The organism is Aminobacter sp. 01T433 (assembly GCF_056398585.1).
This window is the reverse complement of sequence record NZ_JBFTPR010000005.1, coordinates 556,593-607,735: the sequence shown is the minus strand read 5'-3', so window position 1 is coordinate 607,735 and position 51,143 is coordinate 556,593. Positions and strand designations below refer to the sequence as shown.

General features: G+C 62.7%; 56 protein-coding genes (1 of these 56 only partly in view). 38 read left to right on the top strand and 18 right to left on the bottom strand.

Annotation, left to right across the window (positions count from 1 at the left end; genetic code table 11):
* The first annotated feature begins 357 nt into the window (after positions 1-357).
* Both AC1DLV_RS12285 and AC1DLV_RS12280 read left to right on the top strand, forming a co-directional pair.
* Complete coding sequence (locus AC1DLV_RS12285) at positions 358-1,038, top strand: outer membrane protein (RefSeq protein WP_476800318.1); 681 nt, start codon at positions 358-360, stop codon at positions 1,036-1,038.
* A 310-nt stretch (positions 1,039-1,348) separates the two neighbouring features.
* Positions 1,349-2,056: an outer membrane protein gene (locus tag AC1DLV_RS12280; protein ID WP_476800317.1), complete on the top strand. Its 708-nt coding sequence runs from the start codon at positions 1,349-1,351 to the stop codon at positions 2,054-2,056.
* Positions 2,057-2,388: 332 nt separating this feature from the next.
* Here the strand turns inward: AC1DLV_RS12280 and AC1DLV_RS12275 are convergent, their stop codons facing one another.
* A complete protein-coding gene (locus tag AC1DLV_RS12275) occupies positions 2,389-2,454 on the bottom strand; it encodes a hypothetical protein (protein ID WP_476800330.1) in 66 nt (21 codons plus the stop codon).
* Positions 2,455-3,105: 651 nt separating this feature from the next.
* On the opposite strand from AC1DLV_RS12275, the gene mdh reads away from it, so the two are divergent.
* From mdh to lpdA, 10 genes are all read left to right on the top strand, one after another.
* Positions 3,106-4,074 carry a malate dehydrogenase gene (gene mdh / locus AC1DLV_RS12270; protein ID WP_476800316.1) on the top strand — a complete coding sequence of 323 codons (969 nt, stop codon included), beginning with the start codon at positions 3,106-3,108 and terminating at the stop codon, positions 4,072-4,074.
* Positions 4,075-4,085: 11 nt separating this feature from the next.
* Entirely contained in the window at positions 4,086-5,282 is a 1,197-nt protein-coding gene (sucC, locus tag AC1DLV_RS12265; protein ID WP_476800315.1) for an ADP-forming succinate--CoA ligase subunit beta, read from the top strand.
* 4 nt (positions 5,283-5,286) lie between these two features.
* On the top strand, positions 5,287-6,183 hold the full coding sequence (gene sucD / locus AC1DLV_RS12260) for a succinate--CoA ligase subunit alpha (RefSeq protein ID WP_476800314.1): 897 nt from the start codon (positions 5,287-5,289) through the stop codon (positions 6,181-6,183).
* A 123-nt stretch (positions 6,184-6,306) separates the two neighbouring features.
* Positions 6,307-9,294, top strand: a complete 2,988-nt coding sequence (locus tag AC1DLV_RS12255; RefSeq protein WP_476800313.1) for a 2-oxoglutarate dehydrogenase E1 component — start codon at positions 6,307-6,309, stop codon at positions 9,292-9,294.
* Positions 9,295-9,317: 23 nt separating this feature from the next.
* Positions 9,318-10,571, top strand: coding sequence for a 2-oxoglutarate dehydrogenase complex dihydrolipoyllysine-residue succinyltransferase (gene odhB / locus AC1DLV_RS12250; RefSeq protein WP_476800312.1), 1,254 nt, complete (start codon positions 9,318-9,320; stop codon positions 10,569-10,571).
* A 210-nt stretch (positions 10,572-10,781) separates the two neighbouring features.
* Positions 10,782-11,240 (top strand): VOC family protein, encoded by a 459-nt coding sequence (locus AC1DLV_RS12245; protein ID WP_476800311.1) that lies wholly within the window; start codon positions 10,782-10,784, stop codon positions 11,238-11,240.
* Entirely contained in the window at positions 11,237-11,881 is a 645-nt protein-coding gene (locus tag AC1DLV_RS12240) for a LysE family transporter (RefSeq protein ID WP_476800310.1), read from the top strand. The genes AC1DLV_RS12245 and AC1DLV_RS12240 overlap by 4 nt, the downstream gene beginning before the upstream one ends.
* Positions 11,881-12,375 carry a hypothetical protein gene (locus AC1DLV_RS12235; RefSeq protein WP_476800309.1) on the top strand — a complete coding sequence of 165 codons (495 nt, stop codon included), beginning with the start codon at positions 11,881-11,883 and terminating at the stop codon, positions 12,373-12,375. Before AC1DLV_RS12240 ends, AC1DLV_RS12235 begins: the two co-directional genes overlap by 1 nt.
* Positions 12,372-13,127 carry an SDR family oxidoreductase gene (locus AC1DLV_RS12230; RefSeq protein ID WP_476800308.1) on the top strand — a complete coding sequence of 252 codons (756 nt, stop codon included), beginning with the start codon at positions 12,372-12,374 and terminating at the stop codon, positions 13,125-13,127. Before AC1DLV_RS12235 ends, AC1DLV_RS12230 begins: the two co-directional genes overlap by 4 nt.
* A 26-nt stretch (positions 13,128-13,153) precedes the next feature.
* Positions 13,154-14,560, top strand: a complete 1,407-nt coding sequence (lpdA, locus tag AC1DLV_RS12225; protein WP_476800307.1) for a dihydrolipoyl dehydrogenase — start codon at positions 13,154-13,156, stop codon at positions 14,558-14,560.
* A 72-nt stretch (positions 14,561-14,632) separates the two neighbouring features.
* Here the strand turns inward: lpdA and AC1DLV_RS12220 are convergent, their stop codons facing one another.
* From AC1DLV_RS12220 to AC1DLV_RS12210, 3 genes are all read right to left on the bottom strand, one after another.
* A complete protein-coding gene (locus AC1DLV_RS12220; RefSeq protein WP_476800306.1) occupies positions 14,633-14,947 on the bottom strand; it encodes a hypothetical protein in 315 nt (104 codons plus the stop codon).
* Positions 14,948-15,155: 208 nt separating this feature from the next.
* Positions 15,156-16,226 carry a TraB/GumN family protein gene (locus AC1DLV_RS12215; RefSeq protein ID WP_476800329.1) on the bottom strand — a complete coding sequence of 357 codons (1,071 nt, stop codon included), beginning with the start codon at positions 16,224-16,226 and terminating at the stop codon, positions 15,156-15,158.
* 69 nt (positions 16,227-16,295) lie between these two features.
* Positions 16,296-17,234: a tyrosine recombinase XerC gene (locus tag AC1DLV_RS12210; protein WP_476800305.1), complete on the bottom strand. Its 939-nt coding sequence runs from the start codon at positions 17,232-17,234 to the stop codon at positions 16,296-16,298.
* Between the two features lie 69 nt (positions 17,235-17,303).
* Here AC1DLV_RS12210 and rimM point away from each other — a divergent pair, with 69 nt between their 5' ends.
* Together rimM and trmD are read left to right on the top strand one after the other, a co-directional pair.
* A complete protein-coding gene (rimM, locus tag AC1DLV_RS12205) occupies positions 17,304-17,906 on the top strand; it encodes a ribosome maturation factor RimM (protein ID WP_476800304.1) in 603 nt (200 codons plus the stop codon).
* Entirely contained in the window at positions 17,903-18,604 is a 702-nt protein-coding gene (gene trmD / locus AC1DLV_RS12200) for a tRNA (guanosine(37)-N1)-methyltransferase TrmD (protein ID WP_476800328.1), read from the top strand. Before rimM ends, trmD begins: the two co-directional genes overlap by 4 nt.
* A 20-nt stretch (positions 18,605-18,624) precedes the next feature.
* Here the strand turns inward: trmD and AC1DLV_RS12195 are convergent, their stop codons facing one another.
* The 3 genes from AC1DLV_RS12195 to AC1DLV_RS12185 form a co-directional block, all read right to left on the bottom strand.
* Positions 18,625-19,041, bottom strand: a complete 417-nt coding sequence (locus AC1DLV_RS12195) for a helix-turn-helix domain-containing protein (RefSeq protein WP_476800303.1) — start codon at positions 19,039-19,041, stop codon at positions 18,625-18,627.
* Positions 19,041-19,337: a type II toxin-antitoxin system HigB family toxin gene (locus AC1DLV_RS12190; protein ID WP_476800302.1), complete on the bottom strand. Its 297-nt coding sequence runs from the start codon at positions 19,335-19,337 to the stop codon at positions 19,041-19,043. The genes AC1DLV_RS12195 and AC1DLV_RS12190 overlap by 1 nt, the downstream gene beginning before the upstream one ends.
* 93 nt (positions 19,338-19,430) lie before the next feature.
* A complete protein-coding gene (locus AC1DLV_RS12185; protein WP_476800301.1) occupies positions 19,431-20,186 on the bottom strand; it encodes a sulfite exporter TauE/SafE family protein in 756 nt (251 codons plus the stop codon).
* A gap of 356 nt (positions 20,187-20,542) precedes the next feature.
* Between AC1DLV_RS12185 and rplS the strand changes: the two genes are divergently transcribed.
* The 6 genes from rplS (at position 20,543) to AC1DLV_RS12155 (ending at position 27,210) form a co-directional block, all read left to right on the top strand.
* A complete protein-coding gene (gene rplS, locus AC1DLV_RS12180) occupies positions 20,543-21,091 on the top strand; it encodes a 50S ribosomal protein L19 (RefSeq protein WP_476800300.1) in 549 nt (182 codons plus the stop codon).
* A 625-nt stretch (positions 21,092-21,716) separates the two neighbouring features.
* The gene (locus tag AC1DLV_RS12175; RefSeq protein WP_476800299.1) at positions 21,717-22,514 is read left to right on the top strand and encodes a transporter substrate-binding domain-containing protein; all 798 of its coding nucleotides are present in this window, start codon (positions 21,717-21,719) and stop codon (positions 22,512-22,514) included.
* Between the two features lie 178 nt (positions 22,515-22,692).
* The gene (locus tag AC1DLV_RS12170; protein WP_476800298.1) at positions 22,693-23,517 is read left to right on the top strand and encodes an amino acid ABC transporter permease; all 825 of its coding nucleotides are present in this window, start codon (positions 22,693-22,695) and stop codon (positions 23,515-23,517) included.
* Between the two features lie 80 nt (positions 23,518-23,597).
* Positions 23,598-24,155, top strand: coding sequence for an MgtC/SapB family protein (locus tag AC1DLV_RS12165; protein WP_476800297.1), 558 nt, complete (start codon positions 23,598-23,600; stop codon positions 24,153-24,155).
* Between the two features lie 251 nt (positions 24,156-24,406).
* Positions 24,407-25,816, top strand: a complete 1,410-nt coding sequence (gene leuC, locus AC1DLV_RS12160; RefSeq protein WP_476800296.1) for a 3-isopropylmalate dehydratase large subunit — start codon at positions 24,407-24,409, stop codon at positions 25,814-25,816.
* A gap of 176 nt (positions 25,817-25,992) precedes the next feature.
* Positions 25,993-27,210: a GGDEF domain-containing protein gene (locus tag AC1DLV_RS12155; protein WP_476800295.1), complete on the top strand. Its 1,218-nt coding sequence runs from the start codon at positions 25,993-25,995 to the stop codon at positions 27,208-27,210.
* A gap of 13 nt (positions 27,211-27,223) precedes the next feature.
* On the opposite strand, the gene AC1DLV_RS12150 is transcribed toward AC1DLV_RS12155, so the two are convergent.
* A complete protein-coding gene (locus AC1DLV_RS12150) occupies positions 27,224-27,577 on the bottom strand; it encodes a hypothetical protein (RefSeq protein ID WP_476800294.1) in 354 nt (117 codons plus the stop codon).
* A 409-nt stretch (positions 27,578-27,986) separates the two neighbouring features.
* On the opposite strand from AC1DLV_RS12150, the gene sdhC reads away from it, so the two are divergent.
* The 7 genes from sdhC (at position 27,987) to AC1DLV_RS12115 (ending at position 33,511) form a co-directional block, all read left to right on the top strand.
* Positions 27,987-28,403, top strand: coding sequence for a succinate dehydrogenase, cytochrome b556 subunit (sdhC, locus tag AC1DLV_RS12145; RefSeq protein ID WP_476800293.1), 417 nt, complete (start codon positions 27,987-27,989; stop codon positions 28,401-28,403).
* Position 28,404: 1 nt separating this feature from the next.
* Positions 28,405-28,803, top strand: a complete 399-nt coding sequence (sdhD, locus tag AC1DLV_RS12140) for a succinate dehydrogenase, hydrophobic membrane anchor protein (protein WP_476800292.1) — start codon at positions 28,405-28,407, stop codon at positions 28,801-28,803.
* Positions 28,804-28,807: 4 nt separating this feature from the next.
* Positions 28,808-30,643, top strand: a complete 1,836-nt coding sequence (gene sdhA, locus AC1DLV_RS12135; protein WP_476800291.1) for a succinate dehydrogenase flavoprotein subunit — start codon at positions 28,808-28,810, stop codon at positions 30,641-30,643.
* A gap of 97 nt (positions 30,644-30,740) precedes the next feature.
* Positions 30,741-31,598, top strand: a complete 858-nt coding sequence (locus AC1DLV_RS12130; protein WP_476800290.1) for a glycosyltransferase family 25 protein — start codon at positions 30,741-30,743, stop codon at positions 31,596-31,598.
* Entirely contained in the window at positions 31,598-32,071 is a 474-nt protein-coding gene (locus AC1DLV_RS12125; RefSeq protein ID WP_476800289.1) for a DUF3052 domain-containing protein, read from the top strand. Before AC1DLV_RS12130 ends, AC1DLV_RS12125 begins: the two co-directional genes overlap by 1 nt.
* The gene (locus AC1DLV_RS12120) at positions 32,059-32,838 is read left to right on the top strand and encodes a succinate dehydrogenase iron-sulfur subunit (RefSeq protein ID WP_476800288.1); all 780 of its coding nucleotides are present in this window, start codon (positions 32,059-32,061) and stop codon (positions 32,836-32,838) included. Before AC1DLV_RS12125 ends, AC1DLV_RS12120 begins: the two co-directional genes overlap by 13 nt.
* 34 nt (positions 32,839-32,872) lie before the next feature.
* The gene (locus AC1DLV_RS12115; RefSeq protein ID WP_476800287.1) at positions 32,873-33,511 is read left to right on the top strand and encodes a YceH family protein; all 639 of its coding nucleotides are present in this window, start codon (positions 32,873-32,875) and stop codon (positions 33,509-33,511) included.
* A gap of 101 nt (positions 33,512-33,612) precedes the next feature.
* On the opposite strand, the gene AC1DLV_RS12110 is transcribed toward AC1DLV_RS12115, so the two are convergent.
* The 3 genes from AC1DLV_RS12110 to AC1DLV_RS12100 form a co-directional block, all read right to left on the bottom strand.
* Positions 33,613-34,731, bottom strand: a complete 1,119-nt coding sequence (locus AC1DLV_RS12110) for a Glu/Leu/Phe/Val family dehydrogenase (RefSeq protein WP_476800286.1) — start codon at positions 34,729-34,731, stop codon at positions 33,613-33,615.
* 26 nt (positions 34,732-34,757) lie between these two features.
* A complete protein-coding gene (locus AC1DLV_RS12105) occupies positions 34,758-34,928 on the bottom strand; it encodes a hypothetical protein (protein WP_476800285.1) in 171 nt (56 codons plus the stop codon).
* A 69-nt stretch (positions 34,929-34,997) separates the two neighbouring features.
* Positions 34,998-35,174, bottom strand: coding sequence for a hypothetical protein (locus tag AC1DLV_RS12100; RefSeq protein WP_476800284.1), 177 nt, complete (start codon positions 35,172-35,174; stop codon positions 34,998-35,000).
* Between the two features lie 231 nt (positions 35,175-35,405).
* On the opposite strand from AC1DLV_RS12100, the gene AC1DLV_RS12095 reads away from it, so the two are divergent.
* Positions 35,406-36,380: an AraC family transcriptional regulator gene (locus tag AC1DLV_RS12095; protein WP_476800283.1), complete on the top strand. Its 975-nt coding sequence runs from the start codon at positions 35,406-35,408 to the stop codon at positions 36,378-36,380.
* A 44-nt stretch (positions 36,381-36,424) separates the two neighbouring features.
* Here the strand turns inward: AC1DLV_RS12095 and AC1DLV_RS12090 are convergent, their stop codons facing one another.
* Positions 36,425-36,850 (bottom strand): OsmC family protein, encoded by a 426-nt coding sequence (locus AC1DLV_RS12090; RefSeq protein ID WP_476800282.1) that lies wholly within the window; start codon positions 36,848-36,850, stop codon positions 36,425-36,427.
* A gap of 194 nt (positions 36,851-37,044) precedes the next feature.
* Here AC1DLV_RS12090 and AC1DLV_RS12085 point away from each other — a divergent pair, with 194 nt between their 5' ends.
* Both AC1DLV_RS12085 and AC1DLV_RS12080 read left to right on the top strand, forming a co-directional pair.
* Positions 37,045-37,257 (top strand): hypothetical protein, encoded by a 213-nt coding sequence (locus AC1DLV_RS12085; RefSeq protein WP_476800281.1) that lies wholly within the window; start codon positions 37,045-37,047, stop codon positions 37,255-37,257.
* On the top strand, positions 37,254-37,610 hold the full coding sequence (locus tag AC1DLV_RS12080) for a YciI family protein (protein WP_476800280.1): 357 nt from the start codon (positions 37,254-37,256) through the stop codon (positions 37,608-37,610). The genes AC1DLV_RS12085 and AC1DLV_RS12080 overlap by 4 nt, the downstream gene beginning before the upstream one ends.
* Here the strand turns inward: AC1DLV_RS12080 and AC1DLV_RS12075 are convergent.
* Positions 37,607-38,869, bottom strand: coding sequence for a ubiquinone biosynthesis hydroxylase (locus tag AC1DLV_RS12075; RefSeq protein WP_476800279.1), 1,263 nt, complete (start codon positions 38,867-38,869; stop codon positions 37,607-37,609). The genes AC1DLV_RS12080 and AC1DLV_RS12075 overlap by 4 nt on opposite strands.
* A gap of 92 nt (positions 38,870-38,961) precedes the next feature.
* Here AC1DLV_RS12075 and tesB point away from each other — a divergent pair, with 92 nt between their 5' ends.
* From tesB to AC1DLV_RS12060, 3 genes are all read left to right on the top strand, one after another.
* Positions 38,962-39,834 (top strand): acyl-CoA thioesterase II, encoded by an 873-nt coding sequence (tesB, locus tag AC1DLV_RS12070; protein ID WP_476800278.1) that lies wholly within the window; start codon positions 38,962-38,964, stop codon positions 39,832-39,834.
* A gap of 222 nt (positions 39,835-40,056) precedes the next feature.
* The gene (locus AC1DLV_RS12065) at positions 40,057-40,395 is read left to right on the top strand and encodes a P-II family nitrogen regulator (protein ID WP_476800277.1); all 339 of its coding nucleotides are present in this window, start codon (positions 40,057-40,059) and stop codon (positions 40,393-40,395) included.
* 30 nt (positions 40,396-40,425) lie between these two features.
* Positions 40,426-41,808, top strand: a complete 1,383-nt coding sequence (locus AC1DLV_RS12060) for an ammonium transporter (protein ID WP_476800276.1) — start codon at positions 40,426-40,428, stop codon at positions 41,806-41,808.
* Positions 41,809-41,952: 144 nt separating this feature from the next.
* Here the strand turns inward: AC1DLV_RS12060 and AC1DLV_RS12055 are convergent, their stop codons facing one another.
* Positions 41,953-42,372 carry a hypothetical protein gene (locus AC1DLV_RS12055; protein ID WP_476800275.1) on the bottom strand — a complete coding sequence of 140 codons (420 nt, stop codon included), beginning with the start codon at positions 42,370-42,372 and terminating at the stop codon, positions 41,953-41,955.
* Between the two features lie 486 nt (positions 42,373-42,858).
* Here AC1DLV_RS12055 and AC1DLV_RS12050 point away from each other — a divergent pair, with 486 nt between their 5' ends.
* The 3 genes from AC1DLV_RS12050 to xth all read left to right on the top strand — a co-directional run bounded on the left by AC1DLV_RS12050 (position 42,859) and on the right by xth (position 47,295).
* Positions 42,859-45,516 carry a DNA translocase FtsK gene (locus AC1DLV_RS12050; RefSeq protein ID WP_476800274.1) on the top strand — a complete coding sequence of 886 codons (2,658 nt, stop codon included), beginning with the start codon at positions 42,859-42,861 and terminating at the stop codon, positions 45,514-45,516.
* 117 nt (positions 45,517-45,633) lie between these two features.
* Complete coding sequence (locus AC1DLV_RS12045; protein WP_476800273.1) at positions 45,634-46,311, top strand: outer membrane lipoprotein carrier protein LolA; 678 nt, start codon at positions 45,634-45,636, stop codon at positions 46,309-46,311.
* 177 nt (positions 46,312-46,488) lie between these two features.
* Positions 46,489-47,295 (top strand): exodeoxyribonuclease III, encoded by an 807-nt coding sequence (gene xth, locus AC1DLV_RS12040; protein ID WP_476800272.1) that lies wholly within the window; start codon positions 46,489-46,491, stop codon positions 47,293-47,295.
* A 499-nt stretch (positions 47,296-47,794) separates the two neighbouring features.
* Here the strand turns inward: xth and AC1DLV_RS12035 are convergent, their stop codons facing one another.
* On the bottom strand, positions 47,795-48,250 hold the full coding sequence (locus tag AC1DLV_RS12035; RefSeq protein ID WP_476781965.1) for a cyclic nucleotide-binding domain-containing protein: 456 nt from the start codon (positions 48,248-48,250) through the stop codon (positions 47,795-47,797).
* Positions 48,251-48,320: 70 nt separating this feature from the next.
* Positions 48,321-49,004 (bottom strand): response regulator transcription factor, encoded by a 684-nt coding sequence (locus tag AC1DLV_RS12030; RefSeq protein ID WP_476781964.1) that lies wholly within the window; start codon positions 49,002-49,004, stop codon positions 48,321-48,323.
* 148 nt (positions 49,005-49,152) lie between these two features.
* Between AC1DLV_RS12030 and AC1DLV_RS12025 the strand changes: the two genes are divergently transcribed.
* Positions 49,153-49,683: a L,D-transpeptidase family protein gene (locus AC1DLV_RS12025; protein ID WP_476800271.1), complete on the top strand. Its 531-nt coding sequence runs from the start codon at positions 49,153-49,155 to the stop codon at positions 49,681-49,683.
* A 72-nt stretch (positions 49,684-49,755) separates the two neighbouring features.
* On the opposite strand, the gene AC1DLV_RS12020 is transcribed toward AC1DLV_RS12025, so the two are convergent.
* The gene (locus tag AC1DLV_RS12020; RefSeq protein WP_476800270.1) at positions 49,756-50,004 is read right to left on the bottom strand and encodes a hypothetical protein; all 249 of its coding nucleotides are present in this window, start codon (positions 50,002-50,004) and stop codon (positions 49,756-49,758) included.
* Between the two features lie 134 nt (positions 50,005-50,138).
* On the opposite strand from AC1DLV_RS12020, the gene gcvA reads away from it, so the two are divergent.
* Complete coding sequence (gene gcvA / locus AC1DLV_RS12015; RefSeq protein WP_476800269.1) at positions 50,139-51,056, top strand: transcriptional regulator GcvA; 918 nt, start codon at positions 50,139-50,141, stop codon at positions 51,054-51,056.
* Positions 51,057-51,087: 31 nt separating this feature from the next.
* On the opposite strand, the gene AC1DLV_RS12010 is transcribed toward gcvA, so the two are convergent.
* A protein-coding gene (locus tag AC1DLV_RS12010; RefSeq protein WP_476800268.1) for a class I SAM-dependent methyltransferase crosses the window boundary here: on the bottom strand, positions 51,088-51,143 show its 3' end. It continues 658 nt past the right edge of the window; only the last 56 of its 714 coding nucleotides appear in the window; its start codon lies beyond the right edge, outside the window — the gene reads right to left on this strand; the stop codon is at positions 51,088-51,090.

The following is a 51,143-nucleotide window of genomic DNA, read 5'->3' as shown; positions in this document are numbered from 1 at the left end:
GCTCAGTCGCCTCGGCTTTCACCGCCAGCCGCCGCAAGGCCCGGGCTTGGGGGCTCATCACCCAGCAGGAGAACCGACCTCCCACCAGCCCGGCACCGGCGCTTCCCCCCGAGCCCGGTGCGCACCGGGGTCCCGTGGAAGATCGCGAGATAATGATACGGYAGGTGGAGRGGGCGTGGARAAACAGGGCCGGCTATCCACGCTTGWTGCTGACARATGSTGACAGATCGAGCGCCGCCCGGGTCGATCTCTGGCGATATACGCCATCTGCCGTATTTCCCTGACTGAAGCTGCGGGGCATGTCGCCAAGCTGCAGGGTTCTCCTTGCAGTCGAAAATAGCGAAGGAGCAGAGGCGAATGAAATTGATGACGTTTGGGGCGGCGTGGCTGATTGCCGTGTCCACCAGTGCCGCACTGGCTGCGGATGCCACATCCGTGGCCCAGCCGGCGGGCGCCTTCGTCTGGACCGGCGGATATGCCGGTGTGCAGGCCGGTCATCTCTGGGGCAATGGGCGGACGACGGCTGCAACCGGCTGGAATTCCGAGCCCGATGTCGATGGTTGGCTTGGCGGCGTTTATGCCGGCTACAACCATCAACTGGCGAACCAGGTGGTGATCGGTGTCGAAGCCGACCTCACGGTCGGCAATGCCGATGGTTTCGGGCAGGCCTATGATCCCTGGGGTATCCCTCTTCCGCCACCCGAGATCGGCGACGTGTATGAGCTCAACTGGTCCGGCGCGGCGCGCGTGAAGGTCGGTTACGCGATGGACCGGCTGCTGCCCTATGTCGCCGGCGGCGTTGCCTTCGCTGACATCAACGTCCATGCCATCGACGATGGCTTTCCGATCAGCCCGGTCATGGGCGACACGATGGTCGGATGGACTGTTGGTGCCGGTGTCGAGTACGCCTTTACCGACAATCTCATCGGCCGCGTCGAGTATCGCTATACGGATTTCGGCGATTTCGATCTGACGCCGCTCGCAACCGCGGAGCTTAAGACACACGACGTTCGGTTCGGCGTCGCCTACAAGTTCTGAGAGCGGGCACGGCTGCAAACCCCGGCCTCGCGCCGGGGTTTTTTATTGGGGTGCTGCCTGCTAGGCCGAAAGAAATCAGCTCCATTCGTGGAAAAAGTTCCACGCAACGCACGAGCCGGAGCGCGGCAATCCGGCCATCTTTCAGGTGCTAATCCGACCTCCATACGCGGCCCTTGATGCCCGCGCCGACCCCGGAACTGTTGCCGCAAGGCTACAGGCAGAGCCGAAAGCCGCCCCTGAAACGATCGATCGGGTGTCCAAAGCCGGTAGTTGTGATATGTATTAGGTGGGGCTGATATGGAGCGTTGCCGTGAAACGAGTGTTCCTTACTTCCGCATTTTTGCTTGGCCTTGCTGGCGTGGCTTCCGCGGCCGACATGCCGGTGGTCGAGGCCCCACCTGTGCCTATTGAGGTTGCGCCACCCATTTTCAGCTGGACCGGCGGTTATTTCGGCGTGCAGACAGGCTATCTCTGGGGCGACGGGTCGTTCGGCGTTCAGGGCCTGCCGGGCCTTTCCGCCGATGGCAGTATCGATGGCTGGCTCGGCGGCATCTATGCCGGCTACAACTACCAGTTCACCAACAATGTCGTGCTCGGCGTGGATGGCGATATCGCCTGGACCAATGCCGACGGCTTTGGCGAGGCAGCGCTCAACGGCGTGACCGGGCCGCTCGATGCCGGCGTTGACTATCAGCTCAACTGGACCGGCGCCCTACGTATGAAGGCAGGCTATGCCATGGATCGGTTCTTGCCCTATATCGCCGGCGGCCTGGCTTTTGGCAGTGTCGATGCCACCAGGTTCACCGCCGCGGGTGTGACTGCGGCCTCGGCCGACGACACGATGGTCGGCTGGACGATCGGCGCCGGCCTCGAATACGCATTTACCGACGCATTGATCGGTCGGTTCGAATACCGCTACACGGATTTCGGCAATTTCGATATGTCCGACGGGCTGGCTGCCGGCGAGGTCGGGGTGACGACCAACGACGTCCGCGTCGGTCTCGCCTACAAGTTCTGATCAGGCTTTTGCCGACCCAAAACCCCGGCCTCGTGCCGGGGTTTTTGTTGGTTGGGAGATCGCATGGCAAATACCCCCACCCCTAACCCCTCCCCACAAGGGGGAGGGGGACTTTTCGGCACCTGAAGTTCATCGATTGGTGAAAACGGCGGCGAGGGCATTCCCCTCCCCCTTGTGGGGAGGGGTAAGGGGTGGGGTGCAAAGCCGGCCGCTATTCAGCCACCATCCCTCAGATCATAGACATACATGACGAAGGTTTCCGCCGGGCCGGCGGGTTCCTTGCGCGCGGCGTAAAGGGCGCGGGCAGGCACGTTGTCGAGTTCGGTGCCGAGTCAGGCTTCCTCGCAGCCTGCCTCGCGGCCGGCGGCGAAGAGCGCGTCCATCAGGAGGTTGGCGATGCCGCGGCGTTGCCACGCGGGCGAGACACCGACCTCGTCGACATCTCTTTGTGGAGCATGATCTTATCCGAAAACCGGTTCCCACTTTTCGGGATCATGCTCGCAAGCTCCGTCGGCTTGTCGGGATGGCGATGGACCATGCCGGCCGCCTGCGCCACAACCTGGCCATCATCGAGGGCCACGAAAAGAAGATGGCCTGGGGAAGCAAGGCAAGCCGCACAGCGCCGCGCGTCCCATTGGACGCGCAAAGGACGCTGTGGCAGTTATGAGTGGTGCATGATCCTTTCCCAAAATCGGAACCGATTTTGGGGATCATGCACTGGCCTGACAGGATCGACCGCTTCGTCGAAGACGCCGGCGGCGACATTGTCGAGCAGGTACGCGTCGCCGGGAGAAAGTCTGCGGATTTCGACTGACGTCATCACGCTTCTTCACCTTTTCTTCATAAGGCCGTCACAAAACTTTGACGTTTACGTAAATCCCGTTGTTTCTAACCGATTGAAATAGTTGAGGTCGAAATAATCGGTTGAATATTTTTGGCCACGGAGCTATTGCGAGCCGCTATTTCTGGCTGCATTCTCGCAGCCTCTCTGGCCCAAACCTACTCCACCCCGCCGCCACGGCGTCGTTAAAGGCAAAGGGAATTCCTTCATGGCACGCAACAAGATAGCCCTCATCGGCTCCGGCATGATCGGCGGCACGCTCGCCCATATGATCGGTCTCAAAGACCTCGGCGACGTGGTTCTGTTTGATATTGCCGAAGGCACCCCGCAGGGCAAGGGCCTCGATATCGCCCAGTCCTCGCCGGTCGACGGCTTCGACTCGCGCTTCACCGGCGTCAACGATTATGCCGGCATCGAAGGTGCCGATGTCTGCATCGTCACCGCAGGCGTGCCGCGCAAGCCCGGCATGAGCCGCGACGACCTGCTTGGCATCAACCTCAAGGTGATGGAACAGGTTGGCGCCGGCATCAAGAAGTATGCCCCCAAGGCGTTCGTCATCTGCATCACCAACCCGCTCGACGCCATGGTCTGGGCGCTGCAGAAGTTCTCGGGCCTGCCCAAGAGCCACGTCGTCGGCATGGCCGGCGTGCTCGATTCGGCGCGCTTCCGCCACTTCCTGGCCGAAGAGTTCAAGGTTTCGGTCGAAGACGTCAGCGCCATGACGCTCGGCGGACACGGCGACGACATGGTGCCGATGGTGCGCTATTCGACGGTTGCCGGCATTCCGCTGCCGGACCTCATCAAGATGGGCTGGACCAGCCAGGAAAAGCTCGACGCCATCGTCGAGCGCACCCGCAAGGGTGGCGGCGAGATCGTCGGCCTGCTCAAGACCGGTTCGGCCTATTACGCGCCGGCATCTTCGGCGATTTCCATGGCTGAGGCCTATCTCAAGGACAAGAAGCGCGTGCTGCCTTGCGCAACGCATCTGTCGGGCCAGTATGGCATCAAGGACATGTATGTAGGCGTGCCGGTGGTGATCGGTGCTGGCGGCGTCGAGCGCGTCATCGAGATCGACTTCAACAAGGCCGAGCAGAAGATGTTCGAAAAGTCGGTCGAGGCCGTGAAGGGCCTTTGCGAAGCCTGCGTCGCTATCGCGCCGAACCTCGCCACGAAGTAAGGATCAAGCGCATGAACATCCACGAATATCAGGGCAAGCAGCTCTTGAAGGGTTTCGGTGCGCCCGTCGCTGACGGCGTGCCGGTGTTCAAGATCGAAGAGGCGGAAGCGGCGGCCAAGGCGCTGCCGGGTCCGCTTTATGTGGTGAAGAGCCAGATCCACGCCGGCGGCCGCGGCAAGGGCAAGTTCAAGGAGCTGCCGGCTGATGCCAAGGGCGGCGTGCGTCTGGCCAAGTCGATCGAAGAGGTCGTGGCGTTTTCCAAGGAAATGCTCGGCAACACGCTGGTGACCAAGCAGACCGGCCCGGCCGGCAAGCAGGTCAACCGCCTCTACATCGAAGACGGCGCCGACATCGATCGCGAGCTGTATCTGTCGATCCTGGTCGACCGTTCGGTCGGCCGCGTTGCCTTCGTGGTTTCGACCGAAGGCGGCATGGACATCGAGGCTGTCGCGCATGACACGCCCGAAAAGATCATCACCGTTGCGATCGACCCGGAAAAGGGCGTCACCGCAGACGACCTCAAGGCGCTGAACGCGGCATTGAAGCTTTCGGGCGAGGCAGCAAGCGACGGCGAAAAGCTGTTTCCGATCCTCTACAAGGCCTTTGTCGACAAGGACATGAGCCTGCTCGAGGTCAACCCGCTGATCGTCATGAAGAACGGCCGCCTGCGCGTGCTCGACGCCAAGGTGTCGTTCGACAACAACGCGCTGTTCCGTCACCCCGACGTGCTCGAGCTGCGCGACACCACCGAAGAAGACGCCAAGGAAATCGAAGCGTCGAAATATGACCTCGCTTATGTCGCGCTCGACGGCAACATCGGCTGCATGGTCAATGGTGCTGGTCTCGCCATGGCGACGATGGACATCATCAAGCTCTATGGTGCCGAGCCTGCCAACTTCCTCGACGTTGGTGGCGGCGCTTCCAAGGAGAAGGTGACGGCGGCGTTCAAGATCATCACCGCCGATCCGGCCGTGAAGGGCATCCTGATCAACATCTTCGGCGGCATCATGAAGTGCGACATCATCGCCGAAGGCGTGATCGCGGCCGTCAAGGAAGTCGGGCTCAAGGTTCCGCTGGTGGTTCGCCTCGAAGGCACCAATGCGGAACTCGGCAAGAAGATCATCAACGAGAGCGGGCTGAACGTCGTTTCCGCCGACGACCTCGACGACGCGGCGAAGAAGATCGTCGCCGCGGTGAAGGGAAACTGAGCCAATGTCCATTCTCATCGACAAGAACACCAAGATCCTGGTGCAGGGCCTGACCGGCAACACCGGTTCGTTCCACACCGAGCAGGCGCTGGCCTATCACGGCACCAAGATGGTCGGCGGCATCCACCCCAAGAAGGGCGGCGAAAAGTGGGACGGTTCCGTGCCGCTGCCGATCTTCTCGACGGTTGCCGAAGGCAAGGAAAAGACCGGCGCCAACGCGTCCGTGGTCTATGTGCCGCCGGCAGGTGCCGCTGCTGCGATCATCGAGGCGATCGACGCCGAGATCCCGCTGATCGTGTGCATCACCGAAGGCATCCCTGTCTCGGACATGATCAAGGTCAAGGCCCGTCTCGACCGCTCGACCTCGCGCCTGATCGGCCCGAACTGCCCGGGCATCGTCACGCCTGACCAGTGCAAGATCGGCATCATGCCGGGCAACATCTTCCGCAAGGGTTCGGTGGGCGTTGTTTCGCGCTCGGGCACGCTTACCTATGAGGCGGTGTTCCAGACAACGAATGCCGGTCTCGGCCAGTCGACGGCAGTCGGCATCGGCGGCGACCCAGTCAAGGGCACGGAATTCATCGACATGCTCGAGATGTTCCTGGCCGACGACGAAACCAAGTCGATCATCATGATCGGCGAAATCGGCGGTTCGGCCGAAGAGGACGCAGCGCAGTTCCTCATCGACGAAGCCAAGCGCGGCCGCAAGAAGCCGATGGCCGGCTTCATCGCCGGGCGCACAGCACCAGAAGGCCGCACCATGGGCCATGCCGGTGCTGTGATCTCCGGCGGCAAGGGCGGCGCGGAAGACAAGATTTCGGCTATGGAGGCAGCGGGCATCCGCGTGTCGCCATCGCCGGCACGTCTCGGCACCACACTGGTCGAGGCGATTAAGGGCTAAGGGCTAAGGCAATAGGGGAGTGGGGCAATAGGGCAGTAAGGTAATCGAACCTAATGCCCTACTGCCTTACTCCCCTACTCCCTTTTGACAAAGGAGACGGAGCCAGAGGCTCCGAGCGATAAGATGGCACGATCAGATCAGGCCAACGACCAATTTTCCCTCACTTCGTTCCTCTATGGCGGCAATGCCGACTATATCGAGGCGCTTCACGCCGCCTATCTCGATGACCCCGAAGCGGTCGATCCCGAGTGGCGCGATTTCTTTTCGGCGCTGAAGGACGACGCCGTCGACATCCGCAAGAACGCCAAGGGCGCTTCGTGGTCGACGCCGAGCTGGCCGCTGCAGGCCAATGGCGAACTGGTTTCCGCGCTCGACGGCAACTGGGGCATGGTCGAAAAGCTCATCGAAAAGAAGGTCAAGGACAAGGCTGTCGCCGCCGGCGCTGCCCCTTCGCCGACCGATGTGCTGCAGGCGACGCGCGATTCCGTGCGCGCGATCATGATGATCCGCGCCTACCGCATGCGCGGCCATCTGCACGCCAATCTCGATCCGCTCGGCATCGCCAAGCCGCTGGAAGATTATAACGAGCTGTCGCCGGAGGCCTATGGCTTCACCGAAGCCGACTATGACCGGCCGATCTTCATCGACCATGTGCTCGGGCTCGAATACGCGACCATCCGCGACATGCTCGAAATTCTCAAGCGCACCTATTGCTCGACGCTCGGCGTCGAGTTCATGCACATCTCCGATCCCGAGGAGAAGGCATGGATCCAGGCCCGCATCGAGGGTCCGGACAAGGCGATCGCCTTCACCGACGAAGGCAAGAAGGCGATCCTGCACAAGCTGGTCGAGGCCGAGGGCTTCGAGCAGTTCATCGACGTCAAGTACAAGGGCACCAAGCGCTTCGGCCTCGACGGCGGCGAAGCGCTGATCCCGGCGCTTGAGCAGATCCTCAAGCGCGGTGGTTCGCTCGGTCTCAAGGAGGTCGTGTTCGGCATGGCCCACCGCGGCCGCCTCAACGTGCTCAGCCAGGTGATGGCCAAGCCGCACCGTGCCATTTTCCACGAGTTCAAGGGCGGCTCCTACGCGCCTGACGACGTCGAAGGCTCGGGCGACGTGAAGTACCATCTCGGCGCTTCCTCGGACCGCGAATTCGACGGCAACAAGGTCCACCTCTCGCTGACCGCCAATCCCTCGCATCTCGAGATCGTCGATCCGGTGGTGATGGGCAAGGCGCGCGCCAAGCAGGACCAGCTGTTTGGCCGTGCGCGCGGCGAGATCGTGCCGCAGGAAGAGCGCGCCAAGGTGATGCCGCTTCTGCTGCACGGCGATGCTGCGTTCGCTGGCCAGGGCGTGATCGCCGAAATCCTCGGCCTGTCTGGCCTGCGCGGCCATCGCGTTGCCGGCACGCTGCATTTCATCATCAACAACCAGATCGGCTTCACGACGAACCCGCGCTTCTCGCGCTCGTCGCCTTACCCGTCCGACGTTGCCAAGATGATCGAAGCGCCGATCTTCCACGTCAATGGCGACGATCCGGAAGCGGTGGTGTTCGCGGCCAAGGTCGCGACCGAATTCCGCATGAAGTTCCACAAGCCGGTGGTCGTGGACATGTTCTGCTACCGCCGCTTCGGCCACAACGAAGGCGACGAGCCTGCGTTCACCCAGCCGCTGATGTACCGCAACATCCGCACCCACAAGACCACGGTGCAGATCTATGCCGACAAGCTGATCGCCGATGGCCAGATGGCCCAGGCCGAGCTCGACAAGATGCGCGCCGACTGGCGTGCTCATCTCGAAACCGAGTGGGAGATCGGCCAGGCCTACAAGCCCAACAAGGCCGACTGGCTGGACGGTGCCTGGTCGGGCCTGCGCACGGCCGACAACCAGGACGAACAGCGTCGCGGCAAGACCGCGATGCCGGTCAAGACGCTGAAGGAAATCGGCAAGAAGCTGACCGAGGTGCCTGCCGATTTCGAGGCGCACAAGACGATCAGCCGTTTCCTCGAAACGCGCCGCAAGATGATCGAATCGGGCGAAGGCATCGACTGGTCGACGGCGGAAGCGCTGGCGTTCGGCTCGATCCTGCTCGACGGCAACCCGATCCGCCTTTCCGGCCAGGATTCCGAGCGCGGCACGTTCTCGCAGCGCCACTCGGTGCTCTACGACCAGAGGGACGAGACGCGCTACATCCCGCTCAACAATCTGTCGGCGGCACAGGCCGGTTATGAGGTCATCAACTCGATGCTCTCCGAAGAGGCCGTGCTCGGCTTCGAATATGGCTATTCGCTTGCCGAGCCCAAGGCGCTGACGCTTTGGGAAGCGCAGTTCGGCGACTTCGCCAACGGCGCGCAGGTGGTGTTCGACCAGTTCATCTCGTCGGGCGAACGCAAGTGGCTGCGCATGTCGGGTCTCGTCTGCCTTCTGCCGCATGGCTATGAGGGCCAGGGTCCGGAGCATTCGTCGGCACGTCTTGAACGCTTCCTGCAGCTTTGCGCTGAAGACAACATGCAGGTGGCCAACGTCACGACGCCGGCCAACTACTTCCACATCCTGCGCCGGCAGCTGAAGCGCGACTTCCGCAAGCCGCTGATCCTGATGACGCCGAAGTCGCTGCTGCGCCACAAGCGGGCCGTGTCTTCGCTGTCGGAGATTTCGGGCGAAAGCTCGTTCCACCGTCTTCTGTGGGACGACGCCCAGTATCTCGACAACGAGCCGATCAAGCTGGTCAAGGATTCGAAGATCCGCCGCGTCGTGCTCTGCACCGGCAAGGTCTATTACGATCTCTATGAGGAGCGCGAGAAGCGCGGCATCGACGACATCTATCTGTTGCGCGTCGAGCAGCTCTATCCGTTCCCGGCCAAGGCGCTGATCACCGAACTCAGCCGCTTCCGCAACGCGGAAATGGTATGGTGCCAGGAAGAGCCCAAGAACATGGGCGCGTGGTCGTTCATCGATCCGTATCTGGAATGGGTGCTCGCCCATATCGACGCCAAGCACCAGCGCGTTCGCTACACCGGCCGTCCGGCCGCCGCCTCTCCGGCGACGGGCCTGATGTCCAAGCACCTGGCGCAGCTCCAGGCATTCCTCGACGACGCCCTCGGCGAATAACTTAAAGAACGGACAGGCAAAAAATGGCTACCGAAATCCGTGTCCCTACCCTCGGCGAATCCGTCTCCGAGGCAACGATCGGCAAGTGGTTCAAGAAGGCCGGCGACGTGATCGCCGTCGATGAGCCCTTGGTTGAACTCGAGACCGACAAGGTCACCATCGAAGTGCCGGCACCTTCCGCCGGCGTGCTGGTCGAGCTGACCGTCAAGGAAGGCGAGACCGTTGGCGTTGGCGCGCTTTTGGGCACCATTGCCGCCGGTGACGGCGCTGTGGCTGCTGCAAAGCCCGCAGCGGTGGCTCAGGCTTCGGCTTCGACCGTCAAGGAAGCCGTGGCGCAGACCGCTTCGGTGGCCGGCGCACCGGCTATCGAAGAGCGCAAGATGCCGCCGGCACCGGCTGCAGCCAAGCTGCTTGCCGAGACCAACCTGTCGGTCGATCAGGTTGCCGGTTCGGGCAAGCGCGGCCAGGTGCTGAAGGGCGACGTGCTCGACGCCATCACCAAGGGCATTTCCGCGCCCGCCGCAGCTCCGGTTGCTGCCCCAGTGGTAGCCCGCGCCCCTTCGAGCGCTGTCGATGCACCGCGCGAAGAGCGCGTGCGCATGACCAAGCTGCGCCAGACGATCGCGCGCCGCCTCAAGGAAGCGCAGTCGGCGGCTGCCATGCTGACCACCTTCAACGAGGTCGACATGAGCGCCGTGATGGCGCTGCGCACCAAGTACAAAGACGTCTTTGAAAAGAAGCATGGGGTGAAGCTCGGCTTCATGGGCTTCTTCACCAAGGCGGTGACGCATGCACTGAAGGAAATCCCGGCCGTCAACGCCGAGATCGATGGCACCGACATCATCTACAAGAACTTCGCCCATGTCGGCGTCGCCGTCGGCACCGAAAAGGGCCTGGTGGTTCCGGTCGTGCGCGATGCCGACCAGATGTCGATCGCCGAGATCGAAAAGGAAATCGGTCGCCTCGGCCTTGCCGCACGCGATGGCAAGCTGTCGGTTGCCGACATGCAGGGCGGCACCTTCACCATCTCCAATGGTGGCGTCTACGGTTCGCTGATGTCGACGCCGATCCTGAATGCGCCGCAGTCGGGCATTTTGGGCATGCACAAGATCCAGGACCGTCCGGTCGTGGTCGGCGGGCAGATCGTCATCCGTCCGATGATGTATCTGGCGCTTTCCTACGATCACCGCATCGTCGACGGCAAGGAAGCCGTGACCTTCCTGGTGCGCGTCAAGGACAGCCTGGAAGATCCGGAGCGTCTGGTTCTCGACCTCTGAGGCTGAGGCGTATAGAGCGGGTTTGAACAAACCCGCTCTACGGTGTGTGATATTCAGGTGATGCCGGCTTGCAAATGGCGGTTTCCTGCGCTTCCGGTACTCACGTACTTAAATGTACGCTCCGTTCCGGTTCTCGGAATCCACCATTTTCAGCTCGGCCTGACCTGAATCGCGACACACCGTTAGTCCGCTAGACGAAAGAACCGGATCATGGCTTTCGAACCGGAAATTCCCCCAATCCAGGTGCATCTGTGCGTCAAGGGCGGCAAGGCCGCGATCGCCTTCTACGAAAAGGCGTTCGACGCGGTCGAGACCTTCGAGCAGATGGCCGATGACGGGGTTCGCGTGATGCATGCGAACCTTGCCATGTTCGGCGGCGAAGTGATGCTGCACGACGAGTTTCCCGAATTCGGCGCAGATGTGCTGTCGCCGCAGACGCGGGGCGGTGCCAGCATGACCGTCAACATCAATCTGAAGCTGCCGGGTGAAGTGGACGCCGCCGTCGAGCGCGCGGCGGCTGCCGGCGCCAGGATCACCATGCAGCCCGACGACATGTTCTGGGGCGCCCGCTACGCCAAGATCCAGGACCCGTTCGGCCATGTCTGGGCATTCAATGCAGCTTTGGGCAATGCGCTTTTGGGAGCGCCGGCGAAGGACGACAGGCCATGACGCAATACGCCTTTGAATTTGCCGGCCTGCTGGCGGTGTTTTCGGTGCTGATGGTGGTGCCGGGCGCGGACTTCGTCATGGTGGTGCGCCAGAGCGTGGTGCATGGCCGCCGTGCCGCCATCATCACCAGCTTCGGCATCGGCGTATCGCTGCTGTTCCATGTCAGCTATACCATTTTGGGCATCGGACTGATCGTGTCGAAGTCGCTGCTGCTGTTTTCCCTGATCAAGTGGGCGGGTGCTGCCTATCTGCTTTATCTCGGCATCAAGGCGTTGCGCGCCGGCCCGATGGAGCTGGCTTCAGTCGATGTGCAGGATGGTGGCGACCAGGCCAAGGAAATTTCGGCCGTGCGCTGCTTCCTGACGGGCTTCGTCACCAACGCGCTCAACCCCAAGGCGGTGCTGTTTTTCCTGCCGTTGTTTACCGCGATGGTCAGCCATGAGACGCCCGCTGCGGTGAAGGGTGTGTATGGCCTGCTGATGGCGGTGGTGTTGATCGCATGGTTCGTCGGCGTGTCGATGTTCTTCACCATGGCCTCGGTGCGCGAGCGCTTCGTTGCCTGGGGCCGCTGGTTCAACAAGGCGACTGGCATGATCTTCATCGGGCTTGGCCTGAAGCTCGCCACGGTACAGGCTGGCTGATGCGGCTGGCAACGCTCATTTCGGCTGTGGCGATGGCGTCGGCGACGACGGCCCATGCGGCATGCCCGATCGAGCTTGCTGTCTATGGCGACCGCGACAAGGTCGCCGAGATCGACTTCAGGCCGACGCTGGAATCGGCTGTCGTGACCAACAGCTTCAAGATGGTGCTGGACGGTGACGTCGTGCTCGACGGCGTTGTGATGTGGTCGCAGGACGTGGCACGGCCGAACGGCATGCTGATGCACCAGTGCCCGGAAGGCGACGCGACCGGCGAGGAGATCGCGGCCTGCACGGTGTGGCAGGGCGTGATCTACAGCGTTGACGAGCAAGGCAATGTTGGGCTTTTGCCACGTGAACGCACCGAGGCGGCAGCACCGAAAAAACTTGTTTTCTCCGACCTCGGCCATTCGCTCAGGACCTCCGCTGCCTATGGCCCGCAAGGGTTTTCCAAGGTGCCGGGGGACGTTTTCGAGTTAAAGGGGTGCCAGGAATGAGTGCTTTAGGCAAAGTTCTGCTGGTGACCGGCGGCAGCCGCGGCATCGGTGCCGCCATCTGCCGGTTGGCCGCCAAGGCCGGGTACCGCGTTGCGGTCAACTATGCGTCGAACAAGAATGCCGCCGATGCGCTGGTCGCCGAGATCAAGGCTGCCGGCGGCGAGGCGTTTGCCGCCAAGGGCGATGTCGGCAACGAGGCTGACGTGCTTGGCATGTTCAAAGCTGTCGACGCCGCCTATGGCCGGCTCGACGCTTTCGTCAACAATGCCGGCATCGTCGACGTGAAGGCCCGTGTCGACCAAATGGATCTGGCGCGGCTGGAGCGCATGATGCGCATCAACGTCGTTGGCTCGATCCTGTGCGCCCGCGAGGCGGTTAAGCGCATGTCGAGCCTGCATGGTGGTGCGGGTGGTGCGATCGTCAACATCTCGTCGGCGGCAGCGACGCTCGGTTCGCCCGGCGAATATGTCGACTATGCCGCGTCGAAGGGCGCGATCGACACCTTCACCATTGGGCTTGCCAAAGAGGTTGCGACCGAGGGCGTGCGCGTCAATGCGGTGCGCCCAGGCATCATCGACACCGAAATCCACGCCTCAGGCGGACAGCCGGACCGCATCGCTGCGATTCGCGGTTTCGTGCCGATGAAGCGCGAAGGCAAGGCCGAAGAAGTCGCACATGCCGTCATCTGGCTTTTGTCGGATGAGGCATCATATACGACGGGCTCAATTTTGAACGTGAGTGGCGGCCGCTGACCGCCCCAGGCAAGAAGGACAGAACAATGGCATATGACGTCGTCGTTATCGGATCGGGCCCAGGCGGCTATGTGTGCGCCATCAAGGCTGCACAGCTCGGATTGAAGGTCGCCGTGGTCGAGAAGAACGTGACCTTCGGCGGCACCTGCCTGAACATCGGCTGCATTCCCTCCAAGGCGCTGCTGCACGCCTCGGAAATGCTGGCCGAGGCGCAGCATTCCTTCGACGCGCTCGGCGTCGAGGTCGGCACGCCCAAGATGAACCTCAAGAAGATGATGGCGCACAAGGATACGACGGTTGCCTCCAACGTGAGCGGCGTGTCGTTCCTGTTCAAGAAGAACAAGATCGACAGCTTCAGGGGCACCGGCAAGGTGGTTGCCGCCGGCAAGGTTGCCGTCATTGGCGAGGACGGCAAGGTCGAGGAGATCGAGACCAAGAACATCGTGATTGCCACCGGCTCCGACGTTGCCGGCATTCCAGGCGTCGACGTCGCCTTCGACGAGAAGGTGATCATCTCGTCCACGGGTGCGCTGTCGCTGGAAAAGGTGCCGGGCCATCTGGTGGTTGTCGGCGGCGGTGTCATCGGCCTTGAGCTCGGCTCGGTGTGGGCACGCCTCGGCGCCAAGGTGACGGTGGTCGAATATCTCGACACCATCCTGGGCGGCATGGACGGCGACGTTGCCAAGCAGTTCCAGCGCATGCTGGCCAAGCAAGGTTTCGAGTTCAAGCTCGGCTCCAAGGTGACAGGTGTCGCCAAGGCCAAGAAGGGCGCTGTCGTGACCTTCGAACCGGTCAAGGGCGGTGCGGCGGAAACCATCGAGGCCGACGTTGTTCTGGTCGCCACCGGCCGTAGGCCCTACACCGACGGCCTCGGCCTGAAGGAAGCCGGCGTTGAGATGGACGAGCGCGGCCGGGTCAAGACCGACGGCCACCTGCGCACCAACGTCGCTGGCATCTATGCCATCGGCGACGTGGTCGCTGGCCCGATGCTGGCGCACAAGGCCGAAGACGAGGGTGTTGCGGTCGCTGAGATCATCGCCGGCCAGGCCGGTCATGTGAATTACGACGTCATCCCCGGCGTGGTCTACACCAGCCCGGAAGTCGCCTCGGTCGGCAAGACCGAAGAAGAACTCAAGAAGGCAGGCATCGCCTACAAGGCGGGAAAATTCCCGTTCACCGCCAACGGGCGTGCCCGCGCCATGCTGCACACCGACGGCTTTGTGAAGGTGCTGGCCGACAAGGACAGCGACAAGGTGCTGGGCGTGCATATCGTCGGCTTCGGTGCCGGCGAGATGATCCACGAGGCAGCGGTGCTGATGGAGTTCGGCGGTTCGTCGGAAGATCTCGGCCGCACCTGCCACGCGCATCCGACGATGTCGGAAGCGGTGAAGGAGGCAGCGCTCGCCACCTTCTTCAAGCCGATCCACATGTAGGACCAGCGAACATCATCAAAAACGAAACGGCCCGCTCGATGAGCGGGCCGTTTGCGTTTGAGGGTATGGACCTCAGTTTGCGGGGGCTGCCGGGGCAGGTGCCGTGGTGGTGCCGCCGGATGGCGCTGCGGGGGCCGTGGTGGTGCCGCCAGAAGGCGCGGCGGGGGCAGGGGCCATCGTGCCGGAAGGTGCTGGCGCTGGCGCGGCTGGTGCGGTCGTTGATGGGGCAGGTGCGGTTGCGGCCGGTGGCTCGACGACCGGAGCTGCCGCGCGCTTGGGCCCAAAGATATAATAGGCCACGGCGGCGAGCAACACGACGATGATTGCTATGAGCCACGTGCTACCCATGCCCGACTGGGGACGTACTGGATCTGGATTGTTCACCATTGAGATCTCCCTCAGCTTGCGCTCCGCAATCGTTGCGTGAACATCACAATCAACGCGCGAAACGCATTTCGGTTTCACAATGACGTGAAGTTTTCGAAATGAACGTTCCAGAGGGGCGTTTTCGCCACGCCGTCAAGGCAGCGGAAGGGCGCTCGACTTAAGATGGCGGTGACCGCCACTGAGGGGGTGTTCGCCTGACGACGGGGAGTCAGCGGTCGGCGACGGTGACCGTGTAGCCGGCCTTGCGGAACAGCTCGACCAACCCGTCGGGGCCGGGCAGATGCAGCGCGCCGACAGCCATGAAGGCGTCGCCCTGGCTGACCAGCGGATCGGCGCGCTCGACCATGGTCTTGTTGCGCGTCGTCACCATAGCTTCTTCGAAGGCGGCGTAGCCGGAATCGTCAGAGCTGCCGCTGGGCAAGGCGTTGCGGAACAGCGGCCAGAACATGCCGGTGTCGCCGCGCTCGTAGAGCACGACCATCGTTTCGATGACGTCGTCCATGCGGTTGCCGAGCTTGAGGGTCTCGACGAGACCCTTGATATGGAACTCCATCGGCAGCGAGGCCATGGCCGAAAGCTGGTCGGCGGCGGTCTCAAGGCCTTTGACGTCCTTGCCAGCGGCCTTGGCCTGCTGGGCGAGAAGAATGTCGAGCACCGGCGCGCCGCCTGCCTTGCGGGCAAGCTCGCAGGCCGGCAGGGCGACCATCGCCGACAGCATCCACGGCTTCATCTTGGTGACGCTGGTGGGCGGGATGCCGCGCGATTCGAGTGCGGAATTGACGATCTTGGCGTCTTCCGGCGACAGCAGCGAGGGCAGCGTCGTGGCATCGGTGAACATCATCAGCTCGGGCTGCTTCATCAGGCTGGCGAGCATGGCGTTCTGGTCGAGCACGTCGGTGGTCTCGATGACCAGCGTGTGCGCGCTGTCGAAAGCCGTTTGGGCGGCGGGCTCGAGCTTGGTGACGCGCGAGTCGGTGACATGCATGGTGCCATAGAGCCAGGACGGCTTTTGGCCCGGCTTTTCCAGTTTCCACAACAGGCCCTGGCCGTTGAGCGTGTCCTTCGCTTCAGTCTCGATTTTGGCCAGAAGCGTCGGATCGTTCTTGGCAAGCTCCGTCAGCATATCCGAGCCGGTGCAGGCGGGGGCTTCGGCATGCGCCTTACCGGCGAGCAGGAACGCCACCGTGAAGAACAAGATGAAGAACACCACGTTGAGTGCTGCAAGTAGCTTCAGCGAGAAAGTCGCGGCGCGGTCGGTGAAGTCGGTCGTGCGTCTCATGGTCATTTGTGTAGCCGCCAAAAGCGGCAAAACGGTTAATTCGGCAGCGACAATTGTTCGGCTTGGATGTCAGGCGCGCGGGTGGGCGGCTTCGTAGATCTCCAGCAGGCGGGCGGTATCGACGCCGGTGTAGATCTGGGTGGTCGACAAGGAGGCGTGGCCGAGCAGTTCCTGGATGGTGCGCAGGTCGCCACCACGGCCAAGAAGATGGGTGGCGAAGGAATGGCGCAGCGCATGCGGCGTTGCCGTGTCGGGCAGGTTCAAGGCCGAGCGCATCTTGCGCATGTCACGCTGGATGATCGCCGGGTCGAGCTTGCCGCCGCGCGCACCGCGAAACAGGGCGCCATTGGGGTCGAGATGATAGGGGCAAAGCCTGCGGTATTCGGCAACCGCTGCGAGCGCCACCGGAAGCACCGGCACGAGCCGGGTCTTGCCGCCCTTGCCTGATATGCGCAGCACGGTGTCGTCGGGCGAGGCCAGTTCGGTGGCGGTGAGATTGAGCGCTTCCGAAATACGCAGGCCAGCACCGTAGAGCAAGGTGAGCACGGCGGCGTTGCGCGCGGCGATCCATGGTTCTTCGGCAAGCTGTTCGCCCGCCGAGACGACGCGCTTGGCGTCAACAGCCGTCAGCGGCTTGGGCAGTGACTTCGGCTGCTTGGGTGCACGCAAGGCAGCGGAGCCTGCGGCATTGACCAGGCCCTGGCGCTCGAGAAAGCGCAGCAGCGAACGCACCCCGGCCAGTCCGCGTCCAAGCGTGCGGGCGCCGGCACCATTGGCGCGGCGGGAGGCGAGGAAGCCGCGCAGATCGGCTGGGCGCAGGTCGCGGATGTCGGCGATGCCGGGGGCTCCGCCGCAATGGCCGGTGAGGAATTGCAGGAACTGGCGCGTGTCGCGTTCATAGGCATCGACCGTCGCCGCCGACAGCCGTCGCTCGCCCGCAAGCGACTTCAGCCAGCCTTCGCGCGCCGACTGGAGGTCGGGTTTTGCGGCGATGAGGAATTCCTGCATTGGCAGCGGGTGTCCGATTGGAATATGGCAGTGTTGAACGAGTGAAGTTAGCAAGCAGTGAAGCAGGCGATGGCCAAACCCCAAAATCCTATCCAGATGGCCGTGATCGGCGCCGCCCACGGCATCAAGGGCGAGCTGCGCGTCAAGACATTTACCGGTGACCCGCTGGCCTTGGCCGACTATGGGCCGCTTTATGCCAAGGACGGCCGCGCCTTCGAGATCGCAGCCATCCGTCCGGCCAATGAGGTGGTGGTGGTGCGCTTCAAGGGTGTCAACGACCGCAATGCTGCTGAAGCGCTGACCAACACCGAGCTTTTCGTCGACCGTTCGGCACTTCCCGACGATGGCGAGGAGGGCGAGTTCTATCATACCGATCTGGTCGGGCTTGCGGTTCGCGACGAAAATGGCGAGCCGGTCGGCAAGGTGCTAGCCGTGCAGAATTTCGGCGGCGGCGACATTTTGGAAATCCAGTATCAGGGCCGCAGGGGCGTGCTGATCCCGTTCACCAATGCTGCGGTGCCGGTTGTCGACATATCAGGCGGCTTCGTTGGCATCGACACGGTTGCAGCTGGGCTGGTTGAGGATGAAGACGACGCGAACGCGCCTTCCGACGGCGAGTTCGAGCACAAAGGCCGTCCGCGTGGTCCGAAGGATGCCGGGGGCAATCGCTGATGTTCCGAGCCAGCGTTCTCACGCTTTATCCGGAGATGTTTCCGGGGGCGCTGGGGGTGTCCTTGGCAGGGCGGGCGATGGAGCGTGGCGACTGGGCGCTCGAAGCGGTGCAGATTCGCGACTTCGCCACCGACAAACACCGCACGGTTGACGACACGCCGGCAGGTGGCGGTGCAGGCATGGTGATGCGCGCCGATATTTTGGCGAAGGCGATCGACAGCGCTTCGCCCGAGGGCGATGGGCGCCCGCGCATCCTGATGAGCCCACGCGGCAAGCCGCTGACGCAAGAGCGCGTACGTGAGTTGGCAGCCGGGCCGGGGGCCGTGATCCTGTGTGGACGCTTCGAAGGTGTTGACCAGCGCGTCATCGACGCGCGCGAGCTGGAAGAGATTTCGGTCGGCGACTTCATTTTGTCAGGTGGCGAGCCAGCGGCGCTGGTGCTGCTCGATGCGGTCGTCAGGCTGTTGCCCGGGGTGATGGGCAACGAGATATCAGGCGACGAAGAGAGTTTTGAAGGCGGTCTGCTGGAGCACCCGCACTATACAAGGCCGCAGGAGTTCGAGGGCCGGGCCATCCCCGAGGTGCTGACCTCGGGCAACCACGGCAAGATCGCCAAATGGCGGCGCGCCGAGGCAGAGAAGCTGACGGCTGAGCGGCGGCCGGACCTTTGGGCTGGGCGGGCGGAGAAGAAGCGGTAGGTTTCGCTTCCGGCAGGCTGCTACCGGGTAGCCGACTTTTCTGCTGTTGCAAACTCTGACACTGCTGCCAGGTGATAGGGCTGGATAAGCGTCTCAGCGGGAATTCGCCAGTGCGTGTAGAGCCGCTGAATCATGTCCACGTTTAGCATGCGCTTGCGGTGCAGAATTTCAGAGGCCCGGGATGCCGAGCCCAAGACAATGGCCAGATCGCGCTGCTTGAGATCGCGCATTTCCATATAGGCAATGATGGCATTGATGGGGTCCGGTGCTTCGATCGGATAATGCCTGTCTTCGTAGGCCTCGATCAGCGTGGACAGAACATCAAAGCGCGCGGCGTCTGCGCTGCCGGGCTCGGGTTCGTTCTCAAAATATGTGGCGACCTCTGATATCGCCCACGCCAGATCGTCATCGTTTCGGATGGGGCGAATATTCTCCATCACACTTTCTCCACGTCTATCTTGTCGTACTCGGCATGGGTTCCGACAAACTTGATCAGCACGCGCTTGAATGAGTAGCTGACATGCGCCACCAGCCTGTATTTGTTGCCGGCGATGTCGAAGACAATGCGGTTGTCGGCGACGAAATCAACGTTTGCGCCGAAGTCGGTCTTCACTTCGGCCGGACCCGCCCAGGCCGCCTTACTGACAGCGTGATACCAAGCTGTCAGAGGACGTTCCGCTTGAGGGTGCTTTGCCCAGAATTCGCGAAGGGTCTTCTTGCTCAGTATCTGCACGCTTTCATATAGCGCTTTCCCAAAATGGGAACAAGGGCAACGTTCCCAATTTGGGAAATTTCTGGTTGGCGTTCACCCGAAGCGCCTGACGCCTCAGTCCTTCGTGAAATAGTAAAAAGCCAAAAACAGGCCGATGGCGACGACTAGGGCGCGGACGATGCCTTGGGGTACGCGGCGCGCGGTCCATACGCCGGCATAGCCGCCAAGCGCCACGCCCGGCACCATGATCGCCGCTGCCGTCCAGGCAACGACGCCGCCGGAGGCGAAGATGACGATGGCGACCGCGGCGATGACGATAGAGAGCAGGTTCTTGAGCGCGTTGAGGCGATGGTAGTCGCCGCCTTCGGTGAGGCCGAGGGTGGCCAGCATCATCACACCCATGCCGGCGCCGAAGAAGCCGCCATAGATCGCGGTGAAGAACTGGACGAAACGCCCGGCAAGCGAGGTGGGTGCGCCCTCAGGCCGGTCGGTGAGCTTTTTCGGGCGTAGCCAGGGACCGGCGGCAAACAGCGCGGTTGCGGCAAGCAGCAGCCATGGCACCAGCGCGCCGAAGGCGACATTGTCGAGCGACAAAAGCACGAGCGAACCGATCAGTGCGCCGATGGCCGAGATGACGGCGAGACCGAGCGCGCCGCGCCACATCAGGCGGATGTCCTTGAGATAGGCGTAGGTCGAGGTGATGTAGCCGGGGAACTGGGCGATAGACGAGGTGGCATTGGCCGAGATCGGTGGCAGGCCGGCCATGGTGAGGGCGCCGAAAGTCAAAAAGGTGCCGCCGCCGGCGATGGCGTTGACGACGCCCGACAGGAAGCCCGCGAGAAAGAGGATGCCGACGGTGATGAGGGACACGGGCTGCCTGTTTTGCTGGTGCGCTTTTGGGTCTGTAGGAAGCTGCGGCGAGCGATGCAAGCCATGGCTTGCCGATGGCGGCGGGATGGTCCAAGGTATATGAAGCAGCCACAATGCCTTGGCTGCACCGTCATGGTCGCAAAAAAGAAGCGGCAAAGGCGTGACAAATGGCTGAAATAGCGGTATGTGCCCGCCCGAACCGGACGAATAATCGACCGGACCCGTCAATAGTGACGGTGTAGTCGCCCCTGCCAGAAGACCCGCGAGGGAAGAAGGCATAACCGAGCGGTCATTGGAACTGCAAGGCGAGCGTTGGGCGCTCTGGCTGTCGGAAGAACAAGAAGTGGATTTTTGAGATGGATATCATCCGCCAGCTCGAGGCCGAACAGGCCGCCAAGATCGAAGCCAAGCGCGTCCTGCCTGAATTCCAGCCCGGCGACACCGTGCGCGTCCAGGTGCGCGTCACCGAAGGCACGCGTACCCGCGTCCAGGCCTATGAAGGCGTCGTGATCGCCCGCGCCGGCTCGGGCTTCCAGGAAAACTTCACCGTCCGCAAGATCTCTTATGGCGAAGGCGTGGAACGCGTGTTCCCGGTCTACTCGCCGATGATCGAGGGCGTCGAGATCGTCCGTCGCGGCAAGGTGCGTCGCGCCAAGCTGTACTACCTGCGCGATCGTCGCGGTAAGTCGGCTCGTATCGTCGAGAACACCGGCGTGCGCGCCCGCAAGCTGAACGACGCCGAGCGCGCAGCGCTGGTCGCCGAGAAGGCCCGTATCGAAGCCGAAAAGATTGCCGCAGCCCAGGCGCTGGCCGCCGAGAAGGCCGCTCAGGAAGCCGCCGAGAAGAAGGCAGCAGCCGAGGCCGCCAAGGCAGCTGAAGCAGCCGCTGAGCCGGCAGCCGAGTAATCATCGGCATAATGGTTTTCGAAAGGGCGGCTTCGGCCGCCCTTTTGCATTTTGGGGAGGCGCTTTTGGCGGGAACGATGCGGCCTCAGCGATAGACGGCCACGATCCAGCTCGTTTCACTGCCCAAGCCGCGGTCGCGAGGATGGTCAATGGCAGCCGAGGGGCAGGCGGCAAGGTTAGTCGCAGGCGCGCTCGATGTGGTCGTGTAGCTTGTAGCGCTTGAGCAGAACACCGGCTCGGACCGGATTGCCGACTGAAGGCCCCATAAAGCGAGGATGAACGGCCCGCAGAAGACAGCGGCCAAAGCCGACGACAGTAATCTGCTTCGCATGGTTGCCCGCATTCCCAATTGCTTCCCGACCGCTGACGGCCAAACCCGACCGTCAAGATAAGGCGTCATCGTAACGGTGGGACGCCGTTGACCCAGGCGATTGTCTCCGGCGTGTTTCATGGTCAATCGAAGCGATAGCCGAGAGGTATTTCGTTTCGGCCGGCAAAGACGCAAATAACAACTGTGAGACGAGGGTCCCGGTTGAGCGAGCATGCTTGCAACCCCGTGCGGGGAGTCTAAAGTCTGGCGCAAGTCGACCGGTGAAGCCGGTCTTGTGTTTTGGGGAACGCAATCATGAAGAATTTCAAACTGTCGCTGGCCGGCGCGCTGGCTGTCGTGCTTCTGCCCATTGTCGCCATGGCCCAGAACCTGCCGGATCTCGGCGGCAAGACCGTGGTTGTGGTGACGGAGAACGCCTATCCGCCGCTGCAGTTCGTCGATCCCAAGACCGGCAAGCAGATCGGCTGGGAATATGATGCCATGGACGAGATGGCCAAGCGGCTGAATTTCAAGGTCGAGTACCAGAACACCTCGTGGGACGCGATGATCCAGGCGGTGGCCGACGGCCAGTACCAGATCGGCATGACCGGCATCACCATCAAGGAAGACCGCAAGGAGAAGGTCGACTTCTCCGATCCCTATATCCATTCGGAAATGCGCATGCTGGTGCGTAGCGACGAAAGCCGCTTCACCGACCACAAGGGCTTCGCAGCTCTGAAGGACGGCCTGATCGCGGCACAGCCGGGCACGACGCCGTTTTTCGTGTCGGTCTATGACGTGCTCGACGGCAACGAGCAGAACCCGCGCATCAAGCTGTTTGAGACGTTTGGCGCGACCGTGCAGGCGCTGAAGACCGGCGATGTCGATCTGGTGCTGACGGACGGCGTGGCAGCGCAGGGTTATGTCGATGCCTCCGAAGGCAAGCTCAAGATCATCGGCGAACCGCTCGGCGGCGAGGATTTCGGTTTCATCTTCAAGAAGGGCTCGGATCTGGTTGCCCCCATCAACGCGGCGATCGCGGCGATGAAGGCCGACGGCACGATCGACGCGCTCAACAAGAAGTGGTTCCTCGACTACAAGATGGGGCAGTAGGCGACGACGTCTGGCGATACGGATTGATGTTCGTGCTCCACGTTGTCCTCCTCTGGCCTGCCGGCTCGGCGCTTCGCGCGTTCGCCACTCGAAAAGCCAAGCAATTGGCTTTTCGTCGCCTGCAGCGACCGCTTCTCACCCCCCTCACAGGGGGAGATCAGCTGGCATTGCCGATCTGATGGCGCAGTCCACGTCCCGTTCCGGCACGAAACCCGACTTTCCCTGGTGGCTGGTGGCTGGCGGGCTGATCGCTATTGCGGCAGGCGTCGCCATCGCCGCCAACGATCTCTACAGCCAGGTTTTTGCCGTCGTCACCAAGGGCCTCGGCATCACCGTCTTCGTCACCATCGTCGGCTTTGCCCTGGCCTCAGCGCTGGGGCTCGGCGTTGCCTTGATGGGGCTGTCCGGCTCGATCTGGCTGCGCCAGATTTCGCGCTTTTATGTCGAGATCATCCGCTCGGTGCCGATCCTGGTGCTGCTGTTTTGGGTGGCGTTTGTCGGCGCACCGGCTTGGGTGGCGTTCTGGAACTGGGCGACCGGGCCGCTGCAGGCGGCGGGACTTGTCGATCCGATGCAGGTGCGCGACTTCTCGTTGTTGTGGCGGGCGATCATCGCCTTGATGATCGCTTACTCGTCGTTCATCGCCGAAATCTTTCGGGCCGGCATCCAGGCCGTCGACGTCGGCCAGATCGAGGCGGCCAAGGCGCTCGGCCTGTCGCGCTACCGGCGCTTTCGCCACATCGTGTGGCCGCAGGCGTTCAAGACCATCCTGCCGCCCTACAGCAACGACTTCATCGCCATGGTCAAGGATTCCTCGCTGGTCTCGGTGCTCGGCGTCGCCGACATCACCCAGATGGGCAAGGTATATGCCTCGGGCTCGTTTCGCTTTTTCGAGACCTATTCCATCGTCGCCTATGTCTACCTGATCCTGACGGTTAGCCTGTCGCTGGCATTGCGCGCGCTGGAAAGGCGCCTGAGGCGAGGTTCCGAGCCGCGCGAGTAGAATGAGCGGATGGGCGGGTCTCGCTGTGGAACCTCGAGGCAACCCGGCGCGTTGGGGGCCGAACAAGCTTGAGGGGCCTCATGGAACAACTCGTCGAAGAATTCGGCCATCCCACCTACACCTCGTTTCCGGTGATCGTAGCCAGGCTTTTGCTGGCAACGATCTGCGGTGCTGCGATCGGATTCGAGCGCGAATGGCGCAATCGGCCGGCGGGCCTGAGGACACATGTGCTGGTGTGCGTGGCTGCGGCGACGTTTGGCATCCTCACCATCGAGATCGTGCATGCGCCGATGTTTGCGTCGGGTGCGATGAAAGAGGCGATCAAGGTCGATCCGATCCGCGCCGTCGAAGCGGTGACGGCCGGAGTTGCCTTCCTTGCCGCCGGCACCATCTTGTTTGCACGCGGGGAGGTCCAGGGACTGACCACCGGTGCCGGCATGTGGCTGGCCGGCGCAATCGGCCTCGCTGCAGGACTCGGCTTCTGGCAGATCGCAGGCTTCGGCACCTTCATGGTGCTTGTGGTGATGGGATTGATGCACTCGCTTGAAGTCAGGTTCAACCTGAGCGCAGACAAGAAGGACGAGCAACCCGCAGCACGGAAATCGCAGGCAAAGCCGAGGCGCAGCCAGGCGGGGTGACCCAGCACCAGCGGCGCCTCGGTCAGCAATTGCCCGAAGTCGAAAACATTGATATGAGCAGGCCATGGAAGAGCTCTTTGGAGATCCGGCCTACAAGGGTTTCGTGCTGCAGGACCACAAGCGCCTGCCGTCGCGTTTCTTTGCCCGGATTTCAGGCGCGTTGACCAGCCGACTTATCTAGTCGTTTTCGCCGAGCCGACGGGCTTTCGGCGCCTCAGCCTTCCCCAGTTCATATCGACGGATCCAAGATCATGAGCGCACCGCGCACCCTCTACGACAAGATTTTTGACGACCATATCGTCGACCGCCAGGACGACGGCACCTGCCTGCTCTACATCGACCGCCACCTCGTGCACGAAGTGACGAGCCCGCAGGCGTTCGAAGGCCTGCGCATGACCGGCCGCGCCGTGCGTCATCCCGAAAAGACGCTCGCCGTCGTCGACCACAACGTGCCGACCTCGCCAGACCGCAAGAACGGCATCAAGAACGAGGAAAGCCGCATCCAGGTCGAAGCACTGGCCAAGAACTCGGCCGATTTCGGCGTGGAATATTACTCCGAAAACGACAAGCGCCAGGGCATCGTCCACATCGTCGGTCCCGAGCAGGGCTTCACGCTGCCGGGCATGACGATTGTCTGCGGCGACAGCCACACCTCGACGCATGGTGCCTTTGGCGCCTTGGCACATGGCATCGGCACGTCGGAGGTCGAGCATGTGCTCGCCACCCAGACGCTGATCCAGAAGAAGGCCAAGAACATGCTGGTGCGTGTCGATGGCCAACTGCCGGAAGGCGTCACCGCCAAGGACATCGTGCTGGCCATCATCGGCGAGATCGGCACCGCCGGCGGCACCGGCTATGTCATCGAATATGCCGGCGAAGCGATCCGCGCGCTGTCGATGGAAGGCCGCATGACCATCTGCAACATGTCGATCGAAGGTGGCGCCCGCGCTGGCCTGATCGCGCCTGACGAGACGACCTACGCCTACGTCAAGGACAAGCCGCGCGCGCCGAAAGGCAAGGCTTTCGACATGGCGCTCGAATACTGGAAGACGCTGCACACCGACGAAGGCGCGCATTTCGACAAGGTGATCGTTCTCGACGCAGCCAAGCTGCCGCCGATCGTCACCTGGGGCTCGTCGCCCGAAGACGTCGTCGCCATCACCGGCGTCGTGCCGGATGCGGAAGTCATCGAGGACGAGAACAAGCGCAACTCCAAGAAGCGCGCGCTCGACTATATGGGCCTGACCGCCGGCACCAAGATCACCGACATTTCGGTCGACCGTGTCTTCATCGGCTCGTGCACCAATGGCCGCATCGAAGACCTGCGCGCCGTCGCCAAGGTCGTCGAGGGCCGCAAGGTGGCTTCTACGGTCAGCGCAATGATCGTGCCGGGCTCGGGCCTGGTGAAAGAGCAGGCGGAAGCCGAAGGCCTCGACAAGATCTTCGTTGCCGCCGGCTTCGACTGGCGCGAGCCGGGCTGCTCGATGTGCCTGGCGATGAACGATGACCGGCTCAAGCCGCATGAGCGTTGCGCATCGACGTCGAATCGCAATTTCGAGGGACGCCAGGGCTTCAAGGGCCGCACCCATCTGGTGTCGCCGGCGATGGCGGCTGCGGCGGCAATCGCAGGCCACTTCGTCGACATTCGCGACTGGCACTAAAGGGCCAGCCGGACAAACCGGCTGACATGTTCATGCGAAGGCGGCGGAGCAATTGTTCCGCCGCCTTTTGCTATTTGTTGAGGATGAGTTGAAACGGGCCGCGGCCATAGGGTCACGTTAACGTCTTTTTCTCGCTGGTATGTTTTGGTCTTGGAGAGGAGAGGCGGCGTCAAACGATGAGTGGTGCGGAATTCATCCTCGCGATCAACGTGTTCGTTGCAGGCCTGCTGGCCGGCGCGTTCATGGCCATCGCGATCTATGATGCCAGGCGTGTTGCCGCGCGCTGGTTCGCGCTCTGCTACGCCACCGGCATCGTCTATATCGGTACTGAATTCGCCATCCCGCTGTTTGAAGACACGCGTCTGATCGCAGCCATAAATTTTGCCGCGTTCCTTGCGACACTGCTGATCATGAATGTCGGTCTGGCGCGCCGTTACGACGCTTCACCACCTTTGCGGTCTATGGCTGCATTCTTTGTCGTGGCGACCATTGCCGTTTATTTGACGCAAGGGCTTGAGCGCGACTCGCTGTTGCGCATGATGACGTTCCAGACGCCCTATGCCATCGCCCAGGTGATCGGCGCGGTGCTCGTCTTGCGGTCGCGCCAGGCGCTCAGCCAGTTCGATTACGTGCTTTCGGGCGTGTTGCTGGCAAGCGCGCTGCAGTTCTTCTCGAAGCCCTATCTGGCACTCGCCGTCGGCGGATCCGGTGCGGACCCGCATTTTTATCTGCAGAGCACCTATGCGATGGTTTCGCAGGCATTGGGGACGGTGTTCGCCCTGTCCATCGCGCTGTTGCTGCTGGTCATTTTGGTGCGCGACATCCTTGCCGAAGTGACGCAGAAGTCGGAGACTGACGCGCTGTCGGGGCTGCTCAACCGTGGCGGTTTCGAGCGGCGGGCCGAAACAGCGCTGCGCGAGGCGACGCGGCAGGGGCTGCCGGTGACGCTGATCATCTCCGATCTCGATCATTTCAAGTCGATCAACGACAATTACGGCCACGCCTCAGGCGACCGCGTCATCGAGGCGTTCGCGCGCTTCGTCAGCGAATCCAAGGCAGGCCACCATATCGCCGGGCGAATCGGCGGCGAGGAATTCGCCATCATGCTGCCGGGCGCGCATCTGGCGTCGGCACGATTGTTTGCCGAAGGCGCGCGTAGCGCCTTCTCCGGCCTGCCGATCGAGGGCCTGCCGCCGCACTGCCGCTTTACTGCAAGCTTCGGCGTCGCCGAACTCGCCGCAGGCGAAGGGATAGATCATCTGATGATACGCGCGGATGCGGCGCTCTACGAAGCCAAGAAGGACGGGCGCGATTGCGTCAGGGTTTCGGGAACCGCTCCCGTGTTCTCGGATTCGACCGTGGTGCCGTTCGGCATCAAGCCGCCGGTCCGGTAGTGATATCTATCGGTCAGCGGCAGCGCAGGCCGGGCTGGGGAATGACGCCCTCGGAAAAGCCATACATATAGCCGCGGCCCTTCAGCAGCATCGGCGGACGGTAGCAATTGCTGGCGGTAAGTTCACTCTGCTGGTCGAGATAGACGACCTTGGGTGCGCCCGCATTCAGGTAGTTCGACATCTTTCGCGCCGAACTACCCTGGCCGACCAGGATGCGCTTGTAGCCGGCAGCACCCTCGATGACGAGATTGCCGAACGAATCGGCATGGGCGCGATCACGGTCCCAGCCGCCGGCCGATGCCGGGACAGAAAAGGCAATGGTTGCGGCCAGCGATGCAGTTGCGGTCAAGGCCAGTGTCAGACGCATGGCGCCATCTCCGTGGTTTGTCGAATCGGAGATTAATCGTTTCTTAATCTTTGTTAAGGCTTGGGCGGCAAAGATTAAGAAACATGGTTAATTTTACATGAAGAGATTGAGCACCCCAACCGTGTCAACGGACGGGTAGGGCGGCGGTTGCGCCATCGGGCAGGTGTTTGCCGCCGGTTTTGCTGGGCCGAGCGGGTACTTGCTTACCCATCCGGGTGGCGGCTTGCGGCTTCAATCGATTGAAGGCAGGCCAGCCCATCGGCTGCGACTAAATAGGTGCGCCAGAACGGTTTTCCGACTTTGACGCGGTGCAAAAAGAGCATTAGAAAGCGCGCAGTCCGACGTCGCAAAACGGTGCGGCGGCGCCGTATTCAAACATAGCCACGCTCGGATGCAGACCGGGGGAGCCATGAGCAAATCACAAGCAACCCAATCGACAGTACGAGCGCGGCCCTTGTCGCCGCATCTTTCGATCTATCGCCCGCCGATCACCATGACGACGTCGATCCTGCACCGCATCACCGGCGGGGCGCTTTATTTCGGCACGCTGCTGGTCGCCTGGTGGCTGATCGCTGCGGCGACCTCGCAGCATTATTTCGAATTCGTCAGCTGGGTGTTCGGCACCTGGATCGGGCAGCTGGTGCTGCTCGGCTACACCTGGGCGCTGATGCTGCATATGCTGGGCGGCATCCGCCATCTTGTCTGGGACGCCGGTGCCGGGCTCGAAAAGCACACGGCATCCAAGATCGCCTGGACATCGCTGGTCGCATCGGTGGTGCTGACGGCGCTGATCTGGATCGTCGGCTACATGGTGCGGGGAGCCTGACATGAGCGGCAGCAACAACAACGACATGCGCACGCCGCTCGGCAAAGTGCGCGGCTTGGGCTCCGCCCGCGAAGGCACCGAGCATTTCTGGCGCCAGCGCCTGACTGCGGTCGCCAATATTCCGCTGATGCTGTTTTTCGTCGGCCTTTTGATCGCGCTCAACGGTGCCGATTTCGCGACCGTCCGCGCCTCGCTCGCCAACCCGTTCGTATCGCTGGTGATGGCGCTGATGCTGATCTCGGGCCTCTACCACATGCGGCTTGGCATGCAGGTCGTCATCGAGGACTACATCCATGGCGAGCTGCTCAAGCTGACGCTCATCATGCTGAACACTTTCTTTACCATAGCGGTCGGCGTCGCCTCGCTGTTCGCCCTGCTCAAACTGGCATTTGGAGGCTGACAAGGTGGCCAAGGACGGCAAGACCAGCGGAGCTTCCGCCTATACCTATGTCGATCACAAGTTCGACGTCGTTGTCGTGGGTGCCGGCGGTGCCGGCCTGCGCGCCACGCTCGGCATGGCCGAGCAAGGGCTGAAGACCGCCTGCATCACCAAGGTGTTTCCGACCCGTTCGCACACGGTCGCAGCACAAGGCGGTATCGCAGCCTCGCTGCAGAACATGGGCCCTGACTCCTGGCAGTGGCACATGTTCGACACCGTCAAGGGCTCGGACTGGCTCGGCGATGTCGATGCGATGGAATATCTGGTGCGTGAGGCACCCGCCGCCGTCTACGAGCTCGAGCATTACGGCGTGCCGTTCTCGCGCACCGAAGAAGGCAAGATCTACCAGCGCCCCTTCGGCGGCCACATGATGAACTATGGCGATGGTCCGCCCGTGCAGCGCACCTGCGCTGCTGCCGATCGTACCGGCCACGCCATCCTGCACACGCTGTATGGCCAGTCGCTGAAGCACAACGCCCAGTTCTTCATCGAATATTTCGCGCTCGACCTGATCATGGAGCCGGATGGCACCTGCACGGGTGTCGTTGCCTGGAACCTGGATGACGGCACCATCCACCGCTTCTCGGCGAAAATGGTTGTGCTGGCGACCGGCGGCTATGGCCGCGCCTATTTCTCCGCGACATCGGCCCATACCTGCACTGGCGACGGCGGCGGCATGGCCTCGCGCGCCGGCCTGCCCTTGCAGGACATGGAGTTCGTGCAGTTCCACCCGACCGGCATTTACGGTTCGGGCTGCCTGATCACCGAAGGCGCGCGCGGCGAGGGCGGCTATCTCGTCAATTCCGAGGGCGAGCGCTTCATGGAGCGCTATGCGCCGTCGGCCAAGGACCTGGCCTCGCGCGACGTGGTTTCGCGCTGCATGACGCTGGAGATCCGCGAAGGACGCGGCGTCGGCAAGAACAAGGATCACATCTTCCTGCACCTCGACCACCTCGATCCGGCGGTCTTGCATGAAAGGCTTCCTGGCATCTCCGAGTCGGCAAAAATCTTCGCCGGCGTCGACGTGACCCGCGAGCCGATCCCCGTGCTGCCGACGGTGCACTACAACATGGGCGGCATCCCGACCAATTATTGGGGCGAAGTGCTGAACCCGACCAAGGGCAATCCTGACCGCGTGTCGCCCGGCCTGATGGCTGTTGGCGAGGCGGGTTGCGCTTCGGTGCATGGCGCCAATCGCCTGGGCTCCAACTCGCTGATCGATCTGGTCGTGTTTGGCCGCGCGGCGGCGATCCGCGCCGGTGAAGTGGTCGACCGCAACGCGCCGATCCCAGCCCCCAACGCCGCCTCGGTCGAAAAGATCATGGACCGCTTCGACCGCCTGCGTCACGCCAATGGCGGCACGCCGACGGCAGTGCTGCGCGAGAAGATGCAAAAGGCGATGCAGGACGACGCCGCCGTGTTCCGCACGCAGGATTCGCTCGAGCAGGGCTGCAAGCGCATCTCCCAGATCTGGGGCGAGATGAAGGACATCAAGGTCTTCGACCGCTCGATGATCTGGAACTCGGACCTGGTGGAGACGCTGGAACTCGAAAACCTGATGTCGAACGCGATTGCCACCGTCTATGGAGCTGAAGCGCGCAAGGAAAGCCGCGGCGCGCATGCGCGCGAGGACTTCTCCGCCCGCGACGACGCCAACTGGCGCAAGCATTCGCTGGCCCACGTCGCCGAGGACGGCAAGGTGACGCTGACCTACCGGCCGGTGCACACCGAGCCGCTGCTCAAGGAAGAAGACGGCGGCATCAGCCTCGCCAAGATCGCACCCAAGGCGCGGGTGTACTAGACATGGCGGAACCGCGGCGCCGTGCTGACCAAGCGGGAGGGCCGGTAACGGCCGTCCGCGCTTGCGCGCGCGCCAGTCATGGCCGGGGTTGCCGGCCATGAGCGAACTCGCTTTCTTCGCCATCAATCTCGACCGCTCGCCGCATCGCTGGGCCGAGATCCAGCGGCTGTTCGGCGCGATGCCTTGGCCGCTTGCACGCGTCAGAGCGGTCGATGCGCGTAACCCGGATGAAGTGCTTGCCGTGCGGGGCCAGAAACTGACCATGCCGCCCAATGGCATTGGCTGGAACCCGCTGCGCCACCGCATGTTCGCGCTGGTCGAAGAGGCGTGCTTTGCCAGCCATATGCTGGCGCTGAAGGCGTTTCTCGAAACCGATCATGAACACGCGGTGATCCTGGAAGACGACGCGGTGCCGCTTGACGGCTTTGAAGACGCCATGCGGCGGTTGCTTGCCAGCGGCATCGACTTCGACGTGGTCAAGATGGAAGGCAAGGTGCAGGCCGGCGGCCGCATGGCACTGCCAGTGCTTGGCCTTGGCAAGGCGGGGCTTGTGCGGTCGTTCCGGCCGTCTTCGGGCGGCGCTGGTTATCTGGTGACGCGCAAGGCCGCAGCACAGCTGATCGCCAAGGCGGGCAAGCAGCTTCTGCCGGTGGATGATTTCATTTGCAATCCGGGGCTGCATGGCTGCGATGTGATGCATCTGTCGCCCTGGCTCATCGTCCAGGCCGGCTCGGATACGACCATGGGCGAGCTGCGCACGCCGCACCGCCACGTCAAGCGCCGCGATCCGTTCCATTTTGTCCAGCAGGGGCTCATGCGCAGCACCCTCAGGCTCAAGCTGTGGCTCGCCGCGATGCACGGTTCGCCGCTGTCGCTGCTCAAGCTCACCATGGCGCCGTGGTGCAGCGACGACGTGCGCCAGCAGATGCGCCACCTGGCGCTGGAGGCCGCGTGATGATGGCCGCCGCGCACCCCGGTGCAGGATATTCGGCTGTGCCGCTGGCGGCCAAGCTCGGCCTCAAGGACGGCCAGAGCGTGGTGTTCGTTGGCCTTCCCGACGAGCTTGGCGAACTGGCCGTGTCGCGCGATTTCGCGGCAAAGGCGCTGACCGGCTGGCCAGCGCTTGCCGAGGCCGGCGAGGGGCATGACGTGGTTCATGCCTTCACCAAGCGCCGCGCCGATCTCGAAGGCAATGTCGAGACATTGAAGAAGATGATCGCGCCCGATGGCGCTGTCTGGATCTCCTGGCCCAAGAAGGCAGCGAAGATCGCCACCGACATCACCGAGGATGTCATTCGCGACGTCGCACTGCCGCAAGGGTTGGTGGACGTAAAGGTCTGTGCCGTGGACGCCGTGTGGAGCGGGCTCAAGCTCGTCATCCGCAAGGAACTGCGCCAAGCTGTGAGGAACCGATCGTGGTCGAACTAACACTCCCCAAGAACTCGCAGATCAAGCAGGGCAAGACCTGGCCGAAGCCGGAGGGTGCGACCAATCTGCGCGAATACCGGATTTACCGGTGGTCGCCTGACGATGGCGACAACCCGAGCATCGACACCTATTTCGTCGATGTCGACGATTGCGGCCCGATGGTGCTGGACGCGCTGCTCTACATCAAAAACAAGATCGACCCGACGCTGACGCTGCGCCGCTCGTGCCGCGAGGGCATTTGCGGTTCCTGCGCGATGAACATCGACGGCTCGAACACGCTGGCTTGCACCAAGGGCTGCGACGACATTTCAGGCGCGGTGAAGATCTACCCGCTGCCGCACATGCCGGTGGTCAAGGACCTGGTGCCCGATCTCACCAACTTCTACGCCCAGCACCGCTCGATCGAGCCGTGGCTGAAGACGGTTTCGCCGGAGCCGGCGAAGGAGTGGCTGCAGAGCCACGAGGACCGCGCCAAGCTCGACGGCCTCTACGAGTGCATCCTGTGCGCCTGCTGCTCGACTTCGTGCCCGAGCTACTGGTGGAACGGTGACCGCTATCTTGGCCCTGCAACGCTGCTGCAGGCCTATCGCTGGCTGATCGACAGCCGCGACGAGGCCAAGGGCGAGCGCCTCGACAATCTCGAGGACCCGTTCCGGCTCTATCGCTGCCACACGATCATGAATTGCGCCCAGACCTGCCCGAAGGGTCTGAACCCGGCCAAGGCGATCGCCGAGATCAAGAAGATGATGGTCGAGCGCCGGGTCTAGCTCGGCGATCGGCGGGTCTGAGGTAACAGCTGATATGACGGACACAGACCTTCCCAACCTCACCCCGGTCGAAGCACGTGTGCTCGGCTGCCTGATCGAGAAGAAGGAACTGACGCCCGACGTCTATCCGATGACGTCGAATGCGCTGGTGGCCGCCGCCAACCAGAAGACGTCGCGCGAGCCAGTCATGGCCCTGGAGATGGTCGACGTCACCAGGGCACTTGGTTCGCTGCAGGCGAAGGGACTGGCAAAGCAGCAATTCGCCTCGCGCGTCGAGCGTTACGAACATCAGATGGCGCAGAAATTCTCGCTGACGCGCAACCAGAGCGCGCTGATCGGCATGCTTCTGCTACGCGGACCGCAGACCGTCTACGAACTGCTCGCCCGCACCGAGCGCATGGCGAATTTCGCCGATGCCGACGCCCTGCGCAGCGAACTCGACATGCTGATCGGCCGCAGGCCGGCGCTGGTCAAGGAGATCGGCCGCGCACCCGGCCAGCGCGAGGATCGCTTTGCGCATCTTTTATCAGGTGATGTCGATGCTGCGGTTATCACGACAAGTCGGGCACCGAGCGCCACCGCCCCCATTGTTTCGGAGCTCGAGGAACGCGTCCGCCTTCTGGAAGAGGAAGTGGCCGCACTCAAGGCGCGGCTCGACGCTGTCGGCGCATAGGCGAACGGCAGAACAATTGAAAACGGCCCGGTTGCGGAAGCAGCCGGGCCGTTTTTGCTAAGTGGCGACACTTCTCCCACATGGGAAGAAGGGAAGTCGGCTTACTTGCGTGCGTCTTCGACGATCTCGCGGGCCATGGTTTCGGCGACGGCGTCGGTGGTGCGGCCCTCGCGCTCGGCGCGCGCGAAGATCTTCGTGAGCGTCGTCGCGATCTTTTCGACGCGTGGCATCACCGCCTCGACGCTGTAGCCGCCATCGGCCATCTCGGCAGCGACGTTGATCACGCCGCCGGCGTTGATGACGTAGTCGGGGGCGTAGAGGATGCCTTTTTCGACCAGGCGAGTACCGTCTTCGGCGGTGGCGAGCTGGTTGTTGGCGGCACCGGCGACGATCTTTGCCTTGAGCAGCGGGATGGTGTCGGCGGACAGGATGCCGCCAAGCGCGCAGGGCGCGAAGACATCGACATCGGCCGACAGGATGGCATCGCCGGTAACGACCGTCGCGCCGAAGGCTTCAGCCGCGCTGTTGGTGCGGGCTGGGTCGAGGTCGGAGACGGTGAGGACAGCACCTTCGCGATGGAGCTTTTCGCACAGCGACCAGCCGACCGAGCCCAGGCCCTGCACCGCGACGCGGACGCCCATGAGATCGTCGCTGCCGGTGCGGTGGCGAAGGGCTGCCTTGAGGCCGAGGAAGGTTCCCTGGGCGGTGAAGGGCGAGGGGTTGCCGCTGCCGCCCTTGGTGGTGCCGCTGACATTGGGCGCGCGCTCGGCAAGGAAATCGGCGTCGGCCAAGGTCATGCCGACATCTTCGGCGGTGATGTATTGGCCTTCGAGCGCGCTGAGCATCTCGGCATAGGCATCGAGCATCGCAGGCGTCTTGTCTTTTTTGGCGTCGGCGATGATGACCGCCTTGCCGCCGCCGAGCGGCAGGCCAGCGATGGCCGACTTGAAGGTCATGCCGCGCGACAGGCGCAGCGCGTCGATAACACCGGCTTCAAAGCTCTTGTGCGGCCAGATACGCGTGCCGCCTAAAGCAGGCCCGAGCACTGTGGTATGGATCGACACGATGGCGGTCAGCCCGCGCGCGGTGTCGCGGCCGAGCCAGACCTGCTCGTGATGGTCGAAACCATCGAGATGGGCGACATCAGCGGTGATGTCGGTGATTTCGAGCGTGGTCGCGGCCGACAGTTGCGGGTTGCGCGGTTCAAGGACGTTCAGCATGAGGGTTCCTCCCGGTGAGCTGGTCCTCAGAAGGATAAACCGATCAGGCGATTTTTGGTTTCGAAGTGGCCCAGCGCGGCGACCGCGCATTGCGCCTGCGCGGCCAGCCGCGCAACAAACGAAAAGATTGCCGGTGATGAAAAAGATGGCCGGACGCTGGTCTGCCCCCCTGCGTCCGGCCCGCTGTGCTGCCGCATCGATGCCACACCCTCTGGCACCCTATGGCAGCCAACCTGTCATTCCATGTGCGTCGCCAGGGCGACGGTTCAATGTTCCGGCTTGTCAGGCTCCGTTGGCGGTTCCTTTGCCGGCTGCTCCGGTCGCTTCGGTTCGCCCGGCTTCGGAAGCTTGCCGCCGAAAGCCATCGGAGCCAGAAAAGCACGCGGGTTGAAGCCTGCAGCGGCGAGAGCCGCGAGCGTCTTCAGGAACTGAAGGTGGTGCATGCCCGGTTTCCTCGTTCCGCCGTCGGGACTGGACCCGCTTCGACTTCGAGCGGCAAACTAGATGGCCTCGTTGGCGCGATCTTGGACTGTGCGGCCCCATGATGCGGCCCAGGCGGCCACCCAAAATGGGCCCATCGCGGACTGTCGGGCGCCGTATTGACTGATCGAATAACGCGAACTAAAAGGCGCGACTTCACGTGTTGGTTGTGTTGCGTAACATGAGTTGATCCGATGACGAGTGCTAACGGACAGTTCGCTTCATTCCGCCTGATGACCGATGACCTGCCGGCGCAGGACAGACTGCCGGTGCTGCGCGAGGTCTATGGTCGTACGATTCTCAATGCCGACCTGGAGCCAGTGGACGATTCGCCCATCCACATGGACATGCGGGTCAGGCTGCTTCCGGGCATAGGCATTGCCACAGGTGTCGCCTCGCCGATCCGGGTCGGCGTCACATCGCAGATGGTCGACAATGACGACATCATCCTGCTCGCAGCACTTGCCGGCGGCAGCCACATGCAGATCGGCAGGCAGGAAGAAAGCGTGCTGCCTGGCTGCGCGATGTTCGTGCCCGGCGGCCAGGTGGGTGCGAATGTGACGCGGCCGGGCTTTACCTACGTCAATATGCGCCTCGAGCGGAAGGCGTTGCAGCCTTTGCTGGGCGACGTCTCCCAGATGATGATGCGGCCGATCCCGGTGCATGAGGGGCCGATGCGCCTGCTGTTGAGCTACGCAACGGCATTGCAGCAGCTGGACGAGGCATTGCCCGGGAACATGGCGCGCATGGTGGCGACCCATCTGCTCGACCTGACGGCGCTGACGCTGGGCGCGACACGTGACGCGGAGCAGGTGGCGCTGGGGCGCGGCCTACGCGCCGCGCGGCTGGCGGCGATCAAGTCGGATATAGCGGCGCGTGCTGACCTGCGTGGGATCTCGGCCGAAGAGATCGCCGCCGAGCATAGGCTGTCGCCGCGCTATGTCAGGAAGCTGTTCGAAAGCGAGGGGCTGTCGTTTACCGAATTCGCGCTCGGCCAAAGGCTGAAGCGCGCGCACCGGATGCTGGGCGACCCGGTCTGGGCGCGCCACAGCATCACCGATATCGCCTATGAGGCCGGTTTCAACGACCTGTCCTATTTCAACAGGGCGTTTCGCAAGCGCTACAATGCTACGCCATCGGATATTCGCGCCGAAACGCTGGCGGCGTGAGCAAGCGCGCGCCGAGCATTGCCCGGCGCACGTGATCGTTTCCGTCAGGCAAGCTTGGCGTCGAGCGAAACCTTGATCGCGCCGAGTGCCTTGGAGACCGGGCAGCCTTCCTTGGCCTTGGCTGCCAGTTCCTGGAACTTCGCCGCATCGATGCCGGGCACGGTGCCGACAAGGGTGAGCGCGCTTTCGGTGATGCCGGTGCCGGGGATCAAGGTCACCACTGCCTTGGCGTCGAGCTTTTCGGCCGGCGTGCCGTTTTCAGCGAGGAAGTGCGACAGCTGCATGGCAAAGCAGCCGGCATGTGCTGCGGCGATCAGCTCTTCGGGGTTGGTGCCCGACTTGCCGGTTTCATCCTCGAAACGCGCCTTGAACGAATAGGGCTGGCTCTTGAGTGCGCCGCTCTGCGTGTCGAGCGTTCCCGAACCTTCCTTCAGATTGCCTTTCCAGACGGCGTTGGCGCTGTGGTTCATAACGTTTCTCCTGTTCAACTGAGCGGCGAAAGAAAGACTATAGCGTTGCCGCGCGTGCATGCCACCTTCGCATGAGCGCCGGGCGAGAAAACCGTGGCCTTGGAAAAAACAGTCTCGCGAAAATGTCTGGATATCGTCTGTCGTACCGTCCTTGGGAGGTCGCGGCCTGTCGTTGCGGCCTGCCGGAGGGTGAGATGCAGCTTTTACCGCATGGCGATCTGGGAAAAGGAATTGTCGGGACGAATGCGCCCGATGGATTTCATGTGCCGTCCTCGGGCGTCGGCCGGATGCTTCTGGCATTCCTCATCATCATCTTGGTGGGTTTGGTTTTCGACAGGGCGGTAGTTTCCAGCAAGTCCGCGGCACCGGTGATAGGTTTTCCAACACAGCAAGGGAGCGTGGGATGAAGTATCTTTGCCTGGTTTATCATGAGGAACAGCAGCTCGGCGCGCTGTCGCGGGACGCTGCGGCGAAGCTCGATGCAGATTCGCTCGCATATGACAGGATGCTGGAAAAAGACGGCAAGCTGATCGCGGCGCAAGCGCTGCAGTCGGTGAAGACGGCCAAAACCGTCAAGCGCCGCAATGGCAAGAAGCTGGTCACCGACGGCCCCTTCGCCGAGACCAAGGAGCAGCTCATCGGCTTCGTCATGATCGAGGCGACCGATGAGGCAGAGGCGGTGGAGATCGCCTCGAACATCCCCCTTGCCGCGATGGGGCAGATCGAAGTGCGGGCGATCTACGACATTCCGGGGTCCTAGATCGCGTCGCCCTTGAGCAGGCGCGGGGTTTCGCCCGTCAGGCCCGAGGCCTGGCGGATGAAGTAGTCCTTGAGACGCGGCACGCGGTCGACGAGGCCGAGGCCGATGTCGCGGATGGCGCGGATGGGGGCGATGTCGTTGGAAAACAACCGGTTGAGCACGTCGGTGGTGACGCCCATGCGCACGGTGTCGAAGCGGCGCCACTGTTCGTAGCGCTCCAGCACGTCAAGCGAGCCTATATCCTGTCCAAGCCGGTCGGCCTCAACGATGGTCTCGGCAAGGGCTGCCGCATCCTTGAAACCGAGATTGAGGCCCTGGCCGGAGATCGGGTGGATGCCGTGGGCGGCATCGCCGACAAGGGCCAAGCGGTTGGCGACGAAGGCGCGGGCCAGCGTCAGGCCGAGCGGCCAGGCGCGCGGCTTGTCTTCGACGCGGATCTCGCCGAGCTGGAGGCCGAAGCGCTGCTCGAGTTCGACCTCGAAGACGAAGGGGTCGCCATTGACCAGCTTTTCGGCGTCTTCGGTGCGTTCGTTCCAGACGATCGAGGAGCGGTTGACGCCTTCCTTGGTCGGCTTGAGCGGCAGCGTGGCGAAAGGCCCGGCGGGCAAGAAGTGCTCCTCGGCGCGGCCGCCATGCGGGCGCTCATGCGCCACCGTGCAGACGATGCCGGACTGGCCGTATTCCCATCGCACGGTCTTGATGCCAGCCATGTCGCGCAGCTTGGAATTTACCCCATCGGCGGCGATCAAGAGTTTTACGTCGAAGCTGATACCGTCGGCCAGATGGACCTTGGAGCCGGCGACGCCGGCTTCGAAGGCCTGGACGGCGACACCTTCGATGATGTCAATGCCGAGTTCGGCCGCACGGCGGCGCAGCGCTCCGTTGAGGAACTTGTTTTCGATCATGTGGGCGAAGGGCTCGCCCGCGCCGACTTCGCCGTCGAAGGTCAGGAAGACCGGGCGGATCGGATCGGACGTCTTGGAATCGGTGATGATCATGCTGGTGATCGCCTGCGCCTCGGGCGCGATCTCATCCCAGCAGCCGAGCTGGCCGAGCATGCGGCAGGCGGCGGCGGCAATCGCCGAAGCGCGGCCGTCCTTGCGCCAGACCTCGGGGGGGGCTGCGTCGACAATGGCGATGTGCAGATTGGGCCGCGCCTGCTTGATCGACACGGCAGTGGCAAGGCCGACATAGCCAGCACCGGCGACCAGCACATCGAGCTGCGTCGATTTATTGTCGTCAGATTCGCGTGTGACCATGGCGGCGTCCTTTACGACTAGGCTTCCCGCCTTGACTCGACGGGGGCTTCCTGCTGGAAACCGGGGATACTTCGTCCCGAAAAGGGGAAAGCATGCCGGCCGGAATACAAGAGCTTCTCAGCATTCTCAATCTCGAGAAGCTGGAACACAACCTGTATCGTGGTCGCAGCCCGCAGGTTCAGTGGCAAAGGGTGTTCGGCGGCCAGACCATCGCCCAGGCGCTGGTCGCAGCACAGCGCACTGTCGAGCCCGACCGGCACGTGCATTCGCTGCATGGCTACTTCATGCGGCCGGGCGATATCACCGTGCCGATCATCTACGAGGTCGACCGCATCCGCGATGGCTCAAGCTTCACCACGCGGCGCGTGGTGGCGATCCAGCATGGCCATGCGATCTTTTCGCTCGAGGCTTCGTTCCAGGTCGAAGAGACCGGCCTCGAATACCAGATGCCGATGCCGCTTGACGTGCCGCCGCCCGAGGAGCTGAAGTCGCAGCGCGAGCTGTTGCAGGAGGCAACTCATGTGCCCGAGCAGATAAGGCTGTTCTGGGCCAAGGAGCGGCCGCTGGAGCTGCGTCCGGTCTATGCCGAGCACTATTCGAGCCGAGACAAGCTGCCGCCGCTGCAGAAAGTCTGGATCCGCCTGACCGGCCCGGTGCCGAACGACCGTGCCTTGCGCTGCGCCGTGCTTGCCTATCTCTCCGACATGACGCTGCTCGATACGGCAACCTTTGCCCATGGCCGCGGCATTTTCGATCCCGACATCCAGGCGGCAAGCCTTGACCATGCTATGTGGTTTCATCGCGAGCATCCGCTCGACGGCTGGCTGCTCTACACTCAAGACAGCCCCTCGACCTCAGGTTCGCGCGGGTTCACGCGCGGCGCGCTTTACGCCCAGGACGGCACGCTGATTGCCTCGGTGGCACAGGAAGGGCTGATCCGCCTGCGCACCAAGCCTACAAAATAGGCATTTTAGCATTTGTGCACATTCTGTAAGCAGGCGCTTTGCTACGCCTGCGAAGGATGCTGCGCGCCTGCAGAGCATTTCTGTTCAATTTCAGTAGCTTAATCGGCGTCAGCGCAAACTGGCACGGAGCTTGAATAACCTGAGTCACTCACTGGTGGCTTTCGGGTCCGCTGGCGATGACTGCAAACGCGGGGGACCCGCATCAGCAAGGGGTGAAACCTGATGAAAATCGTGATGGCAATCATCAAGCCTTTCAAGCTCGACGAGGTGCGTGAAGCGCTCACCAATGTCGGCATCCAGGGCCTGACCGTCACCGAAGTCAAAGGCTACGGGCGGCAAAAGGGGCATACCGAGATTTACCGCGGCGCCGAATATGCCGTGAGCTTCCTGCCCAAGATCAAGATCGAAGTCGCCGTCGCAACCGACCTCGTCGACAAGGCCGTCGAGGCGATCGTCACTGCCGCCAAGACCGGCCAGATCGGCGACGGCAAGATCTTTGTCTTCGGCATCGACCAGGCCGTGCGCATCCGAACCGGCGAAACCGATACCGACGCGCTCTGAGCGGGCCAACCAATTGTCATGGAGACCTCAATGCAAATTCCTTCAAGATTGAAGACGGCGGCGCGCTCGGCCTTGCTTGGCACGCTCGCGCTCACCGCACTGGGAACGGTCGCGGCCTTCGCCCAGGAAACCGCCCCGGCGGCCGCTGAAGTTGCGGCCGCAGCGCCTGCGCCTGCCGACGTCATGGACAAGGGCGACGTCGCCTGGATGCTGACCTCGTCGCTGCTGGTGCTGTTCATGGCGCTGCCGGGCCTGGCGCTGTTTTACGGCGGGCTGGTGCGCGCCAAGAACATGCTGTCGGTACTGATGCAGTGCACGATGATCGTGGCGCTGGTGATCGTGATCTGGACGTTCTGGGGCTATTCGATGGCCTTTGGCGACGCACCGAGCCCCTATTGGGGCGGCCTCGGCAAAGCCTTCCTGATGGGGGTGACGCCTGAAAGCATGGCGGCGACCTTCACCAAGGGCGTGGTCATTCCCGAATATGTCTTCATCGTCTTCCAGATGACCTTTGCCTGCATCACGCCGGCACTGATCGTCGGCTCGTTCGCCGAGCGCATCAAGTTCCCGGCGGTGCTGCTATTCGTGGCGCTGTGGGTGACATTCGTCTACTTCCCGATCGCCCACATGGTCTGGGATTCGGATGGCCTGATCTATGGCTGGGGCGCGCTTGATTTCGCTGGTGGTACCGTCGTGCACATCAATGCGGGTATCGCTGCCCTCGTCGGCGCCCTTTTGGTCGGCAAGCGCATCGGCTACGGCAAGGACAACATGGCGCCGCACTCGATGACGCTGACCATGGTCGGCGCCTCGATCCTGTGGGTCGGCTGGTTCGGCTTCAACGCCGGTTCCAACCTCGAAGCCAATGGCGGCGCGGCACTTGCCATGATCAACACCTTCACCGCCACCGCAGGCGCTATTCTCGCCTGGGTGATCATCGAAGTGGTTACGCGCGGCAAGGCATCGATGCTGGGTGCGGCCTCGGGCATGGTTGCGGGTCTTGTTGCCGTGACGCCGGCGGCCGGCTTTGTCGGTCCGGTCGGTGCGATCGTGCTCGGCGCGATCGCCTCGGCCGTCTGCTACTTCTTCGTGGCGGTGGTGAAGATCAAGCTTGGCTATGACGACTCGCTCGACGTGTTCGGCATCCACGGCGTCGGCGGCATCGTCGGTGCCATCGGCACCGGTGTCTTCAACGCCAAGGCGCTGGGCGGCGTCGGCTATGGCACGCTTTCGATCGGCGGCCAGGTGTGGACCCAGTTCCTCGCCGTATCAGTGACGGTGCTGTGGTGCGGTATCGGCTCGCTGGTGCTCTACAAGCTGGTCGATCTGCTCATCGGCCTGCGCCCGAGCGTCGAAGCCGAACGCCAAGGTCTCGACCTGACGTCGCATGGCGAGGTGGCCTACCACTCGTAGTCACCCCACTCTTAATCACCAGGGGCGGCGGAGTTGCAGCTTTGCCGCCGCATCCTCCCTATCCCGTCGTGGCCGCCCGAAAAGCAGCCACGCTTTGAGGCCCGGAGCAATCCGGGCCTCCTTTTATGCAAACACCCGTAGCAATCAGGCGAAGAACGCCTGGATTCGTGGCCACCAGCCCATTGCTGCGCGAACGCGCCGGGCGGCGCTGGCGCCTCTGACGGCTTCGCCGAAGTGGCAGTAGCAAACGATGTTGTGCAGCTGCCGGTCGGACAGGTCGAAGAAGCGCTTGGCTTCGCCGTAGCTGTCGTCATTGAGGCCGGAGGACCGGAAGTGCGGATCCTCGAATGCCACGGTGAGCGGCGAACCCGTGACACGCATCGTCATGCGCTCGGCGCGCGGGGCATATTCAGTGCCCGGAAGCGTGCCGAGGCGCCGTTCGGGTTGGTGTTCCAGCAATTGGGCCCAGCGTTCGAGGCGCTGGGTCCGCGTCATGGGCAGATAGGGAGCTGCGGGTTGGATATCAGCGAATGCCTGCAGTTGCTCGATGGTATGGTGTTTCATCGTCGCCTCCTGTCTTAGCTCTTGCTAATATTGGAAGGTATGGCGGTGCGAGCGCCGGGGCAAGCCCGAATAGGCCCGCTCATGGAAAAAGCCCGCTCCTGGGAGCGGGGTTTGGGACTTGCCAAGGACCTGAGAACTGCCGGATTGAATCACGCCTCCGGCGTGATGATGCCGTTGAGACTGGTGGTCGGGTTGCCCGGTCTTCCCACAACTGCGCAAATTTCTGGCCCGTACCGGCGGGGGCGCCGACCAGATCTCCACGGATGACTTCCAGCATCTCGTCGCCATTTTCGACCGCGCCTGACTCGGCCGCTGACAGCATGGACACGGCGGATCAAGCGTTGTGGGCTGCGGCCGATGCACGGATAACGTGAACGATGGCTTAACCTTAATGCGGCCTTAACCTTCCCCTCGATAGTCTGACAACCGAATCTGCCCGCGATGCGTTCGCATGTGGGCCACGGCATCAATGGACGGGGACGAGGCATGCGTTCTGGGGTTTCCTCACCGCTCGCGCTGACCGACGCAGGGCACGGCATTCAGGCATTCGCGCGACGGCAGGCAGGCCGCGCGGCGGGCCTGGGTTTGTTTGCCTTCGTGGCCTTCGGCCTGGCGGCACTTGGCACCTGGAATGTCGCCGACCCGAGCTTCAGCCATGCCACCGACAGCCCCGTGACCAACGCCATGGGTTATCCCGGTGCCGTGTTCGCCGACCTTGCCATGCAGTTCTTCGGCCTGGCCTCAGTCGCGGCCCTGATGCCAGCCGTGATCTGGGGCGTGCTGTTTGTCACCGCGCGTGGCGTCGACCGCATGCCCAAGCGCGGCCTTGTCTGGTTCGGCTCGGCCCTTTTGGCCGCAGCGATCGCAGGCTGCGTCGGCGCGCCGCCAACCTGGCCGTTGCCGACCGGCCTTGGCGGCGTCTTCGGCGACATGGTGCTCAAGGTGCCGGGCCTGTTCATTGGCGGCTATCCCACCGGGCTGATCGCCACCGTCATAGGTGTGCTGTTGATCGCCCCCGCTATCTGGCTGTTTGCCTTTGGCGCTGGCTTGCTCAACCGCGAGAACGGCTTTGCGGTCGTCAATCCCAAGCCCAAGCCCGACATGCGCGAACAGGACTTCGCCAGCTTCGACGATGAAGAAGACGACGACAATGAAGGGGTGCTGGCGCTCGGTGCGATCACGCATTGGTGGCTGTCGGCCAAGGCCTATCTGCGCCGCCGCGCCGCCAAGCGCCGCGAGCTGGAAGGTTACGACATGCCGCCGGTGAAGCGCGAGAGTGCCTGGCGGCAGGCGGCCGAGCGTGTCGAATCGGCCGAACGCGCCGAGCAGCGTGTCAGCCCCAGTGGCCGCGCGCGGGTCGAGCCCGAATTCTTCGCCCAGATGGTGGCGCACGAGCGCTCCGTTTCGATCGATCCGGAAGACCAGGACGTCTTCGGCGACGACGACATGGATGTTTCGCCCGAGCCACGCCGGGGTGCCAACGCCCAGGTGCAGAATTTCCGCTCGCCGGCGAATGGTTCGCCCGCCGCGCGTGTCGCAGCCCCAGCGCCTCGTCCGGCTCCAGGCGCCCGTGTCCAGCGCGAGGCGCAGACCACGATGATCGGCGCCGAGACCTTCGAGATGCCGTCGCTGCATTTCCTGGCCGAGCCCAAGAACGTGGTCCGCGATGCCTCCTTGTCGAAGGACGCGCTCGAACAGAATGCGCGCCTGCTTGAAGGCGTGCTCGAGGACTTTGGCGTCAAGGGCGAGATCATCCATGTCCGTCCCGGTCCGGTCGTTACCCTCTACGAGCTTGAGCCGGCGCCTGGCATCAAGTCGTCGCGCGTTATTGGCCTGGCCGACGACATCGCGCGTTCGATGAGCGCGATCGCCGCGCGTGTCGCTGTCGTGCCGGGGCGCAATGCCATCGGCATCGAGCTGCCCAACGCCAGGCGCGAGACCGTCTATCTCAGGGAGATCCTGGCGAGCCGCGACTTCGAGACGACCAAGGCGAAGCTTGCGCTGGCGCTCGGCAAGACCATCAATGGCGAGGCGGTCATCGTCGACATCGCCAAGATGCCGCACGTTCTCGTTGCCGGTACCACTGGCTCGGGCAAGTCGGTGGCGATCAACACCATGATCCTGTCGCTGCTCTATCGCATGACGCCGCAGGAATGCCGGCTGATCATGATCGATCCGAAGATGCTCGAACTGTCGGTCTATGACGGCATTCCGCACCTTTTGACGCCTGTCGTCACCGACCCGAAGAAGGCCGTCGTGGCGCTGAAGTGGACGGTGCGGGAGATGGAAGACCGCTACCGCAAGATGTCCAAAGTCGGCGTGCGCAACATCGACGGCTTCAATGCCCGTGTCAGCCAGGCTGAAAAGAAGGGCGAGCAGATCTCACGCACCGTGCAGACCGGCTTTGACCGCCAGACCGGCGAGGCGATCTACGAGACTGAAAACCTCGACCTGGCGCCGCTGCCCTACATTGTCGTGGTCATCGACGAGATGGCCGACCTGATGATGGTCGCGGGCAAGGATATCGAAGGTGCGGTCCAGCGCCTGGCGCAAATGGCCCGCGCGGCCGGCATCCACGTCATCATGGCGACCCAGCGTCCCTCGGTCGACGTCATCACCGGCACGATCAAGGCCAACTTCCCGACGCGCATCTCCTTCCAGGTGACGTCGAAGATCGACAGCCGCACCATCCTGGGCGAGCAAGGTGCCGAGCAGCTGCTTGGCATGGGCGACATGCTCTACATGGCCGGCGGCGGGCGCATCCAGCGTGTCCACGGTCCGTTCGTTGCGGACGATGAGGTCGAAAAGGTCGTCGCCCATCTCAAGCTCCAGGGCGTGCCGGAATATCTCGACGCGATCACCGAAGACGACGGCGAGGACGATGACGAGCCGTCGGGCAAGGGCGGTGGCGGCAATGGCGGCGGCGGCAACTTCGAGGAATCGGACGATCCCTACGACCAGGCGGTGGCCGTGGTGCTGCGCGACGGCAAGGCCTCGACCAGCTACATCCAGCGCAGGCTGGGCATCGGCTACAACCGTGCAGCGTCGATTATCGAGCGGATGGAGAAGGAAGGCATCGTCGGCGCCGCCAACCATGCGGGAAAACGCGAAATCCTGGTGCCGACCGAAGATGACAAGATGTGAGGACGGAACCAGCGATCACGTTTTCGCGTTGATGGCGTGACGCGGATATGCGTCAAACTTCAGCCCCACTGGGCGACGATAGAGTTGCCGAACTGGAATGAGACGAGAGTTATCGGCATGACAGACAATCTTTTTGCCACCAAGGGTGGCTTTGGCCTGACGCGGCGCCGCCTGCTTGGCTTGGCAGCAGCGATGGCGCTGACCGTCGCCCCCGTGCTCGGGCTCCATTCGCCGGCGCAGGCGCAGGCTACCGATGCCGCCCAGCGCATCGCCGATCATTTTTCGAGCGTGCGCGCGATGTCGGGCGAGTTCGTGCAGTTCGGTCCGCGCGGCGAGCAGACCGGCGGCAAATTCTTCCTCGAACGACCGGGCAAGATCCGCTTCAACTATGAGGCGCCTTCCAACTTCAAGGTCATCTCCGACGGCCAGTCGGTGGTCATCTTGAACTCCAAGATGCGTACATCCGACCTCTATCCGCTGTCGAAGACGCCGCTCAAGCTTTTGCTCGACGACCGCATCGATCTGACCGGCAGCAAGGTCAAAAGCGTCACCGAAGAAGACGACCTGACCACCATCAAGCTTTCGGATAAGCAGGTGTTCGGCAACTCGACCATCACCATGATGTTCGATCCCAAGACCTACGAGCTGCGCCAGTGGACCATCACCGACGCGCAGGGCAAGGACACCACGGTCATGGTGTTCAACGTCAAGCAGGGCGGCTCGTTTCCCGCCGATACCTTCAAGATCGACTACAAGCTCAACCGCGAGCTCAACACCCAAAAGAAGAACGACTAAGGGCCTGTTCGCCAAGCCCGCCCACGCGGCAAGGCGTGTTGCCAGACAACCTCTTGCGGCTGCGTTGCCCGGCTTAGTTGTGGACAGCGGCGCCGGTGAGGCCACGCCCACCTTCTAGCCTTGTCATTGCGTGACCGTGCTGTCAGTTTCCGCCGCAACGTCTTGCCGGAACCTGCCATGCCCTTTTCCATCGCCACCTGGAACATCAATTCCGTGCGCCTGCGCATGCCGCTGGTCGAGCGGCTGTTGAACGAGTACGCACCCGACGTCTTGTGCCTGCAGGAAACCAAGTGTCCGGACGACCAGTTTCCGTCCGCCGCGTTTCGCAAGATCGGCTACGAACACATCGCCATCCATGGCCAGAAGGGCTATCACGGCGTCGCCACGGTGGCGCGGCGGCCGCTTGAAATCGTGGAGAAGCGCCGCTTCTGCGAGATCGACGACAGCCGACATCTGTCGGTGCGTTTCGACGCCGGCGGCAAGAAGGTGACGCTGCACAATTTCTACGTTCCCGCTGGCGGCGACGAGCCCGATCCGGAGATCAATCCGAAATTCCGCCACAAGCTCGACTTCGTCGCCGAGATGAACGCGATCCGTGCCGAACAGGGCGAGAGTTCGGCCTCGGTGCTGGTCGGCGACCTCAACATCGCACCCCTCGAACACGATGTGTGGTCGCACAAGCAACTGCGCAACGTCGTCAGCCATACGCCCGTGGAGACCGAAAACTTCGAGGCGATGCGCAAGGCCGGCGATTGGGTCGACCTGATGCGGCTCAATGTGCCCGACGACCAGAAGATCTATACGTGGTGGAGCTACCGGGCGAAGGATTGGGAGATTTCCAATCGCGGGCGCCGGCTCGACCATGTCTGGTCCTCGACGAACCTCGCGCCTGATCTCGCCGGCATCGACATTTTGAGCGCCGCGCGCGGCTGGGAACGACCGTCGGATCACGTGCCGGTGATTGCCAGGTTCAATCTGGACTGAGATCAGGTGAGGCCGGCCTGCCGTTAGGGCAGGCCACGCGCGCCGGTTTCGCTCGTTCCTGACTTGCCGGCGTCACGGCATGACAAGCTTGCGGTTTCGAGCAGGCCGGACGCGCCTGTCCCTTTGTTCATGACTTTTCAGCGTCGCGGCATGGATTCCCGACACTCTCCGCTCGTTTCACTCGCTCACGAGGTCGGGAATGACGGGCTTAGTTGGCCGTTTCCGCGAACCGTCAACGTTGCCGCCAATGCTAAGCGCGAACCTTCGCCACTGGTGTCAAACGCGAACATTCGAGATTGGCGGAAGCGTCCCCTCAATCCGTCATTCCCGACCTCGTGAGCGAGTGAAACGAGCGGAGAGTGTCGGGAATCCATGCCGCAACGCTGGCAAAATTAGGAGCAGAGGGAAAAACGGTACGCCTGAAGGCGGATCAAATCGGAAGCTAGGGAACCCAGCGCGCACAAGCTGTTGCCGTGTCCAGAAGCCCGACCGGCCGCAGCTACTTGCCGAATCGCGGGGCCATGCTTTCGATCCGCGCGATCATGTCCTGGAGGTCTTCGAGGATGTGCTGGTGCAGCCGGGCCGCGGCTTCGGGATATTCCTCCAAGATGCGGTGGAACATTTTCCGGTTGAGCCGGATGACCTCCGAATCGATGGCCGCTGCCGCACTGGTCAACCGCCTGGTGTCGGCGATCAGCGCGAGTTCGCCGAGCATCGAGCCGGGTCCGGCCGAGCCGACTTCGGCGCGCGGTCCATCAACCTCGCGGTAAAGCGCTATTCGTCCCGATATCACGACATAGGCCGAATCGGCCTCGTCATCCTCGCGATAGAGCTTGCGATCGGCGGGGAGATGCACATTCTCCGCGCCAAAAGCCAGCAAACGCAGCTGTTCTTGTGTGAAGCCCTCAAATAGCCTCACGCCGGACAGGATGCGGATGTCGTCATCCAGCGCCATTATGTCCCCGACTTCTCAGACCGGCTCCCCCCTGTCGTCAGCCGGCGGCCCCACTCGCCGGGTAAACCAGTCAGGGGACCAGCTTGTATCCGCCGCTTTCTGTCACAAGAATTTCCGCATTGGAAGGATCGCGCTCGATCTTCTGGCGAAGACGGTACACATGCGTTTCCAACGTGTGCGTCGTGACACCTGAATTGTAGCCCCAAACCTCTTCGAGAAGTACGTCGCGGGTGACCACCTTCTGGTCAGCCCGGTAGAGATATTTGATGATCGAGGCCTCCTTTTCGGTGAGCCTGACCTTGCCGCCGCGCGCGTCGATAAGAAGCTTCTGGCTCGGCTTGAAGGTGTAGGGCCCAACAGCGAAGGTGGCATCCTCGCTCTGCTCGTGTTGGCGCAGCTGGGCGCGGATGCGCGCGAGCAGGACAGCGAAGCGGAACGGCTTGGTTACATAGTCGTTGGCGCCGGCTTCGAGACCGAGGATCGTGTCCGAATCGGTGTCGTGGCCGGTCAGCATGATGATGGGCGCCTTGTAGCCGCCCTTGCGCAGGATCTTCACCGCCTCGCGGCCATCCATGTCGGGCAGGCCGACATCCATGATGAGCAGGTCGATGAGGCCAGCGCGCGCTGCATTGACGCCCTTGGTGGCCGAGGCCTCCTCCAGGACTTCGAACTCCTCATAGAGCGCGAGCTGCTCGACAAGCGTGCCGCGCAGATCGTCGTCGTCGTCGACAATGAGGATGGTGCGTGAGGTCATGGATCAATCCGTTGTTTTAAAATCAAAAATTCTGTTGACCACAGACTATGGATGCGGAAGCTGACTGCGACAACCATCGACCGGGTGATTTGTTCCGCGAAGCGATCATACAAGAAAAATCAAAGGCGTAATTGGGGCGGATGAATTTTTGCGCAAGGGCATTTCCACAATCGTCGTAAGAGCCAAACCTGGCGACCGGACCAAGGGCCTGCTGCAGGTGGGCGCAACGGTGTTTCCTTGTGCGCTGGGGAGTGGCGGTATTTCCGCCGACAAGCGCGAAGGCGATGGCGCGACGCCGCTTGCAACGATGCGTCTTTTGTCGGGCTATTTCCGGCGGGATCATTTCGCAACGGGCCAGACTAGGCTTGCCATGCACGCGATCGCGCCTGATCTCGGCTGGTGCGAAGTGCCTGATGACCGCAACTACAACAGGCCGGTGAAGATCCCTTATCGCGCCAGCCACGAGCGCATGAAGCGCGACGACCGGCTCTACGATGCCTGCCTCGTGCTCGACTGGAACATCCGGCCGCGACGACGCGGACGCGGCAGCGCCATCTTCTTTCACTTGGCGCGGCCGGGTTTTACTCCGACGCAAGGCTGCGTGGCGGTGACGGCGCGTGTGATGGCGCGGCTGTTGCCGCATCTTTCGAACCGCACGGTGCTGAAAGTGCTGCGCTAAAGAAAAGCGGCCCGAAGATGGGAGACTATCTTCGGGCCGAGTGTGCTCCCAGAGTGAGCTTGGGAGATCGGGTCAACGGTGGTTGTGGCGGCGCGGCTGCTGCCAGCCGATATCAAGAAGCCCAAGCCGACCAAGATCGGAGTCGACGGCCTTGGTGATGTCCTTGCAGGCGATGCCCGTGTCGCGGCGATAGTGCTCGGTCAGGCAGCCGAAATCCTGGGCGGGCGCGTTGAGTGCTGCCTTCATGTGGCGAAACCAATCCATGACCGGCTGCAGCCGGGCCGGCTGGGCGTATGGGGTTTTCAAGACATCGGTCGACATGGTGTGGTCCGTTTCGTCCGGATATCAAATCCGGTTTGACATTGCTCTAACTGGTCCCATGATGTGGCGTTGAAAGACAAAAGAGAAACGAGTAGTTCTTTCTCAATCATCAAATTCAGCTTGAAGATCCACCGATGCGCTTCGTACCTGGGACACGTGCACTGCGGACGCTGGAGGCTGCTGGTCGGCATCTGAATTTCACGCGCGCCGCCGACGAACTCGGCCTGACGCCGGCTGCGGTCAGCCATCAGATCAAGGAAATCGAAGATCAGCTCGGCGTCGTGCTGTTCACCCGCACCAGCAGAAGCATTCGGCTGACCGAGGCGGGGGCGGCGCTGTGCGATGCCTCCTCGGATGCCATCGAGCTGCTCAACCGGGCTGTCTCCAAGGCGAGAAAACTGACACGCGGGACCGCGCAGCTGAAGGTGACGCTCGACGCGCAGTTCGCCGGCAAGTGGCTGATGCGGCGCGTCGATGGTTTCCGCAAGCTGCATCCCGATATCGATCTGCGTTTCGACATTAGCTACGACGTGCGCGACTTCGATCTCGACGACGTCGATGTCGGCATCCGCTTCGGCATGGGCAAGTATCCGGGCCTCGTCGCCGAGCGGCTGTTCGACAACATGATCATCCCGGTGTGCAGCCCCAAGCTTCTGGCGTCGGGGCCGCCGCTGCGCGTGCCGCGCGACCTGTTCAACCACACGCTCGTCCACATCGAATGGTCGCAGCAAGGCGTGACCTGGCCGAACTGGCGCATGTGGATGGCCGCCGCAGGCGTCGACGATTTCGATGATAGCCGCTCGATCGTCTTCACCAATTCGTCCGACGCGGTGCAGGTGGCGATCGACGGCAGTGCGGTGGCGCTTGCCGATTTCGCCATGGTCGCCAATGACCTGTCCGAGGGGCGGCTGGTGCGGCCGTTTGAACTGGGCATCAAGGTGTCGCGCGAGTTCGCCTATTTCCTTGTCTATCCCAAGGTCACCGCCGAAGATCCGCGCATTATCGCGTTCCGGGAGTGGATATTGGAAGAGGCGGCGCAGACGCAGACGTAGCTGCCAGCTCCTCCGTCATCTCGGAGGCGCGTCAGGCGAAGCGCCAGACGGTGGTGCGCTTGACCTCGGCGTCCTCGAGCGCGCGGG

What these genes read in the sequence shown, in the direction of transcription:
- xth (WP_476800272.1), top strand. Translation starts at nt 46,489, where the DNA reads ATGCCCTTTTCCATCGCCACCTGGAACATCAATTCCGTGCGCCTGCGC.
- AC1DLV_RS12020 (WP_476800270.1), bottom strand. Translation starts at nt 50,004, where the DNA reads ATGTCGACCGATGTCTTGAAAACCCCATACGCCCAGCCGGCCCGGCTG.
- AC1DLV_RS12030 (WP_476781964.1), bottom strand. Translation starts at nt 49,004, where the DNA reads ATGACCTCACGCACCATCCTCATTGTCGACGACGACGACGATCTGCGC.
- AC1DLV_RS12085 (WP_476800281.1), top strand. Translation starts at nt 37,045, where the DNA reads ATGCAGCTTTTACCGCATGGCGATCTGGGAAAAGGAATTGTCGGGACG.
- lpdA (WP_476800307.1), top strand. Translation starts at nt 13,154, where the DNA reads ATGGCATATGACGTCGTCGTTATCGGATCGGGCCCAGGCGGCTATGTG.
- AC1DLV_RS12255 (WP_476800313.1), top strand. Translation starts at nt 6,307, where the DNA reads ATGGCACGATCAGATCAGGCCAACGACCAATTTTCCCTCACTTCGTTC.
- AC1DLV_RS12210 (WP_476800305.1), bottom strand. Translation starts at nt 17,234, where the DNA reads ATGCAGGAATTCCTCATCGCCGCAAAACCCGACCTCCAGTCGGCGCGC.
- AC1DLV_RS12055 (WP_476800275.1), bottom strand. Translation starts at nt 42,372, where the DNA reads ATGAAACACCATACCATCGAGCAACTGCAGGCATTCGCTGATATCCAA.
- odhB (WP_476800312.1), top strand. Translation starts at nt 9,318, where the DNA reads ATGGCTACCGAAATCCGTGTCCCTACCCTCGGCGAATCCGTCTCCGAG.
- AC1DLV_RS12245 (WP_476800311.1), top strand. Translation starts at nt 10,782, where the DNA reads ATGGCTTTCGAACCGGAAATTCCCCCAATCCAGGTGCATCTGTGCGTC.
- AC1DLV_RS12045 (WP_476800273.1), top strand. Translation starts at nt 45,634, where the DNA reads ATGACAGACAATCTTTTTGCCACCAAGGGTGGCTTTGGCCTGACGCGG.
- AC1DLV_RS12110 (WP_476800286.1), bottom strand. Translation starts at nt 34,731, where the DNA reads ATGCTGAACGTCCTTGAACCGCGCAACCCGCAACTGTCGGCCGCGACC.
- AC1DLV_RS12125 (WP_476800289.1), top strand. Translation starts at nt 31,598, where the DNA reads ATGATGGCCGCCGCGCACCCCGGTGCAGGATATTCGGCTGTGCCGCTG.
- sdhD (WP_476800292.1), top strand. Translation starts at nt 28,405, where the DNA reads ATGAGCGGCAGCAACAACAACGACATGCGCACGCCGCTCGGCAAAGTG.
- AC1DLV_RS12080 (WP_476800280.1), top strand. Translation starts at nt 37,254, where the DNA reads ATGAAGTATCTTTGCCTGGTTTATCATGAGGAACAGCAGCTCGGCGCG.
- AC1DLV_RS12240 (WP_476800310.1), top strand. Translation starts at nt 11,237, where the DNA reads ATGACGCAATACGCCTTTGAATTTGCCGGCCTGCTGGCGGTGTTTTCG.
- AC1DLV_RS12150 (WP_476800294.1), bottom strand. Translation starts at nt 27,577, where the DNA reads ATGCGTCTGACACTGGCCTTGACCGCAACTGCATCGCTGGCCGCAACC.
- AC1DLV_RS12285 (WP_476800318.1), top strand. Translation starts at nt 358, where the DNA reads ATGAAATTGATGACGTTTGGGGCGGCGTGGCTGATTGCCGTGTCCACC.
- mdh (WP_476800316.1), top strand. Translation starts at nt 3,106, where the DNA reads ATGGCACGCAACAAGATAGCCCTCATCGGCTCCGGCATGATCGGCGGC.
- AC1DLV_RS12035 (WP_476781965.1), bottom strand. Translation starts at nt 48,250, where the DNA reads ATGGCGCTGGATGACGACATCCGCATCCTGTCCGGCGTGAGGCTATTT.
- AC1DLV_RS12050 (WP_476800274.1), top strand. Translation starts at nt 42,859, where the DNA reads ATGCGTTCTGGGGTTTCCTCACCGCTCGCGCTGACCGACGCAGGGCAC.
- AC1DLV_RS12105 (WP_476800285.1), bottom strand. Translation starts at nt 34,928, where the DNA reads ATGCGGCAGCACAGCGGGCCGGACGCAGGGGGGCAGACCAGCGTCCGG.
- AC1DLV_RS12130 (WP_476800290.1), top strand. Translation starts at nt 30,741, where the DNA reads ATGAGCGAACTCGCTTTCTTCGCCATCAATCTCGACCGCTCGCCGCAT.
- AC1DLV_RS12195 (WP_476800303.1), bottom strand. Translation starts at nt 19,041, where the DNA reads ATGGAGAATATTCGCCCCATCCGAAACGATGACGATCTGGCGTGGGCG.
- AC1DLV_RS12220 (WP_476800306.1), bottom strand. Translation starts at nt 14,947, where the DNA reads ATGGTGAACAATCCAGATCCAGTACGTCCCCAGTCGGGCATGGGTAGC.
- sdhC (WP_476800293.1), top strand. Translation starts at nt 27,987, where the DNA reads ATGAGCAAATCACAAGCAACCCAATCGACAGTACGAGCGCGGCCCTTG.
- AC1DLV_RS12060 (WP_476800276.1), top strand. Translation starts at nt 40,426, where the DNA reads ATGCAAATTCCTTCAAGATTGAAGACGGCGGCGCGCTCGGCCTTGCTT.
- sucD (WP_476800314.1), top strand. Translation starts at nt 5,287, where the DNA reads ATGTCCATTCTCATCGACAAGAACACCAAGATCCTGGTGCAGGGCCTG.
- AC1DLV_RS12175 (WP_476800299.1), top strand. Translation starts at nt 21,717, where the DNA reads ATGAAGAATTTCAAACTGTCGCTGGCCGGCGCGCTGGCTGTCGTGCTT.
- leuC (WP_476800296.1), top strand. Translation starts at nt 24,407, where the DNA reads ATGAGCGCACCGCGCACCCTCTACGACAAGATTTTTGACGACCATATC.
- sucC (WP_476800315.1), top strand. Translation starts at nt 4,086, where the DNA reads ATGAACATCCACGAATATCAGGGCAAGCAGCTCTTGAAGGGTTTCGGT.
- AC1DLV_RS12100 (WP_476800284.1), bottom strand. Translation starts at nt 35,174, where the DNA reads ATGCACCACCTTCAGTTCCTGAAGACGCTCGCGGCTCTCGCCGCTGCA.
- AC1DLV_RS12235 (WP_476800309.1), top strand. Translation starts at nt 11,881, where the DNA reads ATGCGGCTGGCAACGCTCATTTCGGCTGTGGCGATGGCGTCGGCGACG.
- AC1DLV_RS12165 (WP_476800297.1), top strand. Translation starts at nt 23,598, where the DNA reads ATGGAACAACTCGTCGAAGAATTCGGCCATCCCACCTACACCTCGTTT.
- AC1DLV_RS12215 (WP_476800329.1), bottom strand. Translation starts at nt 16,226, where the DNA reads ATGAGACGCACGACCGACTTCACCGACCGCGCCGCGACTTTCTCGCTG.
- AC1DLV_RS12075 (WP_476800279.1), bottom strand. Translation starts at nt 38,869, where the DNA reads ATGGTCACACGCGAATCTGACGACAATAAATCGACGCAGCTCGATGTG.
- AC1DLV_RS12155 (WP_476800295.1), top strand. Translation starts at nt 25,993, where the DNA reads ATGAGTGGTGCGGAATTCATCCTCGCGATCAACGTGTTCGTTGCAGGC.
- rimM (WP_476800304.1), top strand. Translation starts at nt 17,304, where the DNA reads ATGGCCAAACCCCAAAATCCTATCCAGATGGCCGTGATCGGCGCCGCC.
- AC1DLV_RS12230 (WP_476800308.1), top strand. Translation starts at nt 12,372, where the DNA reads ATGAGTGCTTTAGGCAAAGTTCTGCTGGTGACCGGCGGCAGCCGCGGC.
- AC1DLV_RS12065 (WP_476800277.1), top strand. Translation starts at nt 40,057, where the DNA reads ATGAAAATCGTGATGGCAATCATCAAGCCTTTCAAGCTCGACGAGGTG.
- AC1DLV_RS12090 (WP_476800282.1), bottom strand. Translation starts at nt 36,850, where the DNA reads ATGAACCACAGCGCCAACGCCGTCTGGAAAGGCAATCTGAAGGAAGGT.
- AC1DLV_RS12170 (WP_476800298.1), top strand. Translation starts at nt 22,693, where the DNA reads ATGGCGCAGTCCACGTCCCGTTCCGGCACGAAACCCGACTTTCCCTGG.
- rplS (WP_476800300.1), top strand. Translation starts at nt 20,543, where the DNA reads ATGGATATCATCCGCCAGCTCGAGGCCGAACAGGCCGCCAAGATCGAA.
- AC1DLV_RS12095 (WP_476800283.1), top strand. Translation starts at nt 35,406, where the DNA reads ATGACGAGTGCTAACGGACAGTTCGCTTCATTCCGCCTGATGACCGAT.
- tesB (WP_476800278.1), top strand. Translation starts at nt 38,962, where the DNA reads ATGCCGGCCGGAATACAAGAGCTTCTCAGCATTCTCAATCTCGAGAAG.
- gcvA (WP_476800269.1), top strand. Translation starts at nt 50,139, where the DNA reads ATGCGCTTCGTACCTGGGACACGTGCACTGCGGACGCTGGAGGCTGCT.
- AC1DLV_RS12115 (WP_476800287.1), top strand. Translation starts at nt 32,873, where the DNA reads ATGACGGACACAGACCTTCCCAACCTCACCCCGGTCGAAGCACGTGTG.